Source organism: Planococcus salinus, from assembly GCF_003719725.1.
Classification (GTDB): Bacteria; Bacillota; Bacilli; order Bacillales_A; family Planococcaceae; genus Planococcus; species Planococcus salinus.
In genome coordinates, this window is record NZ_RIAX01000004.1 from 115,344 (window position 1) to 173,014 (window position 57,671).

Consider the following 57,671-nt stretch of genomic DNA (forward strand, 5'->3'; position numbering starts at 1 on the left):
ATTTCGTTAATTTCAGGGAACTCGAGCACTAAATTCTGTAATTGAAAAATCAAATTTTTCAAGGAAGCTAAATCACGTGCTTCGTTACCTCGAAATTTTTCTAAGAGAGATGTTCCTTTAATTTCAGTAAACATTAATTCGACATCACGCTCAGTAAGAGGCAAGACACGTAATGAAACATCTTTCAGTACTTCAACCCAAACTCCTCCAAGTCCAAAAAGAATAACAGGGCCAAAAATCTCATCTCTTTTCATTCCTATAATAATTTCAGTAGCTGGTTCGGCCATTTCTTGAACAGTTACCTGAAATTTATCGCTCGTCTTATTATAAATCGCAGCATTTTGAATTATTTCTCTAAATCCTTCTCGTACTTCGTCGGAAGATTTTAATCCGACTAACACCCCTTTAGCATCGCTTTTATGCACAATCTGGAAAGAATGAATTTTTAAAACTACAGGAAAACCAATCTTTTTGGCTAAATAAACAGCTTCATCTTCTGTACTTGAAATTTCTTGTTTAGGAATATTTACACCGGCATATTCAAATATTTGTTTAGAAAAAACTTCGGGAATTACATTAGAATTATTAGCTCGAACAACACGAAAAATTTCTTGAATTTTTTCTTTGTTCATTAGTGTTTTCCTCCTGAATATATTTTCATTTTCACTTCACACAAAAGACTGTGAGATTTCTTTGGCTTTTTGCTTTAGTAGAATTATTAAATCGTCTTGATTAAATTCTTCGAGCCTTACAATTGGAATAGCAATAGACATACCCGCAATAATTTGATTTAGAGGATTAAAAATTGGAACGCTTACTGAAAAGGCACCTTTTACGCGCTCCCCATAACTTATAGCAAACCCTTTCTCTTTAATCAGTTGTAATTCTTTCAATAATTTATCGCGATCGACTATAGTTTTATTGGTATAAGATAAAAAAGCAGATTTCTCAAAATATGATTGTATTTCTTCTCTTTCCATATATGCTAGGAGCACTTTTGCAGACGCTCCTGCATATAATGGAGATTCATGTCCTATATAAGTGAGGGTGGTCAACTCATGTTTACTCTCACAATATCCAATACATTTTCGCTTACTGTTCCAATTAATATTTAAACTTACAGATTCTCCTGTTTTGTCTCTTATTTCTTCCATGTAGGGAAGTGCCGTATTTAACAAACTTGAATCTTTTTCAACTAGGCTTCCTAAAAAATATAATTCCATTCCTAATCGATATTGCTTGGTTTTCTCATCTTTTTGCAAAAGACCGCCATGTAGTAAGGTAGATAAAATTCTCTGTAAGCTAGGGATGGATATGCCAGTATACTTGTGTAAATCCGTCATAGATTGAGACAGCCTGTCAGGTGAAAAAGACTTTAAAATCAAGATCGATTTTTGAATAGAAGCTATTGCATATTTTTGTTCCATCTCTTGTGCCTTCATACTTTTATCTCCTTCTTAATAGCCATATTACTTGTTTAACTCTATTTGTTTTCCGGTGGAATTAAATGTTCCGGTACTTCCGCTCCAATTTCCTCAAAATACTTAATTGCTCCAACATGTAGAGGAGTGGTAGCAAACTCAAGCGTTGCTTCAATATAATCAATTCCCTTTACGCCACTATATGCATTTTCCTGCGCTTCTTTAGTCTCAACAGCAGCTTTAACAATGTTGTATGCTACTTCTTCAGACATTCGAGTACTTGCGAAAATATCCATTACTAACACTGGGGTTTCTACATCTTCTTCTTGGTTTGGATAACTACCGGCTGGAATAGTAGTGAAAGGCAATCCGACTTCAGATTGGATTATATCTTTTTCTTCTTCAGTAAAACCAATTATCTTCATAGGTAACGTTGCATTAATCTCAATAACTGTGGGGTCTGGATCTACGCCTAGTCCTGTCTTTACCATTCCGACTGCTCTTCTATCTTTCAATGCATTAACCCCATCTTCGAGTCCTCCTAAAAAGTAATCCGGTTTAACCCCCAATGCATCAAGAATTTCTTGTGTTGTAGCCTCAGTAGCGCTTCCTGTAAAACCTGGAAAGAAAGTCTTGCTATCAAGATCAGATATTGAATTCACTTCAGATTCTTCAGTAACTGTATATGGTTGAGAGATTGGCAAGAATGTAAACAAATTCCGAACATCAGGTATCGGAGCTTCTTCCCATTCTCCTTTGCCTTCCATTGCAGCTACATTAACTGACTCTGTTCCTAAACCCAAATCAATGCTTTCTTGCTGTAAGCGCTTAAGATTATCAACGGAAGCCCCAGTTTCAACAACAGTCATGTCAATTTTTCCATCTGTTTCTTCTTCAACACCATTTGCAATAGCAACCATATACGCATAAAGACCAGATGATTGACTTGTTGCCCCGAGATTTAAATAGACATTTTCCAAAGTTTCACCACCAGCTTCAACTTCAGAGTCACTAGACTCTTGATTACATCCAACTAATAAAACTAATCCCATCAAAAGTGTGATAAAAAATAAGCCAGTTCTTTTCATAAATTTACACTCTCCTCTTATTTTAATTGGGTACTTTTTAATTTGAAGCATTATCAAAGCTATTAGACATTTCCTTAGCCAGTGCTTCCTTTTTGTTTAAAACTACTTGGATAACCAGAACAACGGTTATTAGGATTAAACCTGTCACATCAGAAACTTGATGAGGAATAATAAGTAATAATGATCCTACTAACAATAAGACATTATCGAAAATCTTATTAACTCGGACAAAATATCCCATTGTGGAGGCAGACAATGCTGTAATTCCAATAGATGCTGTGATTACTGCTACTAATATGGATGGCCAACTTCCTTGAAGTAGTAATTCTTCTCCATAAATAAACATGTATGGAATGATAAAACCACTTAGCCCTAACAACACCGCCCACCCCGCTGTTCTCAACCAGTTTCCTTTAGCTATTGCTGCGGCTACATATACTGATGTACACACAGGAGGTGTGATGCCAGATAATAAAGCGAAATAAAAGATAAACAAATGTGCCGTAAGCGGTTCTATCCCCACCGATATTAACGGTGGTGCAAGCACCGCAGCAGCTACTACATATGCTGCTACAGTCGGAATTCCCATTCCGAGGATAATGCATACTATCATGGTGACAACCAACCCTAAAACAAGATGAATTTCATTAATACTAGATATAATGGATGAAAACCTCACCCCCAATCCTGTTTGGCCTAATACAGAAACTATAATTTGAGCAGTAGCACTTAAAATTGCTATCATAATTATTCCGATACCGCCATTTACTAGTCCTTTATAAATTTTTTGGAACTTGGAGAGTAATGGTTGGTTATCAACCAAAAGGAAAAGAGTTATTGCGATAGCAATGGCCCAAAACCCAGCATTCTGAGGTGTGTAACCATTCACAATGAAGTAGAGAAAAGCTATTATCGGCCCAAAAAGGTGAACTAGCTTACTAAATCTCAATACATCTTTAGCTTTAAGAATACCGTCATCCTCTTTTAAGCCTCGAATTCCGTGCCTTTTACTATAGAAATGAACACTCATCAATACTCCAAGATAAAACAATATAGCTGGTATAACCGCTGCTTTGATGATTTCTGAATAAGGAGTATTTATCATTTCAGCCATAACGAAAGCTGCTGCTCCCATAATTGGAGGGACCAATTGTCCCCCATTAGAAGCCGTGGCCTCTACTGCCCCAGCGAAACTAGTTTTGTACCCTATTTTTTTCATCATTGGAATATTAAAATTGCCTGTCACTGCAACATTGGCAGCAGCACTTCCACTAATTAATCCGAAAAGGGAACTAGAAACAACTGCAACTTTAGCCGGTCCTCCAGTTCTCTTACCTGCTATTAACAATGCGATGTTCATGAAGGTCTTTCCTCCACCGGTTACAATTAAAACTGCACCAAATACAATGAATATACTAATGACATTTGCAGTAATTCCTGTGATCTGTCCATAGTAACCAAGAGATGAGAGATAAAGCTGTTGAAACATTTGAGTAAAATCTACTCCTCTATGAGCAAGAAACGAAGGTTGATAAGGACCCAAAAATGCATAAACCATCATAATTATTGCTATGACAGGAAATGCTGTCCCCATGACACGCCGGGCTCCCTCTAGAATAACTAATATCAACAAAAAACCAAGTATTATTCCTAAAGTAGTGGAACTGGATGGGTTTCTCATAATTTCAAGGTAATTAACCAAGATATATACAGTTGATGCCAAGGCAATCACAATAGCAGCCCAGTCAATAATTTTAATCGTATTTCCTTTATTATTTCTGAGGTGCGTTTTATACAAAAGGAATGCAAGCATTAACCCAAAGCCAACGTGTATACTTCTTTGCATCAAATTTGGCAAAGGAGCTAAAGCTGTAACGATATGGAAAAAAGCATATGAAAAGCATAAAAACATCACAATTTTTTCAAGCCAAGATGACAATTGGCGATGCTTAGGATCGGGAGCTTCTTCGTTAAACTTCTCAAAATCCTGTTGTGCTTCTTTTTCAACCACTTCTTTTTCAACCACTTCTTTTTTCTTCAATGGATTGCCTCCTTTTAAAAGAATATTCCTCCTCACAGAATGTAAACGCTTTCAATTAAGCCTTACTATAAATTATATCGCATTGCGATAATGACTAGTCTCTTTCGATATATTTCTGTTATCGTAACATCAAATAAATTATAATTCAACGAATATTTAAAATATTTTAATAATTATAAAAAATAAGTGGATCACCATCCTTAATCTCAATTAAATATATTCAATGAGATGAGCAATTAACAGTGTGTTATTGGATTGTTTCAAAAAGATGACGGAATCTATTTAAAATAGAAAAAACCATTGCTTATCGCAATGGTTTAGATCAAAGTTATCTTTCCATAAATTTCTCAAAGTTCTTAAAAATATTTCGCTTCGGTTATAGAGCTATAGAAATTATAGAATGAATAATACTACACTTACGGCCGTAGCTATTCTCCTATTTATTCACTTTCTTAGCCGAGCATTATTTAGAAATTAGTAAAGAAGATTTGATATCTAAAATTTATAATTTATTGCATTCTAATTTATTTACTTTTCCTTGGATAGTTAACGCCCTATTCAGAGAATTATTAGACGAAATACAACTCCTGCTTCAATTTGTTCAGTAAATTTTTGTTAAGAGAATATATGACGTTATCTCCACCCATGCGGCCCTCTCACCCAGCCGCCGATCACCGCGCCCATGGCATTCGTCGGGCTTACGAACTCAACGTCTTCCATCAACAGGAGCTGGTTGTGAATCGGCACAAGCAGGCCTTCGAGCACCAGGTCCTCCCGCAGCTGAATATAGCGCTCCGGACATCTCGGAGAAGTAGAGGCAGCAAATTTGGAACCTTTGATGACGGTGAACTTGTCTCCGGTGTAATAACCGCTGGCGTCAGCTCCGCGCTTCGAAACGATCGACAGGATTTCGGGCTGCGGCGGCTTGTCGATGGGTTGGAACATTCCTGCATCAAAAGGACTGACGGCCGTTTCCTGTCCGGTCGCTTGATCGATTTTAAAGAATTGGTAGAATTCACCGTGTGCCGGGTGGAACACTTTTTTTACGTGATAGTCATTGTTCATGATTTTCATCCTCCTCTGTAAGTAAAGGGTTGCCGGATAGTTTGGCATCCTTGTACTTTATAAATAGGGGGGAAAGCTTTGAGAGATACTAATTACTCAATTTATTTTCTGTCGTTCTGCTTTTCTTTCGAAATAAGCATGCTGCCGGTAGTTAGCAATCTCTTTTGTCCAGTGATGCAAAATTTCATTTTCCTCTCCAAGAAGAGCTCAGCCGAAACTAAAGGTGGTCTTCTTCAAGTGCCATCAAACCTTCTTTCGCGCTTCCGCTCCATTTTGTCATCGGTATCTCAGCGATACGCTTAGCTATTTCTTCTTTTTCATAAGTTATGAAGTTTTTTAGTCTTTGCATCATTATAAATTTTTATTCTTCCTGTAGCTCTTTTCCATTATATACTCATGAAAATAAGGAGCGATTTCTTCGGGAGTAATTGGTTCCATCCATCTCTCACTTCCCTTTGATGATATAAACTTACTCCTAGTTATCTTCTTTACTCAATTTATCGAATAAACCAATAGCCATAAGAGTGAGTTCGTTATTTTCAGTAATGATGGATGGAAATTTTATAAAAGGTATTTCACTGATTTCGCGTTTGGCTTAAAATCTGTTCATTTTTTTCTAATTGGTATGAGTATATTCAATAATGTGATGAATTGTTTTATCGTTAACTCATCTTTGTTCACTTATAATATTTGTTGCTTGTATTTTCGAATCTCTTACTTATAATAATTTAATTTCTTCATTAGATTTCCATACCGTCTTACCTCCTCTTGTGACTCTAATTCAAACTTTTTAATTCCACATAAACTTCTTGTTCAAATGATAAAAGTTCGCAAATTCCGACTCTGTTAATTTCCCATAACCACAGACAAATTAATAATTTTTTAGTATCATTAATTCAATAATGTGAAAATATAGAATTGGAGGGGAACTATGTATTATACAACCAGCTTGGAGAATGTGGCTTTTGGTGTTCCTTACAACAGAGGATACCGAAAACTCCGTATTTTATCAGGTTATGCCTCATCCGCCTTTTTGTATCACATCTTAAATACATATCCTGATATTGAATTAGAACTCATTATTGGGATGAGTAAAAAAGATGGGATTAAACGATGGGATCATGAACGATATATTCAAACCATGAATGAAAACCCTCGAATTCAAATCAGTTACCATACGACTCATCCTGCCATACACGCAAAATTTTATCATTGGTACGATGATGATCTATTGAATAATTCGGTTACATTTGTTGGTTCTGCGAACTTTTCTTGGGGGGGGTTTCGTGACCAAAACGAATTACTGGTAGAAGCCAACCATCCTAATGTACCAGAGGTATTTGCAGCACCAAATCCAATTTCTTGTAACGACCCACGTATTGATGAATATATTAATTTCTATACTGTTCAAATTCAAAGACGAAATCGAACATTGCAGGGTGTTCGTCAAACCAATCAACAAACACAGGAAACGGAAACATCTATTAATCTTGAAAATTTAGAGTATGTGGACCTTCCTCTTCTTCTTAATAATGATACAGCCATTCATGAAAAAAGCGGGTTGAACTGGGGCCAAAGAGACGGAAGAGAACCCAATCAAGCATACATACCTGTTCCAACACCATTTAATAGAGAAAACCCTAATTTTTTCCCACTATTAGAACAAGATTTTGCAATGTTAACGGATGATGGGCAACAATTGATTTGTGTGATGGCTCAAGCAAATAGAAAAGCAATACATACCTCCGAAAGCAATAGCATCATGGGACGGTATTTTAGAGAACGAATTGGCGTTCCTCTTGGTGCTAGAGTCGATGTTCAAGATGTCATTGGCTATGGAAGAACATCAGTCCGTGTCTATAAAATTGATAATGAAACCTACTTTATGGACTATGGTGTCGAGAACACGGAAAATGAAGAATAAACGAAAAAGGCGTTAAAACGCCTCGCTTACTGTAGACAAACTCGATAATTATTGAGGGTGCCTACAGTCTTTTTTATTTTGCGTAAAGTAGCCCGGTCACTACGGCCACTTTTGGAGATGGCTAACGTAAGAAGCCAGGAAGCCCACTTGTCTCCTTGTTACGACTACCGCATGGACACGCCTTCGCTGGACCCCTTAGACGCGATTTTAGTTTTTCGAAATTTTTATTGGGAAGATAGTTAGCTCCTTTTGCTTTAGTTATTTTTTGTACAAAGTTGACATTTTTCCTCCCATTCCTGGATACGCACACATAGTTTTATAAAAACAAACAGACTCAAATTTTCTAAGATATTTTTTAGCGTCTGTTGCAGAGATGTACAAAACCTTTTTTCTAAACTCGGGTTCTCCAGAATATTCGAAGTCTATGACTATAATATTCTCCGCACCAATTACTTGTAACTCCGCAATCCAACTAGGTGTATCAATATTATTTCCTACGACAACATCTGCTAACAAATTGTTTCCCCCTTGAATATCTAAAATTTATTTAAAGTAACATGTCATAATAACTATTATATATTTATTCTTCTAAACTATGGGAATATTAGTAAATAGTATTTATTTTTATTGATTAGAAAAATAGTTTAACAGAAATGAGCCCGGATTCTATATCGAATCCGGGCTCATTTCTTTTCCGCTTACTCAACTTGCAGAATCTTCATTTCTTCCGCTTTAATTTCTCCATCAAATTCCGTGCATATTCTTGACGCTCTTGCGTCTCTTCATAAAAGGGTTTCGAAATGATTCCGTTATCATCTTGACTGACGTGTACAACCAATCCTTGGTAAATTTGATGTGCAAACTCTTCTTCTCGTAAGTATTCTTCGATGGTTTCATCCTTTTGAAAAAGAAGTTTGGCAATCCCGTTCTCAATTGAGTCGATGGTATATTTTCCTTCTCTCATGTAATCCCTCCATTAAGGAAGTCGATGAACAAGACTTCCGTTTGGACCATACAGTTCGGCAGCGTCTCCATCGTTGTTCCAAATGTAGGCTCCCGACCATTCTAAACTGCTTGGCGGGTTGTGAACAGCATTTGCTCCAGCCGTGATGTTTACAGAAGCACCTGCCTGTAACACGAAACCATCAGGGAAAGTATACGTTTGATTCCCCACTGTGCTAAGAAGTGTCCAGTTTGTCATGTCCACATTCGTTGTTCCATTGTTTTTAACTGTTACAACTTCCGTCTGCAGGTTTTTACCTGTAATGGTCAAAGCATCTGAAATCTGGCCATCGCCTGGATCCACTGGATTTGGATCTGGAGTTGGCTCAGGTGCCGGTTCGGCTACTTGGTCATTTTGATAAATTTCATACTGTTCTCCGTCATCGAAGAAATGTATACTTCCTTCCTCTGTGCTGATGTAGGCAGAACCTGAAGTCAGGATTCTTTCCAATACATCACTATCAGGATGGCCGTAAGCATTGTTTCCGACAGACAAGATGGAGAATATTGGATCTACTTCCGCCAGAAACTCAGCAGAAGTTGCGGTATCAGATCCATGATGAGATACTTTCAAGACATCTGCGTTGATGTCAGCTCCTTCTGCCATCAATTGCTCTTCCACTTCGTAACCCGCATCACCAGTTAACAGGTACTCATTGACTCCGTGCGTGACCTTTAAGACAATGGAGCCGTCGTTCAGATCAGCTGCATCTGAGTCCACGAAAAGCACTTCTACCGAAACCTCGGGATCTTCGGATAACTCATCTCCGATTTCAGTAACCTCGAAAGTTGCTCCACTTGCATCAATCGTTTCTAAGTAATCGATATATGTTTGTGTGGTGTGGGTTTGGCCGCTGTCAATGACGTGTGTGACGCCGTAATTTCCGATGACATGCGCTGCGCCCCCGATGTGATCGGCATCCGGGTGAGTCGCGATAAAGGTATCGATTTGTTCAACGCCGATGACCTCTAACGCAGTTTCGATGGTGGAAGCATATCGAGCAGCATCCACTAAAACATTCTCGCCGTTTGGATACTCGATGTAGATCGCATCTCCTTGTCCTACATCAAGGAAGGAGACTTGTAATCTTTCATAATCAACACCCGTAACAAATTCAGCCGGGTTAATGGCTCGCGCCAGGAATGCCGAAAACTGCTCACGGTTTAAATTCACATATGGCCGGAATGTGCCGTCTGTGTACCCTTGGACAACACCATACGAACCAATAATTCCGATTGCTTCATAAGATTGCATGTTCTCGCTTACATCAGGAAATAAGACAAAATGATTTTCTTTGGCTTCTGGATAGAACGCTCGTTGCAGAATGATCGACATTTCTGCTCGTGTAACAGTCGCACCTGGTCGATATGTGCCGTCTGGATATCCATTGATAATTCCATTTTCAGCTGCTTCTTCAATATATCCACTGGAGACTTGGGAAGAATCGACGTCGGGGAAATCAGAATCCCGTGGCGTACCGTCATACCCTAATGCTCTTCCCAGCATGATGGCAGCTTGGCCTCTTGTGACATTTCCTTTCGGTCTGAATGAATTATCCGGAAAGCCGGTAATGATACCATCTTCAGCAAGGTATTGGATTTCATCGTAAAAACGATTAGAATCACTTAAATCTGAAAAGTTATTTGTTCCTAAAGTTGTAGTAGCGGAAAACCCGCTAAGCACAAGAATAAAAACCAAAATAATAGAAATCTTCTTCAATACTACCTCCTCCTTTTTTGAAATTGTACCTCAAATATACAGAAAATTCCACTTAACTTGCGTCATATACTCTTTAATCTATATCGTTTTTTCTTTTTTCTTTAATTTAGCAATCAAAGGTTGCGTCTTAATGGGAAAAATAAACCGACATTGAGCTGACGGTTACATGTTGAATAACCAATTCAAAATTCGACATTTTTCTTCCCTATTTCTTTTCAAAATTATTTTTGTCCAACAATTATGATAGATTGATTTTGAAAAGAATTATGAGACAAAGAAGAGAGGCAGAGAAGAAGGATAGACGCTTTTTCTCTGCCTCTGACAAACCATCGTTTTTGATAGGATCACTTATTCTGTTTTGCGATTCTTTTGAATTGATTTAAAGATTTTATAAAAGCTTATTTTGTAATATACTGTTCAAATTTTACATCATGGATATATTCAATTTGAGATTCCACAAAATGCCACGTTTTATCAAAAGCTTCTTTTTCATTCAATCTATCCCAAACTGTAACACCACCCACGAGATTTATATACTTAGCTATTTCTCGCAAAAACACTCTTTTATTTTTCAATTTCTGTATTTTATTTTCTTCTTCAAGTTCTTCGACTTTCAAAATAACTTCCAGAATAGCTTTCAAAACTGTCTTATTACGAGAAAGATTGGTTGTTTCTATCAATAAATTTGCCAAATCTTGATAACTTAAGATGATACGCGTGTAATAATAAGGGTCTTGTTTATTTGAATCATAGGTCAAATGCACAAACCACCATAGCCTAGAAAGGCCGTTCCGATAAAATGTTTTATTTTTAGAACTGAAGAAATAACGAGTTTTAATAAATTCAACTTCATTTCCTTCAGCTGCACTTATAGGCCACCTCTTACACATATACTCCCAGAACGAAGTATGTGTTAAATATGCCCAAAACTTTTCATCTGAGGCCAAGGTCAATGGTAGTTCTTCAAAGTGTTCATACAGCTTTATTGCATTTTCTAAGTCTTCCTTACTTCTATTTGAAGGGTCAGAAACCTCTAAAATAGCGTTTTGTTGATTATCCTTTTCTTGTAATTCATTTAAGAACTCATCATTTTCAAATGAATTATAAGAAACTTTATTTTCATTAATATTTTCTTTTAAATCATTCAGCACTGCTTCTTTCATTATCTTATAAGCCATCAATCATCATCTCCTTCTCTGTTGTAGATGATATTTTCAAGCGAAACTAAGGGAGCTTCTGAAGACGAATTAAGCAAGTCATAAGAAATTTGTGTTATCTCTTCGAAGTTTAATTCAGCAATGTTGTAACCCATCTTTTGCAGTCTTTTTTCTAAAGTTCTGTACCAATCTAATCCGGCAATCTCTTCTAGTCCATAATCATCTCTTCGGGCAATATCTTGAACATTGAACAAAGTATCGATTAAAGCTGGTAAATATAGCATCGAAATTAAAATTTTATTGCAATCGTCCCCGTATGCCTGTAAGTGTCCTACTTTTTCATAGGATGCTTCCGGAATTCCAATCTCTATCTGATTCTCACTTAAACTGATACTTATAGACGGTGCTTTAGGATCGGTAGCTTTACTGACTTTAAAAATACTATTCGTATTCGACATTGGCTGTTTCTCAATATATATGGTTTGTGATTCACTGAATGCTAGGATGTCCCCTTTTTGAATTCCGAATTTCACACCTGCATAATCGGGGTGAGCATCTAGATTTGTGTAATTCTCAATTTTCTGATCTGCTAGAATAAAAAAGTTTACATCTACTTTTTTATTTAAAAGTTCTTTTGCTATAGAAATTTTAAATACAGGTTGATATTCCGAAAACGTTAAGCGTTGCATTGTAGAATTACATTCGAAGTGAATATTGAAACTCACTTTTTTAGTTTGAATAAGGTTTTGTAAGTCAGGATTATTTAAACTTAAATTGATATTAAACTCCAACATGTCATTTTCCTCAGTCTGCTCAATAATTTCTCCTTTAAAAAAGCCTTTTAGAAAATCATCACTGACAGGATTTAAAACTGGATGAGGAAAGTTTCTAACTTTTACCCTCATTTTGCCGACACCTCCAGAGAATATCGAGTAACTTGGTCTAAGCTAATTGTAATTGTCTTATTTGCACCTTTAATTAAATGCAATGGCCCCAATACATTCTCATTTATTTCAATTTTATTGCCTGTTTGATCTTCAATAGCGTTATAAATTTTAGCATGTTCAGTGATGCTTTCACCTATCAGTTTTACCTCGATTAAGGCTTCTCCTGACTTCACCGGGTTAACCACCAATCTATACTGTCCACTTTTTTCATCTATACAAAAGGCTCTCATCCTATTAATTTCTGCCTTCGTAATTTTATTAGCTGGCTCTTTCTGAGGTTTGGTCGGACGCGGATTTGGTATTCGTTTTTTACGCTTCCGAGCCTTCGGGTCACGCTTGTTCATTGAATTACTGACTATAGCGATAGAATTGATTTTTTCTTTATTAGAAGTAAGGTCGATCTCTTCAGCAGGATTTTCTTCTTGATTTAAACTGGGTAATACGCCTTCCAAACCAGGTAGTTCAAGAGAATCTTTCTCATATTTTGGAGTTATAGCGTTCACCTCATCATTTAACCATTTGTAAAGTTCTTTCTTTAACTTTTCGGCATACTTCGGATTCTTTTTATAAAGCCCCGGCTTCCAGTCATCATGAGTAGGCGGTTCCATTTTTCGAACCACCTTGTTAAGCTCTTCGCCTTCTACAATAAGGGTTCCCGCAAAGGCGTCAGGTGTTCTAAAGTGGCCTTTTTCATAAATTTTCATTCCTGTCCCTCTAATTAGAGAAACTCTTTTATTAAACTCTTTGGCTTTCAATAAAAATAATTTCATCGTTTCTTTCTGGCCATCTTCAGTTTGAAATTCCTTGCTTCTAATTACCGCATCAGGTGAAGTTAAGGTTAAGTAAAACTCTAGACATGTGCTTTTTGGGTTAAACTCAGCAATTTTTTCTATTACTGTTTTTAGCGTATCTTTATTTATAACAGTTTGACCGACTACTATCTCAAGAGAACCATTAATTATGGCCCACATATAATTAGAAACCGATTCTTCAATCACAATTTTTTCCCAATTATTCTTTTCTTCAAATCCAAGAATAAACTTATCAGTTCCAAAATCGCCATCTTGTCTTTTAAAGAAAGGATCTAATCCAGACAAGTCAGTTAACGGAAGAAAGCCTTTTTTATGTCCATAGAAACCCGTTCCTTGTGTAGGAAACTCCTCTCCTCTATCATAACTAGCAATTTTTATTACTCCTTGAAAGCCTTTATTCATACCTTCGTCTGTATTTAAAGTTCCATACAACATCGCTCTAAAAATTGATGCTGCGAAAGGGGCGTGTTTACCAATACCAAAAGACCCGTTCGATGTTCCGGTTTTGGCTGTATCTCCAGTAGTCTTTGTCAACCTATGAAAGTGGCTGTCTTTAGTTTCTCCTACTTTCGTTAAACCTGTTGTATTTCGGTCACGAATTGCTAAAACTGAAACAGTCTTTTTTTGCAACGCGTCATAGCCCTTATTAAAAAAATGATAAGTTTCATTTGGGTTTTCTTTGTAGAACTGAGTAGCCGTTTCAAAAATACTCATTAGCTCATCTATACCTGGAATAGCTTCTCTTTCTAAGTCTTTTCTTGTAAATTCTACTATTGAAGGTTTATTATTATTTCTTCTAGCATCAAGAGAATCTTGTATAACCTCTCTTGTAAGAGACTTAACAGGATTTGCCTGAAAGTATGAAATACCCGAATCATTCAACCCATCTTCTCTTCCTCCGTTAGTAGAAGGCAGTTCCCATCCTATATTTCCCATATATAAAACCTCCTATGATTTAAATTTAAACTCTGTAATTTTTTCAGTGCTTCCTTCAGCGAATTTATTTTTTAGCGCCTTCAATTCATTTTCTAAGGAGTCAATAATCTGCTTAACGTGCTTGTCTGTATACTCATAGTTATTTTTATTTGCTAAATTTCCAATCAGTTGCATTTTCTTCAATACATCAGAAACTCGTTTTTCAGCTATTCTTTCAAATTTCATCATTTTTTCTTTTTTTTCGTTCATTCTTACCACTCCTTTAGTTTAAATTACCACAATAAATAAATAACGTAAACTATATATTGAATATATGTACATATATTCAATATATGTAATTATTTGTTGCACTTGTATTGAGTGTTTATTCTAATAAAAAAGAGCAGAATAAATATCTGCACTTTAATTTAACAGCTGCTTCTCTATTTTGTGTACTCTGAAATAAAATCAGCCCAATTATTTTTCAACCATTTTACCGGTAATCCATAATTTAATTCTGCTTCTAAAGGAACAGAAGTTTTAGTAGCCCTTTCGCGTTCCTCGCATCCTGGAACAGATTTTTGCAAGTATCTTTCGAGTGCTACACGATTGTAAGGAACAATTGCAGGCAAGACACGCCCTTGCCAAGGATAGTCACCTTTTCTCCACGAAAACCATAAACCTTTATCGTTGGCATAAAAGTCTTCAGTTTTTTCCCATCCTTTGCATTCTCCGGAGATTCTCTGGTTCAATATAGTTCTCGGATTTTTTCTCAGCACGCGATTTCCTGGAAATGTCTTATCAAAAGCAATCAGTACAAAGGCACGTGATTTGTGAAGGCGTGTATTTATATCAAAAAACTTGTACTCTTCAACCAAAAGGCATTGTGCAAAATGCGAGGTTCCCTTTATATCTACAGGAACTTCAAAAATAACTTCATTTTTATTAAATGTAAGATCCCCTGAATCCGTATTCAATTCCCCTTCGTAATGATCAAAATCAAGATTAATCTCTGTCCCTTTTTCTTTCATAAATTTTTAAAAAATACATTCTGCAAGCTTCCCTTCAATTTGATCCGCGATAAATTGTTCTTTTGTTCTTTTGTTCTTTTGTTCTTTTGTTCTTTTTGAACCTCCAAAATGCTTTAGACTTTGACTTCTCAGATTTCACGCGTCCTCAGCAAACTTTATGCACATTGAGATTTCTTCACTCTCTAAATTTATTCTCACACGTTGCCCTCCAGTTTTTAGGTATAAAGACTTTTATCAGTAAAGTCAATAATATCATTAAATTCTAATTAGTTATTTTCTTTTAAAGCAAATTGTAAAATTCAATACAAAAAGAGATGCAGAAAAATTTTCCGCATCCCTTTAAATCATAACCTCTATTGTTATACGACGCTTTCTACAACTTCTTTTATAACGACTTTCTTTTTCCCTCTCAAATTCTCTAATTGGAGTTTTGGTGCAGGTTCTACATAATCATATTCAATGCCGGCAAAGGATTTTAAGATTGCTTCAAATACAACTTGTGCCCCAAGCGGCGGTACAGCCATGCCAATCTGTTTTCGGACAGCTTCTTTGCTTCCAGCGAAAACAAAGTCATCCGGAAACGTCTGCAGACGCGCTCTTTCTCTATTTGTTAAAGCCCGCAGTTCATCCCAATGGTACATATGCGTTCCGCCGCCGCCGCTGCCAGTTACTGTATATGCAGGACGATCCGGATCTAACCGCTTATAAATAGAACTCATTCTTGCGCCTTTTACTTTCAGTTGCAAATGTTCGGGAATTCCCGGATACCAAGCGTTGCTCCCCGGCGGTATGTAGCTCAGCATTTCCTTTACTTTAGCCGTATGTTTCGGCATATCATGATTCGGCGCATCTTCCGGAATCGGCGGATTCAAAATAGCTTCAGACGCCGTTTTATAGTCAGTTGACGCCAGGGTGGTCGGTGCCGGCACTTTGAATTCAATTCCTTGTTCGCGCAGATCGTTCCGTATGCCGACAATGATAATCCGGTGTCTTGCCTGAGGTACGCCGTATTCCTGGAACTTGTACAAATGAGGAGTCAGCTTATATCCGCACTCTTCCAGTTCCGTCAGAATTTGAATAAAGGCTTTTCCTTCATTGGCACTTTGAAGTCCCCCCACATTCTCAGCCACGAAAAATTTCGGCTGGTAGTCTTTCAGTACTTTGACTCCGTACGAATATAAAGGCCCGAACTTGCCTCCCAGCCCTTTTGATTCGCCGACAATACTGAAATCATTGCAGGGAAAACCGAAAGCAAAACAATCGATATCCTCAAGAATCGATTTATCGCCGATTGGCAGGTCTTCGACAGGCCCCCAGTGCACAGATGGATCGTCTGGATTTTCGCATATATTTAATCGGAAAGTTTCACATGCTGTAGCATCGTAATCATTTGACCAAAGATGATCAATTCGAAACTCTTCTCCTGTTTCGGGATGAATGACCCGTGCTTTTTTCGCTGCTAAACTCAGCCCACCTGGACCGTTAAAAAGTTCGCCTTTTTTAAATATCATATAAAAATCGCTCCTTAGTGGTTTTTTTATACGAAAATATGTTCTTGCATACCTCTATGCTTCTTATTGTACACGGTAACGCAAAAAAAAGCAGCCCCCAGCCTTTATGTCAGTTTATTCTAGTAAAAGTCATAGGCTAATTTGGTGTATCGCCGTAGCTTACCGGGAATAGTAATAGTAAAGTGAGGGATAGACTATGGCAGATACAATAACCAAAGAACAGCGCCGAAAAAATATGCAGGCCATCCGGTCTCAGTCAAAACTGGAGAATAAGGTTTCCCGTATACTTTGGAACAAAGGGTATCGTTTCCGGAAAAATGACCGTACATTGTTCGGCAAACCTGACATTTCTATAAAGAAATATAAAACCGTTATTTTTATTGACTCCTGTTTTTGGCATGCCTGTGAAATTCACGGAAATCAGCCGAAAAGCAATCAGGATTACTGGACGAAAAAGCTTGCTAGAAATAAAGAAAGAGATAAGGAAGTAACAGCATATTACAAAGAAAAAGGCTGGTTCATCAAAAGAATCTGGGAGCATCAGGTGAAAGAAGATCTTGAAAAAACAGCCGAAGAACTGGCCCAATTTATCCAAAAAGCCAAAGAGCGTTCTTCCTGAAGAAGAACCCCTTTGGCTTTTTGCTTTTTCTAGTTATTGGTTTTCAGAGCGGAGCATTTCTGCAACGGTTCGATACCCCTTGTTCGTGAAACATGACAAGAATAGGCTCTTTCTTTCTTCGATTTCAATTTCATTATTGAGACAGTAATCCAGAAATCCCAGCAGTGCATTTGCTGTTATTAGAGCACCTTGAACATTACTTTCAGAAATCGTAACGCTGGCTTTTTCCATAATTTTTTTCAGGTTACACTCTCCACCCCAGTCGCTTACGGTTACATAACCAAATGAAGAAACGTTTTTTCCTTTGTAGCCTTGATAGTTTGGCAGATAATCGGAACCCATATGTGTGACTAGCTTTGCTAAAAGAGGAAATTTTGGCCGATACATCTTAGCATTGATAATACAGATACTTTCCTTCATCTATATGAATTAGAATTTCGACTACAGTTTGCACGTTACCTCCAGCTGGTTTCGGACGCAATTCCACCTCAAAGCCTATTGCGCCTTTATATCTCATCCGTTCATTTTCTTCATTTAAATAGAATTCAACAAAAACTTCATTCTAGACCGTATAGTATGGAAAGCTAGTAACTAACGCTGTGTATTTTTGTGCTTCTCTTTCCGTCAGCTTCTGCTTTAAAATAGCCATAATTTCCCCTTTTGTCATTGCCTGAATCAAAGGATAATCTACTAAGTGCTGATGAACCATGCGGCAGACTTTCAGCTGATATCGATGCCGGTATAACCGAACCGTAAGAACTCGCTTTATAACTATCCACATCCAAACCGGCATGTTCCGCAAAGCGTTTGGGCCAGATCACATAGCCCTCTCTGAACGAATACCTCGCATCCAGCTCTGCCAGTTTCTAAGCTGTGCTAGCTTGTTTTTCAGCTGGAATCCGCAGCGCACCCCCTGGCCATAGTCTCTCAGCTCGGTATAATCGCACTGCACTTTGAAGCACTTTAGAAGTCAAAATAGCAGAAAGAAAAGCTCCGTCAATTTCAGTTTCTGTTTTTTCTTTATGGCTTTCATTAGCGACTGCAAGAATCTTAAGAAAAGCAGAAACTTGAAGGTCTTCCGTATTACGGAAAGAATTGTTAAAACAAATTTCAGCCCTTCCAGTTACTCTATTTTCTTATTATTTTAACCTCCGAGCCACAAGGACTCAGATTTATGAAATTGATTAAGTTATCTGTACATTGTTTCTTCTTTTCAAATAATAAATTCGCAGACCAGTGTAATTTAAACCCTGGCCTAACAAAAATATTGATTATTCATATTTAATTCTTATAATTGAAACCAAATAAATTCTCCCAACCTTACCATCGCCTCCGTCCTTCTTTTAATTTCTTTTTCATCCCAAATTTCGGTCGGGGCATAATTATATGCTCGAAGAGCTTTATCTAATTTTGTATTTTTTGTTCCAGTTTCAATTTTTTCAACTATTGATTTAGTGATAAAAGGTTGATTTTTATATACTTTTACTTTTTCTTGAAATGGCTTATTTTTTAAGGAACTGTTATTTGAGAAATTCAAAAGAGTTAAGTTTCCTAGTCTTGATACTAATTCATCATATTCTTCACTGTTTCTCTTAATGTGAAGCCACCCGTCGGACTTCTCTTCAGGCATTATATGCTCTATTGTTCCAGCAGAATGGTCAATTTCATCTAATGAAGAAGCCATTTTTTCTAATATATACTTAGCCTTTTTTCGGTCTGCTTGCTTAGAAGTCAATTTGAACTCTCGTAAAGAATTCAATGTCAGTCCTTTCTTTTCTATAACTAATGTTTCCAAATTTCGAATTGCCTCTTCAAACATTTCTGGCTTTTCATTTCCTTTTCTTAATTTACCGGCAACCTTAAAGAGGCTCTTCTCCAGCTCGTTAGTCCTAGCATTTGTAATTGCAATAGAAAAAATCAACGACTCCATAAGATCATACACTTTTCTTTTTTTAGTCTCTTCTAAATCTTTTGAAGCTAGAACGATTACCAAAGTTTGCTTGATTCCCAGCCTCATACAACGGTCAATTGCTTTATCATACTTACCTTCCATAGCTTTCACATAAAGTATTGATTCTTCATATAAATCATTTATAAATTTCTTAACATCGCGGTCTGTGTCTAAATCAAACTCTAAAATAGGTTCTTTGGTTTGAGGTTTTTGGTTTTTTTCAATAGCTTCAAACAACTTAGCCTTTTGAACCAATACCCCTCTGGACATTATATAATGTTTAAGAAATGTAGATGTAGAGACTTTCGTAGTTCCCTGTTCAGTAGTGAGAACTTTAATAAATGAATCCCACTTATTAGCAACTTCTTCATATGTCTCTTCTTTTAAATTTTTAAGCAACATATTTTTCAATAAATCTTCTGGTTGCAATTTCGCTCCCCGATCGTTCAATGTTTCAAATATTCGAAAAGCAATATTAAAATCACTTGCAACCATAGAAACTACGAATACCCGCTTTGATAAATAGGCCACAAAATCTTTTAATATATCGATATCCATCCCTTTAATTTCATTGTCTATAAATTCTTTGGCACTCTGCATGTTTTTCTGTGAAGTAGTAGAGGCGTTAAAAGATTTGTTAGTTCTTATAAGATCTGAGTAAAAATCATTATCTTTAGTATGCTGTTTTAAACGATTTCTTTTTACTATATCTCCACCAGAATGAGTGCTATCGTATAAATATTTAGCGTAGAGTCCCGAAAAATCTTTTAACCCATGCTCTTCGAATTTTTTTATTGCACTTGAAAAGATCAATGACAATGTGGTTATTCTTTGCTGACCATCTATAACAACCTTCCTGCTATCTTTTTCAATAAATACCATGCTACCTATAAAGTAATCCTGATTTTTGTCCTCATCCATACTAGCATTAATATCATCCAATAAATCTTGGATATTGTTTTTCGACCAGACGTAATTTCTTTGTAATACAGGAATTTCATAAAAATCCTGTCCACTGAGTAACCTTTCTATACTCACTAGCCCATCTGAATTAAAGTATTTTGTCATGGACATTATTTTTCCCCTTCCTGACTGTGTTCTTCTCATTTTATATCAAACTGCATTATGAACTTTCTTGTATTAAATTTTTCTAATCTTGTTTAAATAGCGATACTTCCTTCTATTAATTTTTCACTATTTTATGTTATACATTTTAACATCCATAACCAGTTTATGGGAGTATCAGATAACCGATGTAAATAAACCTATAGAAGAGAGCCCTTGCCTTAGACTCATTTTCAAGCACTATTAAAATATAGAATATATTTTTAAATCTTTCCGGCTGGACTTGGTGGTAGCGGTCATTACAGATACTTCAGCCAGAACTTGCTCCTTCCCTACATTACTTAGAAATATTATCTTATTGGGTTTGTCTTCAGCACCTCCGTAAATGTCTTTTTATATATCTTTTACATAAAAAATACTATCTAATCTGGTATGGAACAAAACAGCGGGGGTTTCGCGAAAGCAGTAAGGGGTCGGCTTGGGCTGAACTAACTCAGGTGTTTAGTTAGTTCAGCCCAAGCCCGCAGGAAAGCGCAGCTGTTTTGCGGAATATCGACGAGCCGAAATTATTAAGTTCAACTTATCTAGTATATCCGACTTGCCCGAATAGTTTAAGATCCAGACGACTTTCCTTTTTCTTCATTTCCATAAAACAAACAATATTTTACAGACTATTCACTCATTTTATGTCAAACTAAAAGGATAGACCGATTCATTCTCTCTAACTACCATTGAAACGACTAAAGGAGCTCTTGTCATGAAACCAATCATCCGGCCGCTGGGCACGCTGCTGATGGGCGGCCTGTATTTGCTGTCGCTGTTTTTTCCGATTCCATATGTTTCGTTCGGCATCAGCCTGCTTGCGCTGCTTGTGCTCATTTCGTACTTTCCGTATTTGAACCGTTTGGGGAAAACCGTCATTACGGCGTTGACCGTCAGTGCCCTTTTGCTGGACCTCAGCTGGGAAGGCCTGCAGCAGTTCTTTTTCGGTCTTGAGACGAATCTCAACGTTTTGGCGATTTTCATCTTTGTGCCGCTGCTTTCGATTCCTATTCAGCGCGGCAATTATCTGCAATACATAGAAGTCATTTTTTCTTTTTCCATCAAAAAGACGCATCATCTTTACCTGTTCTCGACCGTTTCGGCTGTCAGCATCGGTTCGGTCATGAACATGGGCGCCCTTCCGATTCTTTATCAATTGACGGAGACCGAATCCTTTAAGGATTTTGCCACGCTGCGAACCAAAGCTCTGAACAGAGGATTCGTGCTGGCATTTATGGGGTCACCTTATTTCGTGTCGATCGGCTTGGTCATTTCCTATTTCGATGTTACCTGGCTTCAAATTCTTCCAATAGGGCTGGTCCTGGGTATCCTGTTCATATCCATCGGTGTTTTGATGGAAAAGAAACGCGCACTGGCCATTCCGCAGACATTTGAAGCACCTGATGCGGCAGCATTGAAAAAGGCCAGACGCAAAGTGCTCGAATTGCTGGCCATCATCGGCGCTCTGACGGCCGCCATCATGATCGCCCAGAGCTATTCACCTCTTTCCGTCCTGGCTCTCATTCCGATTGCTTCCATCATCACGTCCGTCACCTGGTCTTATGCGATCAGCACGAAAGAGGAATTTGTTCATGACTACCGGTCTTTTTTCAGTGACAAACTGCCGGCCATGGGCAATGAACTGGCGACGTTCATCGTGGCAGGTGCTTTTGGCACCGCTCTCCTCAACAACGGCATCGGTGAGGGGATCATGTATCTGCTGGAGGCGTTGAACATCACCCATGTGTTGATGCTCATTCCGCTGATGGCGCTTTTCTTCATCATACCGGCGATGCTCGGTGTCCATCCGCTCATCACCGCCACCATTCTGGCCATCACGTTAAGTCAGGCATCGCTGTTTGACGATGCGCATCTGTTTGTCAGTCTCGGCCTGCTCTACAGTTGGATGGCGTCCATTCTCATCTCTCCGTTCTCAGGGGTGAACTTACTGATGGGTGCTATCACGCGGAAAAACTCGTTTGAAATCGCCTTGAAAGACAATTTGGGATTCGGCTTGTTTATGTGGGTAGTCTGTTACGCAGCTACGGTTTTGCTGTATTTCGTTTTGTAAGAGCCTTAACTGGTTTTCTTTGTCTAACCTATCCGCTTCAAAGAGGTTAATGGTTGCTCCGTTTCTCTTCGCTTTGAGAGCACTGACTAATTTTTGAGGCTACTTACATTCTGCCATATTAAAAAGTATAGATCTTCCAAAACTTCCGAAGGAGTCCTTTTCATGAAACCAGTCATAAGGCCTGCCAGCACCTTACTGATGGGCAGCACGTATTTAGCATCCCAGTATTTTCCTATCCCTTTTGCCGACCTGCTGATCTGCCTATTCGCTCTGGTCGTGCTCGTGTCCTACTTTCCGTATTTGAACCGTACCGGGAAGATTCTGATCTCAACACTGACGGCCGGTGCACTTTTGATGGATTTCAGCCGGGAAGGTCTGCAGCAGTTCTTTTTCGGCCTCGATACGAACAGCAATATTTTAGCAATTTTTATCTTTGTACCGCTGCTCGCCATACCGATTCAGCAGGGCCAATATTTGAAATACATAGAAATTATCTTCTCTTTCTACATCAAACGGACGCACCAGCTTTACCTGTTCACCATCACCGCCATGGCCAGCATCGGCTCGGTGATGAACCTGGGCACCATTCCCATTCTGTATCAGCTGACGGACACCCGCACGTTTCAGCCTTTTGATACGGTGCGGATCAAGGCATTGACGAGGGGCTATGTTCTGTCTTTTATGTGGTCTCCTTATTTCATTTCCATCGGTTTGGTGATTTCCTACTTCGATGTCAGCTGGATGCAGCTGTTCCCCATCGGTATTATACTGGTCATCCTGTCAGTCGTTGTCGGCTATCTTATAGAAGGAAAGCATACTGCGGAAATCGCGGATGACTTTGAAAAACCCGACCGTGCGGCACTGAAAGCCGCCAACCGGAAAGTGCTGGAACTGGTGCTGATCATCAGTGCCGTCACAGCTGTGATCATGGTCATTGAAAGCCTCACGGAGCTGTCCGTTCTGGCAATCATTCCGGTTATTGCCATTGCCGCCTCGGCCATTTGGACATCGCTCATCAGCACGAAACAGCAGTTCACCTCACATATCCGTTCTTTTTTCACCGGCAAACTTCCTTCGATGGGCAACGAATTGTCGGTGTTCATCATTGCCGGTGCGTTCGGCACGGCACTGCTTGCAAACGGAGCGGACCGGGGAATCATGTATTTGCTGGAAACATTCAATATCACCCATGTCCTGATGCTGATTCCACTGATTCTTGTCTTGATGACGATACCCGCTATTATCGGCGTCCACCCCATCGTCTCGGCGGCCATTCTCTCCATCACATTGAGCCAGTCGCCCGCTTTTTTGGAGGATCATCTGTATTTGGCAGTCGGATTTCTAGCCAGTTGGATGGTGGCCATTCTGGTTTCGCCGTTTTCCGGACTGAACCTGATTATGGCCGCCATCACGAGAAAGAGTCCGTTTGAAATCGCTCTGAAAATGAATCTCGGCTTTTCGTTGCTGCTGTGGATGATTTGTTATGCAGCGACGGGCATGTTGTATTTCTTCGGAAATTTTACCGGGATTAATTAATGCATAAACCAAAGAGTTTTACTGCCCTTCTCCTCTTCGCTTCACTTTCGTAATTCTTCAGAGTCAAAAGTGACTTTCTTTGTTCGTTCATAGAAAGAGCTGCGGAAAGATTACGAGTCGGGAATTGGAAGAACAAAAATAGCCAAAATACTGAAGACGTCGGGAGCAAAAAAGAGCCACCTTTCCTTGATTCTCTTTTCAACATCGGCCGATCTATTGAAATCAAAATATGCTGGTTCGGTCATTCTTTAACTGCTTGGACTGCTGTTTTTTCTGGAAAAATCACCATTCCTGAAAAATGATTCATTTTTCATAGAAAGTGGTTCCTTTCACCTTCTTTTAATGCCAATTTTTATTAAAAAACCGCCGTATTTCCGTTTTCTTCTTGAAATTTTTGTAATTATTATTGAGAGTAGAAGGACCAAAAGTATTCCCACTCTTAAAATTAGTTTGTCTTCTTTTAAAAAACCCTGTATTCTCTAAAGATGCCGCTTTTTAAAGAAAACGGATTCATTGCACAAGGGGGATACACATCATGGGAACGAATAAAAACAGATGGCTGATTGCTTTATCCGCCATCGCGATCCAGCTGTCGATCGGTGCTGCATACGCATACAGCGTGTACACTAAACCAATCAGCGAAACAATGGGCTGGACGCCGACAGAAATTACATACGCATTTACCATTATGATGGCACTTGGCGGTTTGTCAGCTGCCTTCTTCGGAACTTTTGTAGAAAAGAACGGACCGCGGAAATCCGCTATTCTGGCCGCATTCCTGTTCGGTGTCGGGCAGGCGGGAGCCGGTTTTGCCATTCAGATCGATTCACTCGCCCTGTTCCTGCTTACCTACGGTTTCGCAAGCGGACTGGGACTTGGTGTCGGCTATATCGCGCCGATCTCCACACTCGTCAAATGGTTTCCCGACCGCCGGGGACTGGCAACAGGCATGGCGGTTATGGGCTTTGGCGCCGGTGCGCTGATCACTGCACCTGTGGCAGCCAACCTGATCGGCTCTCTGGGCGTCACCACGACGTTCTATATACTGGGCGCGAGCTACTTCGTGCTGATTCTGCTGGGCGCAAGCTACATTGCCCCGCCACCTGAAGGTTGGATGCCAAAGGGAATGGAACAGGCCATCGCTTCGGGTCAAAAAGTCATGAAAAAAGATCTGGCCCAACTGACAGCGAAAGAAGCCGTAAAAACGAGACGCTTCTGGATGGTATGGGTTATGATGCTCATCAACGTCAGCGCCGGCATCATGATCATTTCCGTCGCTTCGCCGATGTCACAGGAACTCGTCGGACTGACAGCGGCCGGTGCGGCTACGCTTGTCGGCATCATGGGTATCTTCAACGGCGGCGGACGTCTTGGCTGGGCAGCCATCTCCGACTATATCGGACGCCCGACCGTCTTCACGATGTTCTTTATCCTGCAGCTGATCGCGTTCATCATGCTGCCGAACATCACCAATGTATTGATCTTCCAGGCATTCATCCTGGTGATCGTCAGCTGTTACGGCGGTGGATTCTCGAATCTTCCGGCCTTTGTCGGCGACTTGTTCGGCACAAAGCAGCTCGGCGCCATCCACGGCTACCTGCTGACTACATGGTCACTTGGCGGCATCATCGGACCGGCTATCGTATCGCAGGTCAGAGAACAGACAGGAAGCTACGTACCAGTCTTCTACATCTTTACGGTACTGGTCATCATCGGTCTCTTGATGTCTCTGCTGATCCGCCGGGATATCAAGCGTATTGAAGGGCATTATGATCCTGAAACAGAAAACTCTTCCGAAACGGAAGGGCTTAATCCTCAGTGAGGAAATGAATAAGGGGAAGGCAGCTGACTGGATCAGCTGCCTTTTTTATACGAATTGCATCTATTATAGAGAGAAAGAAAAGCATCTTCGGATTTGAACGCTCAAATCCGAAGGTGCTTTAGCTTGTTTATCTTTTCTTATCAGCAGTTTTTCAACTTCGCTGTCCATCAAGTTATTCAGTTCGCCTATTCACTCAATCGAATATATTCCCCTGGTCCAAGCGGGAATCCGAGAGCGTACCAGGCAGCAAATAAGATAATCCATACCACCGCAAAAGCGATCGAGTACGGGAGCAACGCGGACATGAACGTCCCGATACCCATTTTCTTATCGTATTTTTTCGCAAACGTTAAAGCGATGGCGAAGTAAGCCAGCATTGGCGTAATCGGGTTAGTAATGGAGTCACCGATCCGGTAAGCCAATTGGGTAAATGCCGGGCTGTACCCCAGAATCATGAACATCGGAACGAATACAGGAGCAAGAATGGCCCATTTCGCCGAAGCACTGGCCACCATCAAGTTGATCAATGCAGCAACGATGATGAAACCGATCAACAGCGGCAATCCGGTTAAACCGATGCCCTGCAACAGGTCTGCCCCAGCAATAGCAGTGATTGGTCCGAGATTACTCCAAGTAAAGAAAGCGATCATTTGCGCCGCGACGAAAGCGATGACGATATATGTGCCCATCGTTGACATCGATTTTGATAAATGATCTGCGATGTCTTTAGTGGATCTGAATACTTTCGTGATAAAACCGTAGACCAACGCCGGTACCAGGAAGAATACCATCATGATCGGTACAATACCGGTCATAAATGGCGAGACCGTCAACGAACCGGTTTCGGGATCACGCAACAAGGCACCTTCCGGAATTGTTAAATACAAGACGATGGCCGTCAGTACAGCCAGCGATACACCTGCCCAAAGCAATCCTTTTTTCTCAAGTTTTGTGGCAGGATCCATTTTTTCCACTTCGCCATCATATACGCCTAAACGGGGTTCTACAATTTTTGTTGTGACCAAAACGGCCACCGGTACAAGCACAATGCAAGAAATAGCCAAGAAATAGTAGTTCATGGCTGGGTTCGCTACATAGCCCGGATCGATGATATTGGCACCCACTTGCGTAAATCCAGCGACAAGCGGATCAAGCATGCTCAAAATCAAGTTGGCACTGAAGCCACCGGCTACTGAGGCATATGCCGCAGCCAACCCGGCAATCGGGTGTCTGCCTAGTGCGATGAAAATCATGGCGACGATCGGCGGCAACACCACCATGGCGGCATCCGCCGCGGCATTTCCCAGCATCGCTACCAGTACAATTGTCGGCAGGATGATTTTTTTAGGCGCAGCCAGTATGGTCGTTTTCATGAATGTTGTAATCAGTCCTGAAGATTCTGCTACCCCAACTCCCAGCATTACGACAAGCACTAGGCCGAGCGGAGGGAAACTGGTAAAGTTTGTGATGAGATTTGTCAGAATCATCACAAACCCAGCACCATTCAATAGGTTGACCACCTCAATTGTCTCGCCAGTCCCCGGATTTACGGCAGAAGTGCCTAATGCGCCGAAGATTGCCGAGGCAATCAAAATTAATACAGCAATGATGACGAACAAGAAAACCGGATCCGGCAGTTTGTTTCCGTATCTCTCGATAAAATCCAGAAACTTATCAAAAACCCCTCTTTTTTTGCTTTTTGCTTTTAATTGAGCTTTTGTTTCCGTTGTTGTACTCATCTTATTCCCCCCTTTGAAATAACAGCTGCCCGGTCCTTCTTTTAAAGTACCGGGCAGCTGCCTTGTCTTCCTGCTGTTGCTTGCAGTCTCTCTTTATTGTTTGAATATTCTTTCTTTTTATTATACTCAGCTTCCTGCGCTCTTACAACTTATTTTTGAAAAAATGTTTAAACTTGTAACAAGTGTGAATTTGACATCGTTTAGTCTCTTGAAAAGCTAAAAATCATTTTTGCAGCGCCGGGTTTTTATTCGCTTCATAAAATAACTTTCCACCTATAAAAACAAAGCTCGGATTTTTCAATGCTCCGATATCGTCAAGCGGGTTGCCTTCCACCACCAGCAGATCAGCAGCCTTCCCTTTTTCAATGGAACCAATCAGGCCGTCTGCCCGGACAGCTTTGGCGGCCATGATGGTCGCGGAACGAATCGCTTCTTTTTCGCTCATTCCATTGGATACCATCAGTGCCAGTTCATCCGCTAACAGGCCCGGCACATTAAAAGGTGTCCCTGCGTCTGTTCCTGCTGCAATCGGAACTCCGGCTTCCAACGCCATTTGAAAACTGACGCTATGGTCATCGATGATTTTCTGCACTTTTGAAATCATGTATTCCGGCACAGAACCCGGCTGATCGAGAATCAACCGTGGGGCAATCAGCGTCGGCACCAGGAAGGTCCCTTTTTCAATCATTAATTCCACTGCTTCGGTGTCCAGCATGTAAGCATGTTCAATCGTCGTGACGCCGGCACGGATGGCATTTTTGATCCCTTCTGTGCCAATTGTGTGCGCAGCGGTCGTTTTCGAAACATGTTCAGCTTCCTGGCAAATGCAGCGCATTTCTTCTTCCGACAACTGGACGGCTCCGGGATCCGTTCCCTTTGTCAGTACGCCTCCAGTCGCCATCATCTTCAGCACATCAGCCCCCGCTTTCAACTGGGCTCGAGCAGCTTTTGTCACTTCTTCGCAACCATCTGCCTCAATCGCCATGACATGGCCGTGGCCGCCGGTCATGACAATCGGACGGCCCGCCGCAAAAACGCGTGGACCGGTAATAGTGCCTTCCTCCACCGCATTCCGGTAATTGATGTCGGCATTGTATCGGGTTCCCAAATTACGGACGGCCGTGATCCCCGCCGCCAAAAACTCCTGACCTTGTTTAACAGCCCGAAAAGCGATATCTGCCGCTTCTTCCTCTTTCATCTTTGCAAACGGGTCCGGAGACGCATCCATCCCCAGGTGAACATGCGAGTCGATCATGCTCGGCAAAACGGTCAAACCCGTACCGTCGAACTCTGTCACTTGTTCTTCTCCCGTCTCCACGGTTTGTCCGACGTCCAAAATGCCTTGTTTATCGAACAGAACTTCTCCCGATTCGATGACATCCTGCTCGCCATTCGTGATAATCCGAATATTCGTCAATTTACATTTCATGCCGCACCTCACAGATTTATGTAGTTTCGTTCGTTATATTTTTGAATCAACGACTGGTAAAGTTCAAAGCTGATATTCCCTCCACTGACCATGACCACTACCTTTTTCCCTTTAACATCCACCCTGCCACTCAGCATTGCTGCCATGGCGGCTGCACCAGATGGCTCTACGACAAGCTTTGTCCGTTCTGCCATAAAAGCTACACAATTGGCGATGGCCTCTTCGGAAACAAGCACCATATCATCGACATAATGCTGTGTATGGGCAAATGTCAGATCTCCCGGTTTTTTAGCCATCAAGCCATCTGCGATGGTATCCACCTTATCGACTTCTGTAGGTTTTCCCTGTTGCAAAGAAGTATACATCGCCATGGCGCCTTCCGTGTTGACACCAATGACTTTCAGCGTCGGTTTAATTTCTTTCAGTGCGGCCGCAACGCCGGAGATTAACCCTCCCCCACTCACCGGAACAATCACGGCATCCGTTTCCGGTAACTCTTTCAGGATTTCCAGCCCGATGGTCCCTTGTCCTGCAATGATATAAGGGTCTTCGAACGGATGAATCATCGTACGCCCTTCTTCCCGGTGAAGCTCCAATGCTTTTTCATACATCTCAATGGAAGTTGTCCCGTACTCGATTGCATTTGCGCCGTATTGGATGATTGCATTCTTTTTACTTTGGACCGGATTCATCGGCATAACGACCGAAGCGCTCACTCCCAGCTGCTGAGCTGCGTACGCTGTGCCCGCCCCATGGTTTCCCGCCGAAAACGCCACGACTCCGTTTTCCTTTTCCTGATCGGTTAGATTGGCGACTTTGTTATAGGCTCCACGCAACTTAAAAGAACCGGTTTTTTGCAAATTCTCGGTCTTCAGATAAATATCATTCCCGGTCAACTCTGAAAAAGTCCGGCTGACTTGAAGAGGAGTCGGAATAATCACTCCCGCTAAGTTGGCCTTTGCTTGATATACTTGCTCTAATGTAATGTACATGGAATAGTTCCTCTCTATTTTAGAATTTCTGCCACCATTTCGATTTCGACTGGAATGTTGAACGGTAATACGCTTGTACCAATTGCAGACCGCGCATGCTTTCCATTTTCTCCAAGCAGTTCCGCCAACAGGTCGGATGCCGCGTCAATCACGGACGGCTGCTCAAAAAAGTCATTGGCACTATTCACAAATCCCAAAAGCTTAATGATTCTGACGTGCTCCAAATTGCCAAGTTCTCCTTCCACCATACTGAGTAAATTGACTGCAGCGATTTCAGCTGCCTTTCTGGCTTCTTCGAGGGACACTTCCTGCCCGACTCTTCCTGTATAAACTTGCTTGCCATCTACAAACGGGCCAGCACCCGATAAAAAAAGTAAGTCGCCTGTTCTGCGGACCGTCACATAATTCGCTAAAGCAGCCGGTGCTGTCTTCGGCCATTCCAGGCCCCGCGCTTTTACTTTCTGTTCAATGTTCATATTTCTCCTCCTCCCCTCTTTTATTCTATCCTTAATATTATCTTCGTTCAACGAATTTTTTGAATCATCCAAAAACTGTATGATATAATAAAAAAACAGCTGTTGGCTGCACTACATAGAAAAAGGATGAAGAAAATGACGGTAGAATTATTTTTAGAAGATAGTTATTTAAAGACATGCGAGACACAAATCATGGCGATTGACGGCGACAAAGTCACACTCAGCCAAACGGTTTTTTACCCCGCAGGAGGCGGTCAGGAAAGTGACACAGGGAAACTGATTCAGAACGGACAGGAAACAGAAGTCCTGAAAGTCAAAAAAGAAGGCGGAACCATCTATCATTACGTGCGGGAGCCAGAGAAACTTCAGGTTGGACCGGTAAGCGCAGAAATCGACTGGGAACGGCGAAACGACTTAATGAAGCATCATACCCTGCTTCACGTGCTGGCAGCCGTTTTCCACCAGGAACACGACTCCCTGTGCACCGGCAACCAGATCTATCCGGACAAAGCGCGAATCGACCTGACCGACATCACGGAACTCAGCAAGGAAGAAATCGATGCACTCGTCACCAAAGCCAATGAAGAACTGGCCAACAATCACGAAGTGACGGTTCGTACACTGCCAAGAGAACAAGCCGAACAGCTTTCGGGTGCCATCAAAACAGTCGTCAACCTCATCCCGAAAGCCGTGAAAGAGGTGCGCCTGGTGAAAATCGGCGACATCGACGAACAGGCCTGCGGCGGCACCCACGTAAGCGAAACCGGAGAAGTCGGCCAGTTTGTTTTGGATAAGACGAAAAATAAAGGAAAAGGCATGACACGGCTTGAGGTACGGGTTGTGTGAAAGCTTGACTAATAAAGAGTGACCTCTTCTTAATTGCAAATGCAAAAGCACCAGCGAATCCCGCACATTGAAAAAATGCGGATTCACTGGTGCTTTTTATTTTTACAACTTCATAACTTCTTTATAATAAAAGTTCTACCTATGACTAACCTCTCTACTTTTTCCTAGATGCTTTTAAGCTTTTCTATTATATTATTTAAAATATTTTGAATAATACTTAACTCTACTCAGAACCCACTGAGGGCAGCCACGTAACAATTTCAGGAAATACCATGATTATAATAACCCCGCATAAACTTACAGTTATAACTCCCATAACTGACTTATAAATCTCTTTCATGGAAACATCGCTTGGAAGAACACCACGTATTACAAATAACAACAAACCAAACGGCGGTGTGATATTCCCTATACCCAAACAAATAAGTACCAATATACCAAACCATACCAAGTCGAAATCTAAAGCAAACACAACTGGAATAAATAGAGGAGTTGTAATCATTAAAATAGAAATTGGTTCAATAAAGGTGCCCAGTATTAAGACAATTAATAGCATGCCTATAATTGATAATATTGGAGCAGTATCTAAAGATAGAACTGCATTTACTAAACCACTGGTAGCTCCTGTAAAAGCCAAAAGTTGACTAAATCCAGCAGAAGCTGCCAAAATTAATAAAATCATACCACTCACTTTTATTGTCCCAATCATAGTTTTTTTAATAACGTCTTTGTTTAGTTTCCCATAAAGGGCGGGTAATATAAGAGCTCCTAGGGCTCCAATCGCGGCAGACTCTGTAGGGGTAGCAAAACCCGAAAAAATCAGCCAAACCACTAAAAATATTAAACCTAGTAAAGGAAAAGCATCAAATATCAAGCCACGAATTCGTTCTTTCCAGCTCGATTTTTCAACCTCATATTTAGGCGCCAAAGATGAATCAAAAGCTCCTATAACCATAAAGTAAACAATCATTAATGTCGCAAGTAACAACCCCGGCAGAATTCCTCCAATAAGTAAATCACCTACTGAGATCCCCCCTAGTCCTCCTAAAAGAATGGCCGTTGTACTTGGTGGGATAATAGTCGCCAAAGAACCGGCTCCTAGAATAGGTCCTACAGACATTTTTAAATGATAACCTCTTTTTTGCATTTCAGGTACCATAGAAGAACCTAACATTGCTGCATTGGCTACTGCAGAACCACTCAACGCAGCGAACATCGTTCCGGATGCCATCGTTAATATACTTAGACGACTTGGTATCCTTCCCATCCATCTTGATAGTACATCTAATAATTTCATTACTAGGCCTGAATGAAATAACACTTCTCCCATGAGTATAAATAGAGGGATAGGTGTTAGTGTAAAGCTCCCTAAAGATCTGAAAGCACTTAAAACTAATGTTTGCATTCCACTATCAAAATTAATGAAAATAATCACTAAAATCATGTTGACTGCAAGAAAGGCAAATGCAACAGGAAATCCAATCATGACAAAGACCATCAATAAAACAAAGAATAATATTATTACTGCCCACCACTCCATGTACCAATACACCACCTTAGTAAGTTCATTATCATCTTCTCTAACGCAAGACTCTTAGGTCTCTATAACTTTTTCTTTTAAAAGAAGATTTGTAAATATAATCAAAAATCTTATCGTTAAAAGTAAAGAACCTAAAGCGAGGGGAAGTAATAATAGATACTCTGGCCAAGGTATATTATCAAGTAATACCACCCCTCTGTTGTAGCTGCTCAAAGTGACTTTGAGGCTGAACCAGAAAAAAATAAATGTCACAATGCTCGAACCAAATGTTATTAATAGATTTACATACTTCAAAACTCTGCCTTGTAAATTACCTAAAATAAGATCTACCTTTACATGCCCATTGTTTTTTAGTATCCAAGGTGAAGCAAAAAAGACTGCGTAAACCAATAAATACCCTGCAAGGTCATTTGTCCATAATACTGGGCTGTTAAAAACTTCCCTAGCAAAAACACCGTAACAAATGGCGATTAAAATCGACAAAATACTTATCCCTGCTATGTATAAAAATAAATTTTCTATTTTTGAAAAAAATTTATTAAATGTTGAATAAACTTTATAAATTTTTAACCCTACTTTGTTTACAACTGAACGTTCTTTATAAGCTACAGAAGATCCCTTATCATTCACTTTAATCACCCCTTAGCAAGTAATAATGCCACAGCAAACCACTGAATTATTGAACGTATAAATTTAAAGAAAGTGGCGTTCACATAAACAAAATTGATACGAGCGTTAAATTTACGGAAAAATTTAACGCTCGCATAGAAAGCTCACAAAAATTTTATTTCCTTTTACTTTCTAAAATACTTCTCTAATTCACTGATATCACTATTAATTCTTGTATTCAGCCATTCCCATGACTGTTCTAATGCTATTGTTTGGAACTTCTCACTATCTTCCAGTTCGATAAATTCTGTTCCTGTTTCTTTCAAACTTGCGTGTTCCTCTTCTATCACTTTTTCTACACCTTCAGCCATTTCATAGTAAGATTGAATTGCCGCTTCACGAACTAACTCTTGTAAATCTTCAGGCAGATTCTCCATGGTATTGGCATTCATCAATATCAGTAAATCATTTGTGTTAAAGTCAGGTACAACTTGATAATTCACTAGCTCTTGGACTCCAAGGTCTGTGACTGAATAATTTGCCCATGCAAATCCATCTATCATTCCTCTTTCTAAAGCTGTGTAAATTTCTCCGCCTTCCATAGATATGGCGTCAGCACCTAAGCCCTGAAGTAATGGAGCATAAGTAGCTGTTCCTCGTATTTTCAATCCTGCAAAATCTTCCGTAGAGTTTACTTCATCGTTTAAAAAGATAGAGTATTTCCCTTGTGCTCCTCGTCCTAAAACTTTAACGTTCATAGCATTTTCATGTAATTCACTTAAGTATTCAAAGCTGCCTCGCTCGATCTCTTCTTCATAACTAAGTTCTGTAAAATTACTTACTAATGCTTCAGGTACACTTTCTGCATAATAAGAACTGAACACCCAACTCATGTCCACCGTCCCATTACTTACAGCTTCTCCTTGGTTAAATCCTGGAATTGCTTCTGGACCGCCAACATGTTCAATTTGAATTCTTCCGTCACTAGTTTCTTCTATTATCTCTTTGAATATTGGGAATCCTGCCATTTGCTTATTGGTAAGATCTAGAGCAGTCGCAACTTTAATATTGTAAATTTCCTCTTCTGATGCATCTGCTTCTCCTTGGGAATTGGTTTCTTCGCTAGAACATGCAGCCAATACCAATATAAGTACTAAAGTTAAAGAAATAAAAGTGAAATTTTTAAGTGTTAGATTATAATTCATTGTCATTGCTCCCTTTGTGTATCAGATTTTTTCAACATTCTTCAAATCCTTTGACTTCAATTAAATTAATCGAATTTTATGATAATCCTCGATGCCTTACCACTAGATAATTTATCAAACCCCTCATTAACTTCTTCTAGAGTTATAAACTCAGTAAGCAATTTATCAACCGGCAAACGCTTCTGCTTAGTTAGTTCTATATAGTTAGGAATATCTTTACTTGGAACGGAACTACCTATATATGAACCTTTCAGAGTCCTTTCTTCTGCTGTTAAAGTGACGTATGGAAAAGAAAAGTTATGATCCGGATGAGGGAGACCTGTAGTAATAGTAGTTCCTCCACGCTTAGTTATAGCATATGCAACTTCCATCGCCGGTACGACTCCTGCTGTTTCAAAAACGTATTCAAGACCGCCTCCTGTTGCTTTACTAATGTGTTCGACAACATCTTTATCTGTCGAATTAAATACATCGGTTGCTCCTAAGTCTTTTGCTTGAAGTAACTTTGAATCATTTATGTCCACAGCTACAATTCTGCTTGCTCCTGCGGCAACCGCTCCTATAAGAGCACTGAGGCCCACACCTCCGAGCCCAACAATAGCTACTGTATTCCCTAATTTGATATTCGCTGTGTTTATTACCGCTCCAACTCCGGTTATAACAGCACACCCATACAAAGCGAGTTTTTCAAAAGGTAACTCTTTGTCAACTTTTACTAAAGAATTTCTCGATACAACTGCATATTCAGAAAAAGCAGATACACCTGTATGATGATTTATATCTTCTTTCAATGTATGTAATCGTCTTTCTCCACTTATTAAAGTGCCCGCTGTATTTGTTACTGCTGCAGGTTCGCAGAGTGCGGGGCGACCTTCTTTACAAGGTAGACAATGACCACAACTTGGAACAAAGACACATACTACATGATCCCCTTTTTGTAAGTCTGTAACGTTCTCCCCTGTTTTTATAACTATCCCCGAAGCCTCGTGTCCTAATGCCATTGGTAACGGTCTCGGCCTACTTCCATTTATTACCGACAAATCGGAGTGGCAAAGACTTGCTGCTTTAATCTGGATCAGAACTTCTCCTTGTCCAGGGGGGTCTAATTCTAAGGTCTCGATATTGATGGGTCTACTTTCTGCATACGGAAGAGTAGCACCTGAGGTCCGTAATACGGCTGATTTCACTTTCATAACAGTTCTCCTTCTTATATTTAATTATTTATCTTTTTTACTTTTTGAATGTCATTTAATACATTTTTATTCCTACAAACTTTGTTTCTGTCATATCTTCCATGGCGTACTTAACGCCTTCTTTACCAATACCGCTTCTTTTAATTCCACCGTAAGGAATATGATCGTATCTACGTACAGATACTTCATTTATCCATATGCCTCCAGTTTCAATAGCATCCACTAGGCGCATTGCACGATTTATATCCTTCGTGAAAACCCCTGCATGTAAACCGAAATCAGAGTCATTAGCTTTTTCAATGACCTCTTTTTCTTCAGCAAATTGCATTACACTTACTATAGGGGCAAATACCTCCGCACAAACTACTTTCATTTCTGACGTAACATCACTTATTACAGTCGGTTCAAAAAGCGTCCCTTGCCGGTTTCCACCAGCCAATACGACAGCCCCTTGATCTACTGCTTCTTTAATCCATAACTGCGCTCTATTGGCAGCCTCTTCTGTAATCATCGGACCCATTTGGGTAGTTTCATCAAGTGGGTCTCCAACTTTAATCAGTTTTACTTTTTCAATTAGTTTCTCTAAAAATTCGTTATATATTTTTTCATGTACATATATTCTTTGGGCAGATACACAGGCTTGGCCTGCATTCGTAAACCCTCCTTGCACTATTGAATTAATCGCAACTTCAAGATGACTGTCGTCAAAAATAATATTGGGTGCATTTGCTCCTAGCTCTAATGTAACTTTTTTTCTTTTGGCCATTTCCTTGATTTTCCACCCTACTGCCCCGCTACCTGTAAATGTAACTTTTTTTACTTTTGGATTTGTAACAAGAGGCTCCACCAAATCTTGGCCAGTCCCCATGACAATATTGAACGCTCCTTTGGGCAAACCAGCTTCTTCAAATAATTGATAAAGCAGAACCGATGATAAAGGAGTCTTCTCAGCAGGTTTCAAAACGATAGTATTACCTGAAGCTATTGCTGGGGCAACTTTGTGAAGCACTAAGTTTAAAGGAAAATTGAAAGGCGTTATTGCTGCAATTACACCGATGGGAACTTTTTTGGTGAATCCTATTTGATTTTCCCCTCCAATAGCACTATCCAGAGGAATTTGTTCTCCGTAAAGCGTTTTCGCACCTTCAGATGCAAACCTCAATACTTGGACTGCTCGTGCAACTTCTCCTTTGCTTTCTGTTATCGGTTTTCCTACTTCCAGTGAAAGTAACCGAGCAAACTCATCGGTTTTCGATTCCAGTAAATCAGCAGTTTTCCTTAATATTTCAGAACGCTGGTGAGCTGGCATTTTCTTCATTACATTATTATAAGTTTGGTAGGCGCTATCAATTGCAGACCTCACATCATCATGGTTTGCACATGATATTTTACCAATTATTTCATTATTGTATGGGTTACAAACTTCTATTTCTTCTCGCCCGTCTTTACTGATTTCCCTACCATCAATCATAGAACCAAAATGATACATCTTTAAATCAATCAAAATCTCACTCCTCTTGTTTTAATTATTTTTATCTTTTTAAAGTATTGTTAAAATTTCATCGAATAAATCAAAGAATTATGGCGTTTAATTGAAATCGTTTACATTTTATCTATTAAATTACATTTTGTACTAATTGAATTCTACCATAGCAATTCGTCGAAAGTAAACTAATATTTACAATTTTCCAATAATTTTAAATACTAGTGCTACTATTCTACTCCCTTTTGATAAAATCTATCTTAAGGGATTTATAAAACAGTTTAAAGGTACCCAAAATAGTTGCTTGTTAAAAAGGTTTGAAAAATACCTCACTTATTGTTATTTTCAGTCAACTTAAATACCTCTCAATAAGGAGGTGCTTAACAATATTCAAGGATTTATATCTCAGCTGTATCATATCCAATTCACTAGCTCTCAATCTACTATAATACGCTTTCACTGAATGATATTCTCTGGATTTCAAGCCAGAAAGAAAAATGAATTTCTTATAGCAATAGACTTCAGTTGACATTACACATAAATTTCTAGACCGTAAATCTGAATACTAATCTAATTAATTAACCTTCTTACTTGATCTCCACCCCTGCCCATTCTTCCATATACCGGACAATATAAGTGAAATCCTTATCTCCTGCTCCTTGGGTCATCGCGAATCGCCAGAAATGGATCAAATTAGATCCCAGGAAGATGGGAACGTTCAAATGCGCAGCTAAATCACCGTACATTTTTATGTCTTTGTAGGCCAGGGATGTTTTAAAACCAAAATCGAATTTTCTGCTCAGTATGGACCTCGGAAACTTATCTCGAGTAGCTGTATTTCTTCCGCTGCTGATATCCAAAACTTGAATCATCTTATCTGGATCTAACCCCGCTTTTACACCAAGAACAACAGCTTCAGAAGTCATTGCCAATGACGCAAAAGACAGCAAGTTATTTATAATTTTCATCGACTGTGCCTGCCCCGGCTCTTCACCGATATAAAAAATATTTTTTCCTATGATTTCCAATACCTCATGACAACTCTCGTACGTTTCTTTATCGCCGGAAACCATAGTGGCTAATGTGCCGTTTTTTGCACCCGATACGCCTCCGCTTACAGGAGAGTCCAACACTTTTATTCCTTTTTCGCTCAGTCCCGCTGCGATGGTTTCCGCCATTTCCTTTCCGGTAGTCGACAGATCAACAAATATTTCCACCTTTTTACCTTCGATGACTCCATCAGAAGAAAGGGCTACTCCTTTTACAATGGCGGGGGTAGGCAGGCTGACCAACACACATTCAGCTTTATCTCCAACATCACGCGGAGATGAGGCGATTTGCACGCCCTCCCCCTCAAAAGACTTCAAGACTTCTGTGTTTATATCGTACAAAGCCAGCTTGTAGCCTCTTTCCAAAAGTCTGGTGACCATGTGATGCCCCATATTCCCCAAGCCGATAAATCCAATGGTTTTATCCTTCATCGTCACGAACCTCCTTTACCCAGTTGGTTTCGTTTCCGTGATATTCATACCATGCTCCTGTTAATCCCGAACAATACTTTCCAATATGGACATGCCTCTTTTTTTCTTTATCTGCAAAATTCCCGGAATTTCTGTAAAGTCCTTGTTCTCGATGCCTTTTACAATTTGGCTGTATTCAGCGGCCGATCTGCTTAAGCTTATGGGATGTGACAACGTCAAATATCGGAAAGTCGTCCATCTCATGTTCAGCCGTTGATACACATCAATCAATACATTGTTGTTGGACAGCTGGATCAATCGTAAGTGAAGTTCTTCCACCACCAAATGACATTTTTTCACTTCCCGTTTGTCGATGGTAGCCTGCATTTCATCAATCAGCCTCTTCAGTTCATCGATTTGTTCTCGGGTGCAAATCATAATCCCCCTATTGATCGCCAATTCCGTAATGGTATACACCACGTCATACAAATCACTAATTTCTTTGAAAGAAATTTCTTTCACAAATACACCGCGTCTCGGAATCTTTTCCACCACACCCTGACTTTCCAAAATAAATAAAGCTTCCCGGATGGGCGAACGACTTATGTTAAACTCCTTGCTTAAATCGGTTTCCACCAATTTTTGGCCAGGCATCAATGTGCCTTCGGCAATCTGTATCGCAATTGCTTCAGCTATCTGTTGAGCCACTGTTCCATTCACTGTTTTTTCCATTTACCTCATACCCTTTTAAAATATTTGGTTTTACTAAATGATGCTGCTAGCTTAAAAAATAATATATACAAAGCAAATCACCTTCCACGATATCAGGCATTTTAGTTGTTGGTATTGGTATTGCTTTTGAAAAATTATGTAACGAGAAAATCATCAGGTTTCTTTTCGGTGATTTCACATTATTATTCCTTAAACTATGCATAATATTATAGCAATGATAAGAGTATACAAAACAGAAATTGGTCAAGCGGTAAGAACAGATTTTAGATAAGATGTAATATAGAAGAGATTTTTAAAAGCCTGCAGGCAAGACCCCAAAGCAAGGGGGTTTCGCCTGCCTTCTTCTAAGAAGCGGCAAAATCTTTATTTCCCTTCTTTCTCCATCTCATCAAAGACCTGCTTGGCATTTCGGAAGCTGTCAACGCCTGCAGGTACACCACAATAGATGGCACACTGCAAAAAGACCTCTGTAATCTCTTCTTTTGTCACACCGTTGTTCAGTGCTCCTCTTGTATGAAGTTTCAGCTCGTGCGGGCGATTTAATGCTGTCAACATCGCCAGATTCAGTAAGCTTCTGTCTCTTTTCGACAGGCCGGGTCTTGTCCATACTTCACCCCAGCAATACTCTGTGACCAATTCCTGCATCGGCATATTGAAATCGTCAGCTGTAGAAAGAGATCTCTCGACATGCTCTGCACCCAGTACACTTTTCCGAATTTCCAAACCTTCATCAAATCGTTTACTCATTTCAACATCTCCATTCATTTGATTTTCACTACTTATTCCATATCACTTTTCGGACTGACCAAAAGTGTCCTTGTTCAAATTGTATACAATTTGAACAAGTTGTCAATCCAATTAAACATAAAATTCAGAAAACTTTAAGTTGAAATCGTTTAATGCTTTTCTAAAATTTCATCCAGCACCGGCTGTACATATTTCAACAAACCTGCTGGATTTTCAGAGGGAGGAAAATGCCCCATCCCTTCCATTTTGATAAACGTCCCATCCATCCTGTTTGCCGCTTCTTCGCTTTGTTCCGGAGTGCAGGAGTAATCGTATTCACCACAGAATATCCATAGTGGGCATTGTGTTTTTCCGATCCCTTGTGCTTGTTTTGGCCAGTCATAGCTGTAGAAATAAGTGTCTCCCTGATAGACGCCTGGCCCCCCTTGAGCATACTCCCATAACACAAGCCTGCGGAAATATTCCGGGCTTTCAGGCGACATCAAACCGTTTACCCAGGAGGAGAGAAAGTGGCCACCATGCACCTGCAAATGGTTTGTCCAGTTGACACGCCTCCCTTCTCTTCCAAAACCTCCTTCCATTGAAACTACCGCCCGGAACAGCTCACCGTACCGGGCAGCAAGGTGCAACACAATAGCCCCTCCCATGGAAGACCCAGAAATCACTGGTTTTTTGTCGTATAGATCAGCTGCTTTCAAAAAGCCTAAAATCCATTCTGTATACAATTTCGTCGTCAATTTATACGGTTTTTCCCAAAATTTATCGGGAGGGGAAGATTTTCCGTGATATGGTAAATCGAATGCAATCATCCGCCATTTCTTTTGCAGTGTTTTATTGCCCAACAAATATTTATATTGACGCGAGTCCGACCCAGCCGTATGAAGAAAGATGATTGGCTGGCCTTCGCCAGCTTCTTCATAATATGTAACATGCTCTTCCCCATTTACATACATTTTTACATAATGGCCTTTGATCGTTTCAGGACTGAATTTCTCTTCTGTCAATTTAGCCGCCAGACTTTCCGTTTCTTCTTTCGCCGACAACAGCAACCGCTCAACTATCCGTATAGATTGAGCCCAGACCAGCCGGTTTCCCTCAATGGATACTCCCGGAACATGAGCTACCATTGCCTGCAATGTATTGTGGAACGGCGGAGCAACCTTCTGCAGATACTTTGACCAGGCGCTTCCTGGTATGCTGATGGTGAAATCCCAGACATGATCCAATGTCAGTTTTCGGGTCACGGAAATTTCCTCTTTGTGGATGTGCCACAGGTACGTTTCATCTCCGATCTTCAAAAGAAACGAGAAGTTCAAATCACTCAGCTGTAAAAAGCTTTTCAGTTCTTCGTCTTCACTGGCTTTTTGCATCCATTCATTTACTTGATCCTCATCCATGTTTCATGATTCTCCTTCCTTTTCAGTTTACTGTGAAAGTTCATCAGGATAATTTAAAGACAACCTCTGCGAATTCGTCACTGACACTCGGAAACTTTTCCGTCACTTTCGGGTCATGACCCGGGATGATTAACTCCGGCGAGCTGGCCAATTTGTTCACCTTATCAAACGAATCATACATTTGAGGAATATTATGAACACCTGAAAAAGGTCTGTCTTCTTCAATATTTTTGTAGTAATGCGTGGCATCTGATGCTAACACAAGGGTTCCTTTCTCAGTATTAACAGTAACAATCTGAAGGCCAGCCGAATGCCCTCCGACTTTATAGACGTTAATGCCTGGTGCTATTTCTTCATCGCCGTTTACAAATTTTACTTTTGCCTTAAAGTTCTCTTTTACTAAATGAAGTATATCCTGTTCTTCGATGACGCTGTAAAATGCCAATCTTGAAGCATATTTTCCTGTCCAGAATGCCATCTCCTCTTCTTGCAAAACAAAGGTGGCATCGGGGAATTTCGTCAGATTGCCGATATGATCATAATGCATATGGGTAATAATCACCTTTGAGACTTCTTCTTTTTTGACGCCGAACTTTTCCAACGTCTCAATCGGACAGCGCAAAAATGTACGTTTTCTTTCATTGGATACTTTTTCGTTGAAGCCGACGTCGATGACAAATGTATGAGCAGCTGATTTGGCAACCCAGATAAAATAGTCCATCGGCATGGAATAATCTTCATGCGGATCGAAGTGACCATAGAAGTTATCGTAGGCTTTGACATCTCTGGTGGCATATCTAATCGCATATACTTCGTAAACGTCCTCTTTACTCATCTCGCATTCCCTCCATTTTTTAATCTTCTAAATGTCAGTCACCGAAGAAGTCGATCAGCGCTAAGGACAGTCCCGGTATGAAACTGACCACCATCAGGTTAAGCACCAATATAATTAAGAAAGGTATTGTCGCTATGGCAATTCTTTTCAATGAAACATTCGCGATTGCACAGGCGACAAAAAGGTTTACCCCTAATGGAGGTGTACACAACCCAATCGCCAAGTTTAACACCATGATGATTCCGAAATGAATCGGATCGATTCCAAATGCAGTCGCTGCAGGAAGCAGAAGTGGCGCCAAAATAAGAATCGCGGCTGTCGTTTCAAAAAACATACCGACAATCAACAGGAGCAGATTAATGATCAGCAGGAACATGATGACGTTTGGAGCCAGGTTCAGAAAGAACTCAGTTACCAATCCAAAAATGCCTTCCCTGCTTAAAATCCATCCGAACAACCCTGCGTTGGCGATAATAATCATAACAATCGAAGACATCTTCATCGCTTGGGTGAAAATTCCCAGGATGTTTTTGAAATTGATTTCCCGGTAAACAAAAACCCCGATTATAAATGAATACACCACCGCAATGATGGAGGCTTCTGTAGGTGTGAAGATTCCGCCATATATTCCGCCCAGCACAATAAACGGCATAATAATGGCCCAGATGGCATCTTTAAAAGCTACCCATACTTCCCTTGGGCTGGATCTTTCCAGCTTTTCAATATTTCCGTTTCTTTTTGCTGTTAAGTAAACGAGTAATAGTATGGATAAAGCTACCAATATCCCTGGAATTACTGCGGCTTTAAATAAGTCGCCTATTGAAGTACTTGTCACCACCCCATATAAGATGAGGGGAATACTTGGTGGAATAATAATCCCTAAATTCCCGGAAATCGCCTGTATAGCACCGGCATTACTGCTGTCATACCCCTGTTTGATCATTGCTGGGATAAGTATTGCACCCAACGCTGCTACAGCTGCTGTTGCCGAGCCCGAAATGGCGCCAAAAAACAAGGAAGCAACTACGGCTACAATTCCAAGTCCACCCGTGATATGGCCTGTTAAGCTTTGCGAAAAGTGAATAAGACGTTTTGAAATCCCGCCATGCTCCATTAAAGTACCCATCAGTATAAAAAACGGCACAGCCATGAGCGGGAAGGAGTCTAAAGATGTAAACATTCTTTGGACAACAATCACAAGCGGAATATCTCCTACCCCCCAAATCGCTATCACAGACGCCAGGCCCAGAGATATAGCGATTGGCACACCCAGGACCAATAATATTCCCAACGTAATCACTAATATAGTTGCCAAGGTCAGTCAATCTCCTTTCCGATCAGTCTTTCTACAATAGCTGCTATCCCATTCAGGAGCATCACTACCGAACCGATTATGATAGCCGAATAAGGAATTGACATCGACACCTGCAAAGTCGGCGTCACCTGTGAACTGACTTGTCCTAAAAACTCATATCCTTTGACAATCAGCACCAAACTGAAGACAATCGCTGCGATGTCAATAAACGTTTCCAGAATCGCCTTTGCTTTCTCACTTTTCAAAACTTCAAAAATGACGTCGATCGCAATCAGTTCTTTTCTGCGCAACGCGATACCCGAAACAATAAATACAATGAAAATTGAGCCGTATCTGGCCACTTCCTCAGACCAAAGAATAGGTATTGTAATTACATACCGGGATAAAACCTGAAGAAACACCACAATGACAATAAAGGCGAATAAAAGAGACAACAAAAGCAACAGCAGCTTATTTAGAATGTTGACCATTTTTAAAAAGATAACCACATGGATTCAACTCCTTTATGTACAGTGAGGAGCAACCCAGAGAGCGCTCCCCAAAACACGAATACCTGACTTACTCTCGAAGTGACTTAATTGTCTCTAACGCATCACCGAATTCATCCTCGTATTGGGCATTAAACTCTTCAGCCAAAGCTCTGAAGGCTTCAATATCAACATCTTCTCTTCGAATGACTTCTACACCGTTATCAACCGCTGCCTGGAAAGCCTGTTCCTGAACATCGCTCACCCATTCGCGCTGGTCTTCGGTTGCTTGTATTGCAGACTCAACCACTAAGTTTTGGTGCTCTTCTGACAAGCCATCAAAGAACGCCGGGCTCATCACCATAAAACCTTGCTGGAAGAAGTGGTCCGTCTCCGAAAGGTGGGTCGTCACTTCTTGGAAGTTATTTGCTACAAAAAGAGGGATCGGGTTACCCAATCCATCGATAACGCCTTGCTGCAGTGAGGTAAAGACTTCTGTAAAGGCCATCGCTGTAGGATTGGCTCCCACAAGAACTTCCCAGTCTTGTTTAACGTCATTTTCAACAGCCCGGAGCGTCAAACCTTCTAAGTCATCCGGATGCGTGACAGGTCTTACACTGTTGCCGTAGCCCCAGAAACCAATTTCAAACCAACCCAGCATTTTGAGGGTTCCGTCCCTTTCAATACTTGCATTCAATTCTTCTCCAAAATCTGTTTCCAGAGCATCGAAGAAATGATCTGTATCCTCAAAAAGATAAGGAAGCTCTAGCACTCTTGGCAAGTCTGCAAAGTTCCCAAGTGGCGAGGTCGAAGAAATGATCGCATCGATTGTGCCAATTTCCGCTCCCTCGATCAAATCCCGCTCCGCTCCAAGTACACCGTTGGGGTGAATCGTCACTTCAATCTCTCCGTTTGACTCTTCTTCAATGATTTCCTTAAAAATCCGGGCATATCCATGATGCGGTGTCAAATCCGATTCCGCGATGGCGTGAGCAAGATCGATTTGCACGACCTCTCCCTCCGCAGTAGAGCCTCCGTTTTCGTCACCATTTGATTCACCGCTGCCACCGCATGCGACTAATACAATTGAAGCCAGAATCAATGAAATCAGCAATAACATCTTTTTCATCTTCGACCCCTCCATTAGTTTAATTTATTGTATGCGCTTACAAATCCTTAAACCACACCTCTTGCAGTTAACAGAATATTGCAAACTGTATACAACTTATGATTATTTTATACTACTTAAAAACGAAAGTCTATCTTTTATTGTTTTTGTTACCGCTTGAAAGATTTAAATTTTAGGAAGCGAAGAGAAAAAATTTTCATCATCCAAAGTCCACAAACATTAGTATACAATTGAAAATTTCATCAATACAAAAAACCAGTCGGTACCTCCTTCCTTCAGCTGTTTACTTTAATGACTATCTTTCCAAATGCTCCTCTACTTAGGTGTTCATACGCCTCGATTGCTTGATCGAAAGAATAAACTGTATCAATCACCGGTTTGATATCGTATTTTTCGAACACTTCAATCATCGATTCAAAGGCCTTCCGATGCCCCACCCGCATTCCTTGCAGATGAGCTTGTTTGGACAATAATGAAAACAAATCCACTTCCGCTGTCTTGCTTTCAAGAAATCCGATGATGAATATCTGGCCTTGAAGAGCCAATGCATTAATCGAGCGATTGATGTTTGTGCCTCCAACCACTTCTAAAATGTAATTTACGCCATTCCCATCGGTTACCCTCGCCAACTCTTCATTCCACTCGGGCAGTTCTTTGTAGTTAATCACATCTGACGCCCCGAGCAACTTCACTTTTTCAGCTTTCTTCCAGCTGCTCGTCGTGGCAAAGACACGTGCCCCCAATGCTGTGGCCAATTGCACACCGAATAGCGAAACGCCGCCTGTTCCATGCACCAAAACGGTATCGCTTGAAGTCAATTTTCCCTCCTCCACCAATGAAAACCAGGCAGTCAAAGCGGCGATTGGCAAAGTGGAGGCTTCTTCATCTGATAGATTGTCAGGAGCCATCACCGCAGCCTCTTCATCTAACACCATGTACTCGGCCAATCCGCCATCAAGCACGCCTCCCAGTGAATACAGCACATCGTCGGCAGCTGGTTTGCCGTCAATCCATTTCGTGTAGACATGAGAAATGACCCGGTCCCCTTCCTTAAATCGCGTCACCTCTGCTCCTTTCCGCACGATGACACCCGCTGCATCCGAAACCGGAATAAACGATCTTTCCATCAAGTCCCGCCGATAATTCCCATCCATTATGTCCTTGTCTCGGTAGTTCAGCGAAACCGCATTCACTTTAATAAGGATTTCGTTATCTTTCGGCTCTGGTGTTGGTACCTCGACCAATTTTAAGTTTTCCAGTTGAAAATCCTGTTTTTGCCACGCTTTCAATACAAACTCCCCTATTCTCGCGTAATAGAATGCACCGATTCCTGTCGTTTCATGAACTTTGATTGATTTCCTTCTATCATAAGTGCAGCGAAATGAAACGAGATTCCGCCATTTCGCTGTAGATTGGGACTAGGATAAATTCATCACGACTGTTTTCAGTTCCGTCATTTCTTCTATTGCGTAATGCGGTCCTTCGTTCCCAATGCCGCTGTTTTTCACGCCACCATATGGCATGAGATCTGCACGATACGTGGAACCATCATTAATGATTACACCACCGGTATGCAATTTTTTCACTGCGTACATCGCCGTATTGATATTGGATGTGAATATGCCGGATTGCAACCCATAGTTGCTGTTATTCGCTTTTTGAATAGCTTCCTCCAATTCGTCAAACGGCAAAATAGTGACTACCGGACCAAAAATTTCTTCACAAACCACTTTCATCGTTTCTTCCACATCTTCAAGTATTGTCGGTTCAATGAAAGGTCCATTTTGGGAACCGCCTGTTACAATTTTCGCCCCTTGGCTGACCGCCTCGTCAATCCACTCCTTCACCCGGATCGCTTCTTTTTCACTGATTAACGGACCAATCGTGGTACGATCGTCCATCGGATCTCCAACTATCACTTCTTTTGTGTATTTCACCATTTTTTCCAGGAATTCTTGTTTGATGTCATTGTGGACATAGATCCGCTGAACAGAGATACACGCTTGACCCGCTGTCGTAAAGCCCCATTTCACGCAGCTTTGAGCCGCTTTTTCCAAATCGGCATCTTTGTGGATAATGTTCGGCGAATTATTGCCCAGCTCCAAGGAAACATTCCGGAGCCCCGATTTTTCCTTGATTTCTTTTCCGACTCCCGGGCTCCCTGTAAAGGTATACTTTCCGATCCTTTCATCCTCCAGCAGCCATTGGCCGACTTTCGAACCGGAGCCACATATCAAATTGACATATCCCGCCGGCAATCCCGCTTCTGTCAAAATCTCCATCAAAATGAACGCTGACAACGGTGTATCGGAAGCCGGTTTCCATACCACCGTATTTCCTGCAGCAATCGCAGGGCCTATTTTATGGCAAGCCAGATTTAGCGGAACATTGAAAGGCGTGATGGCACAAACCACACCAATAGGGACTCGAATATAATAGCCGAAACGATTTTCACTCCCCGGACTGGCCGATATGGGCACAATTTCTCCGCTTAACCGCTTGGCTTCTTCTGACGACAGCAGCATCGTTTGCACGGCGCGATCCGCTTCCACTCTTGCTTCTGTGATGGTTTTGCCAACCTCCCCCACCAGCACTTTGGCAATTTCCTCTTTTCGTTCCTTTAGAAGATGGGCTGCCTTATTAAGGATTTCATACCTCTCGTAGGGAGATAAAGAGTCATTTTTGAATGTCTCTTCAGCACTGGCAACAGCAGCTTCAACATGAGATTTTTCCGCTTTTGAAACACGTCCCATTTCTTCTCCTGAGTACTTGTTGTAAACTGCAAAATCCGATTCCGTTTTGACCGAGTTCCCACCAATAACCAATCCATAACTTGTCATGTTACTCCTCCTCCAATTTCCTTCGGCTCAAGTCTACTCACCACGTCATTGTTCTTTCACTTCTACTCCAGCCCACTCTTCAAAGTACTTGATGATGGTCGTGTAATCTTTGTCCCCTGCCCCTTGCGTCATGGCGAATTTCCAAAAATGCTCCATATTGTTCCCTAAGAACATTGGAACTTCCAGGTCAGCAGCTAAATCCAAACATAGTTTAATGTCCTTGTACGCCAAGGCGGTTTGAAATCCGTAGTCAAACTTTCGATTGATAATGGATTTTTTGAATTTATCTTCTGTTGCGCTGTTCCGGCCGCTGCTCACATTCAACACATCAATCATGACATTCGGATCCAACCCCGCTTTGACTCCCAAGACCATTGCTTCTGAAGTAATTGCCAAAGCTGATGATGACAGCAGATTGTTGATGACTTTGAGCGCCTGAGCCTGGCCGATTTCCTCACCGACGTGGAGTACTTTGTCTTTGTTTCCAATGGAATCGAGAATATGCTTACATTGGTCGAAGATTTCTTTTTCTCCTGCCACCATGATGGATAACGTAGCTTTTTCAGCGCCAGGAACACCGCCACTGACCGGTGAATCAAGTGTCTTTATCCCGCTTTCTGCAAGCGCTTTCCCAACTTCCTTTGAAACGGTCCTTCCGGAAGTGGACAGATCGATATACACCCGGATAGCAGAACCATAAATCAGACCGTTTTCATCCAACACCACTGATTTAACCACTTGGGGTGTCGGCAGGCTGACCAGGACGATCTCCGTTTGGTCTGCCACTTCTTTCGGCGAACTCAAGCGCAGAACATCTTCTCCGGGAAATGAATCCACGACTTCTTTCCGGATATCGTAAATGGCTAACGGATGACCCGCCTTCGCCAGATTACTTGCCATGTGATAACCCATATTGCCCAACCCTACAAATCCAATTCTCTTATTCTCACTCATTTAATCTCCCCTTTTCCTTTTAGAATCGTATTGTTTAAAGCATATACTTCTGCATTGGACTTCCGTATACAATTGTCGATCATACCCACTAAAATAATTTAAATATTTCGAAAATTTATTTCATATTTTCTCCTTTCTGAACAATCCAGATCAGCTCCCTGACAAGCTTTCATTGCTCAACTTATTCAAATTGTATACGATTTGAATTTGTCAGAGAAAAGAATATAGATTTATTATAAAACAATTGATTGAATTTTGTAAATATAACCGATAAAATTCATGTCATTCGCCAAACACTTTTAAATATTTTATAGTATTGTATACAATATTTTTTCTTGTATCAGCTTATTAGCATTAAAGCTTCAGAGGGCATGTGGGCTTTCATTGAAAACAAGATCAAGCAGAATTAGAGGTATTTCTATTTTTCAATTTATAGTTGGCTATAGCCAGTAGAACCATTCCTAATAGCAAGATTATGGTTGCAAATGCAATAGAAGAGTTGTAATTTCCACTGTATTCAATTAAAATGCCGGCTATGATTGGCCCAACCATTTGACCAATTCCAAAAACAAATGTCAAAAACCCGATTCCTTTGTTGCTTTGTTCCGGTAACAACGCACGGGTAGCGGCTACAAACATAGCAGTCAACCCCATAAAACTTGCCCCAAAAAGCAGCGACCCCACTAACGCCCCAAAGGCATTTGGTAAAAGAAGCGGAAGAGTGATACCGACGATCTGCATCACAAATAACCCTTGCAGCGTAATGCCGTACCCCTTTACTTCCGCAACGTACCCTGAAATAAGCGTTGCTGGCAAAGCTCCAATACCGACCAACAACCAACTAAGAGAAGGAAATCCGCTTAACGAGGGTACTTCCTGCACCATGGCTACCATAAAAGTTCCACTGACTATGTACCCAACACCGACACATGTATAAGAAGCAATAATCCACCGGAAAGCAGGATGACTTTTCTTTTTTGTATTTGAGAAATCAATCCTTTCTTCCATTTCCATGGATTCCCGTGGTGGTTCCTTCATCCACGCAAAAGGTACAACAGCGAGCAATAGACAAATTACACCTAACCCGATCCAGATCATTTGCCATTGAAAATAGTAATCGAATAAAGGAACCAATAAACTCGAAAGCGCAATGCCAAGTCCCACCCCGCTGAATAAAAAACCAGTCCATTGAAGCTTTTTGTACTTTGCCAGAAAATCGATGACCAAGCTTGTGATGAAGACAAATACCAAGCCACTCGTCACGCCAGAAACACCTCTTAAGATAAACCACCAAAGGTAGTTGTCGGTTAACCCCATCGCAATTGTACTAAGGATATTAATAAACAGATGAATTTTTAAATGATAAACAATTCCCTTTTCCCACTTCAAGGCACTAGCGATAAGAGCTCCTATTAAATACCCAAGAAAATTAACAGAAGCTAAATAACCGACAAAACTATCACTTAATCGAAAAAAGTCCTGCATAATCGGCAATATTGGCGTGTATGCAAATCGGCCAATCCCAATCGCAGTGGCCAAAACAATGATGCCCCCAACCAATATCTGCAGAGGGAATATCTTGTTCTCCATGGATGACCTCCTCTAATGTGACTTCTTTGTTTTAAATTCTGTATACAATATTATTTTGAATACTATTATACACAATCCTCTTAATGATAATTAAATTTATGTGATTTGTTATTAAAATATTCTGATATATTTACTAAATACAAATAAATATTGTATACAACTTTTAAAATTTCAAAGTTGGTTAGACTTCCTTTTCCTCTTTAAACTTTCATAGCTTGTGTATTAAGCAACACTTTCGTCGCAAAAAACCCGGTATCTTCAAATTAGTTGAGTAACTAATTTGGAGGTACCGGGTGGTGAGTTAGTATATCAAAAATTGATGCATTTTTTCTCTAGTTGCTGAACCGTTCAATAGAAATGGGCTTTCGGAATTTTTCTCTGCTTTCATTCAGGCCTCCTGAACTTAAATGTAGCAGAGCCGCAGCTGACCAATTCGTCTTTATCATTAAAAATACTCGCTTCCACTGTGCCGATGCTTCTGCCGGTTTGAATGATTTTTGCAGTGGCGTAGACCGTCTCTCCTGATCTTACCGCTTTCAAATAATGGGTCAGCAACGAAATCGTCACGTACTTCACATCACCTACCGCGAGTTTCAAGTTAATGCCCATCGCAGCATCCAAAAGCGTTGAAAAGACCCCGCCGTGCATCATCTTGTTCCCATTCAGTAAAGCAGGTGTCACTTCCATTTTAATCGTTGCACCGTCTTCTGTGATGGAATCCACTTTCAAGCCGATCAGATTCCAGAAAGGGGACGTTTCGTAGCGTTTCACCAAATCCACTCGTTCCACTACTTTCATTTTTCACTCTCCCATAATTCGATTTCTTCCAATAGGACGGGGACCGCTTCGAACACCGTATGAAACCCCTGTGAGGATGTGAGCTGGAAGACCTCTAGAATCTCTTCTTTGCTGGCTCCGTATTTCAAGGCATTGCGGAGATGGACTTCGATTCCTTTGCCGAACAGATGAGTGGTCGAAGAGTCGATGGCAATATAGATGAATTCAATGACTTTAGGCTCCAGTATCCCTTTTTTCAAAGGCGATGTTAAAAAGTTCATATAAGCTTCGAAATACGATGGATCCATTTTCAACAAGACGTCCCGAAAGTCATTCCAGTAGCCCATCTGCCCGATAAATTCGGACTTCAGCTGTTCCTGTTCCACACTCAGTACCGCCTTCTGTTCCATGTCCCCGATTCCAAATACTTCCTCCATCAGCGGAATTCCCACTGAGCAGGTATGGACCCCGAGAATGCTCACCGTTTCCAGGACTTCTGTTATTTCTTCTTTTGAAGCCCCGAGTCTTAAGGCGTTGCGGATATGAATTCGGGTCGCCGGCATCGATAAATGAGTCGGAGAAGAACTGATGGCGATATTGATCAATTCTTTTACCTTGGGCTGTAAGCTTCCTGTCTTCCAGGGAATCGAAATAAAATTAACGTACACCCCAAAGAAATCTTCGTCCAGCTGCAGCAATTCCTCCAACCCATCGTTCCAATAGCCGTGGATATTCTTGAATTCCTCTTTTAATTCCTGCCCTTTTTGCGAAATAAGATTGGTCATCAGAACCCTCCATGATCATTTTGCCGTTACGGGATATTCGGTGTCACCACTTGGGGATAGGGCCCATGTTCCGGCGGAAATACATCATCGGATCAAGTTCTTCGTTTTTGCTGAGGTCGATGACTTCGCCTATAAGGATGTAATGGTCTCCTGCGTCGACTTGCTGAACCTTTTTGCATTCCATCGATGCATAGACATTTTCCAATATCGGCAGGTCATTGTCCGAATACTTCCATGGCTGACGGGAGAAACGATCAGGTTCTTTTTTGCTGGCGAATGTCATGCAGGCGTCTTTTTGGTCTCCTGACAATATATTGACAGCAAATTTTTCCGCTTGGTCGAACGCGTTCCAGCTCCCCGCTTTTTTATCGATGCACCAAAGGATCATCAATGGATCGATGGAAACGGATACGAATGAATTGGCTGTTAACCCAACCGGTTTTTGGTTCTCATCTTTCGTGGTGATCACTGTCACCCCCGTTGGATAACTTCCCATAATTTCTTTGAATAGTTGAGTTGGTTCAGTTGTAGTAGTTTTCATATCTGTTCTCCTCCTTTAAAGAATATCGAATGGCTGCATGACGTATATTTCCTTTTAAACCGGCTGTTTCGCCTCTTCCAAGTACTCGCATAGTTTTCGGGTCAACCCACCGTGGCCATACTTCACTTTCCGATTTCCTAATGTACGGGCACAGTATTCGATGAAGCTCAGAATTTCTCTCCTGCGGCTCATGATGTTGTGGATTCCCTGGTCATAAAACCATTCGTCGATCACGTTATAGACTCCGCGATTGATTCCATATTCTGAGTGACAGATTTTTTGGAATGAATGATCTGTGAGATTGATGATATTTTTTTCTGTTTGCATAACTGTCTTCACCTCATTAATCGTTAGGATTTCGGTAAGCAAAGCGGGCCGGGTTTTTCCGTTGAATCTAACCGGTTATCAGATTTCTGCTGCAATCTTCCCTTTGCCTGCCCGGCTGAAATTTCGTGCTATCTTGGCTACTTTTTCAATTGCCTGCTGGTTCATCAATTGGTTTTGCTGGTCAAAGTCGCTGCTTGTAGTAAAGATTCGATCGGGCACAATATTCATCTCCAAATACGCAGCAATCGGCTCCAAGTAATGTTCTACAATTTTATGGTGCTCCGGGTTGCCGCCTGTCGCTGCAAAAGCAACTGTTTTCCCTTTGCAGTCATCCGTCGGGATCAAGTCCAGGAGGTTTTTTAATGCTCCGGGAAATGAGCCGTGCATCACGGAAGTTCCAATGACATAAGCGTCTGCTTCGGCAAACTTGGATATGGCCAATCGTGTGTCTTCATTGTATTCTTCGAATGGGCGTCCATTACAGAATTCCAGATTCAAGTCTTTCAAATCCAGCAGCTCTGTTCGGGACTCCGGATTGACGTCCTTTACTTCCCTTAGTACGATTTCCGTTAAAATTTTCGTCTTCGACCCTACAAGTGATCCGCTGATGCCTAAAATTTTCATGGAATCCCCCTTTCGGTTGAATGGTCGCAGCTTTCCTCAGCGATACCGCCGAAGAAAACGCTTCCACCATACACCATTAAACTTTTTGTTCTTCGAACCAGCTGATGGCTCCTTTTAAACCGAATTCCTGGATTTTTTCATGCACCAATTTGATCCCTTCTGCGGTATGGATGATGGCATCCTGCTCCGGCCCGAACATGACGCTTGTACGGAAGCCCTGCAGCTCCATCGTCCGGTTGTGTGCTTTTTTCTTCAGCTTCAGAATGTCCAACGGTGTTTTTGCAATGCCACGGGCAATGTTCAACGTCTCTTCTTCAAGCTCTTCCTTTTTAAAGCATCTGGCAACAAATCCATAATCGGCTGCTTCTTTCCCTGTAATACGGCTGCCGGCTGTCAGATCCAACATTTTTGCTCTTTGCGGTCCGACGTGCCAGCCCCAGTAAATTCCGACGAAGCCGCCGCCCAAAGGCAACGAAGGGAAACCGAATTGAGCATCTTCAGCTGCAATGACAAAGTCACAGCAAGCCAGTAATTGTGTGCCGCCTGCCAGTGCATATCCATCCACCTGCGCGATGATCGGTTTCGGGAATTCCCACACTCTTAACCAGCGCCTCGTGAAACCTTCCAACCGATCCCGGTCTTCTGTAACACTTGGATCTTTGTATTTCGATACGTCGTATCCTACACTGAAAGCGCGTCCTTTTCCTTTAATAATGACAACACTTACGTCATTGTCTTCTTCAATTTCCGTAAGCGCCGCATCAAAATCACTGAACAACTCCGCATTTAATGCATTCAATTTGTCGGGTCTGTTTAAGATCAAATAAGCGATTTTTCCTTTTTTCTCAATGAGTACCTTCTTATCTTCCATCTGTTTTGACCACCTTTGTATTTTTTAGAATGACAAATCACCTTTTAACAATCTTTTCGCAATCGTACGGCGATGGATTTCTGATGTGCCGTCCGGAATTCTCAACAAACGTGCCATCCGGTACCCTTCTTCCAATTGAAGTTCATTGGAAAGCCCCATGCCTCCATGGATTTGGATAGCCCGATCGTATACGCGTCCCATCATTTCCGTGCAATAGGCTTTCACCATAGAAATCTCTTTTGTAGGCGGCTTCTTGCTTGTCTCAATTTTCCAGGCGCAATTCAATGCCATATTTCTCGCTGCGTAGATATCCATGGCGCATTCTGCCAGCATGTTCTGAATCGTTTGATGCTCTTCGATGGTTTTTCCGAATGTTTTCCGGATCTTTGAATATTCTACTGCTTTTTTCAACGCCCATTGTGCCGATCCGATACATTTTCCGCTCATTCCCAAACGGCCTGTATTGATGCCGTTCATCGCTTTTGTAAATCCGTTGTCCAGTTCGCCGATGATGTTCTCTTCGGGAATGCGCAGGTTGTCAATGCTGATGATTCCAGCGTCTCCGCCCAATGATCCCATCGTGGCAATGACTGAATCTACTGTAAACCCTTCTGATTTTGTCTCAACGAAGAAACAGGTGATGCCGCCTTTGCGCTCTTTCTGCAGTTCCGGATTGGTGACGGCAAACAGCAGGCAGTAATCGGCATAAGGTGCATTGGTGATCCACTGCTTCGTGCCATTCAGCACCCAGTCGTTGCCTTGTTTTACAGCTCTTGTTTTAATGCCCCATACATCGGAACCTGCATCTGGCTCAGTCAGTCCAAAGCATAATGTTTTTTCGCCCGATCCGATTCCTTCAATGTATTTTTCCTGAAGTTCAGGTTTCAATCCTTTCAATACAGGAGTCAACCCATTCGTAAACGGTGACGGGATGACGATCGCTTCTATCAGTTTCCGATTCGGGTAGGATTTATTGATTGCTTCCTGAACCAATAAGGCAGTGACGGGACCGAATTCTTCCCCGCCCAGCTCTTTATCGCCGAACATGGTGTAAAACCCGGCTTTGGCTGATTCCATTCGCACTTTTTTACGCAGCGCTTCGACTTCCGGGCTTCGCCGTCCATCTTCTAAATAATAATTCCGCGGATTATGCAATAAGGATTCATTTGCATCTTCAAGCGGTATGACTACTTTCTCAATAAATTGTTTTAACCCACTGATAATTTCTGCTGTTTCTTCCGGAATGCTAAAGTCCATTCTTTTCTCCCCTTTTCTTATTTAGATGCAATTAATGCAGAACGTTCTTCTCTGACCTGGTTTTCCAGCGTCATTAACCCATCGGCCACTTTTACCCCTTCGCCTTCGGTAAACACCATTACAGGGTTCAAGTCGGCTTCGGCTATCTGCTCCGGGTTACTGGCGATAAAGTGACTGAATTTCGAAATCAAACTGCTCAATTCTTTCGTATCGTACGCCGGTTTCCCACGGTACGATTTAAGAATGAGGCTCGCCTGCAGTTCTTCGATCATTTTTTCGGCTTCATTGACCGACACCGGCGCTTTTCTCATCGATACATCTTTTAATACTTCGATATAGACGCCGCCCATGCCAACCAGCACCATCTGGCCGAAGATCGGGTCTTTTTTGGATCCGATATACATTTCGACAGAGTCTTTTTGCAGCATTTCCTGGACCAGGACCCCTTCAAATCCTGCCCCCTCGGTTTCTTCGATGATTGTTTTCAACTCCTGGAACTTTTCACGCACATCTTCTTCGGTTTTTATCGAAAGGCATACGAGACCTTTATCGGTTTTATGCAGGATTTGTGGGGACATGCCTTTCAGCACGACCGGATAACCGATTTCACCGGCGTAACGAACCGCTTCTTCCGCTGTTACAGCCAGCGCTTCACGGGTGATTGGAATATTATAAGAGGCCAAAATTTCTTTGCTCTTGTACTCTGTCAACAGCGAAGGAGAGTCAGCCAATTCTTTTCCTTTCGGAAACTCGACTTGTTCCGCCTCTTCTTCAATTACCGCTGTACTTAAATAATTCAGCGCCTTTGTCACAATCACCGCCCGGGTCGGATCATCAAGAACATATAATCCGGCATCATTGAACATCTGCTTGGAAGTTTCAGAGTTGATCGTCACAATCATTTGCGGAATGTCCTTGAATAAATTCTTCACCTTCACCAATGATTTGATCCGCGCTTCCAATGAATCCAGCTTTAGTCCGGCGAACCCTAAGAAGACAATGGCCGAATCATATTTTCCACTTGATAAAACGCTTTCCATAAAATCTTCGAGAAGAGTCGGCATATAAGAAATTTGAGCGGTCGTGTCAATTGGGTTCTGTACCCCTGCAATCGGCAGGATGTCTCTCAACTTTTCCTTTACCGATTCCGGCGTTTCCGGCAGCAGCAGTCCATTCTCGGTAAGCTGGTCTGCCAGCAAAATTCCGACTCCTCCTGAGACGGTAAATACAGCAACGTTTCTCCCTTTAGGAAACGGCAATTTAGACGCTGCATAGGTGACATCCAGGAACTCTTCTATCGTATTCGCTCTGTAAACGCCATTTTGTTTAAAGATTGTATCGAAAACGGTATCTGCTCCGACAAGTGATCCGGTATGTGAAAGTGCCGCTTTCATACCCACATCCGTTTTCCCGACTTTTATCGCAATCACCGGCTTATTGTTTTCATGTGCCAATTGAAGCGCTTCAATCAGTTTGGCACCGTCTTTCGTGCCTTCGATATAACAGGCAATGACGTCCGTCCCCGGGTCTTCGGCCAGGAACTTGATGCAATCCGCTACATCCACATCGCATTCATTACCGGTGGCGATGAAATAGCTGAAACCGATCTTGTTTTGCCTTGCCAGTGTAAATACGTGGGAACCAAATGCACCACTTTGGCTGACAAAACCGATATTGCTCTCAATCGGCTGCTCTTCTTCAATAATCGTCGAGAAGGTACTGTAAACACCTTTTTTCACATTGAACATCCCTAAACAGTTGGGACCGAGCA

At 41.1% G+C, this 57,671-nt stretch carries 52 protein-coding genes (2 of these 52 cut by a window edge); 6 read left to right on the top strand and 46 right to left on the bottom strand.

Annotation, left to right across the window (positions count from 1 at the left end; translation table 11 throughout):
* The 6 genes from EEX84_RS07215 to EEX84_RS16730 form a co-directional block, all read right to left on the bottom strand.
* Positions 1-632 carry the 5' portion of an acetate--CoA ligase family protein gene (locus EEX84_RS07215; RefSeq protein ID WP_123164943.1) on the bottom strand. 118 nt of this gene lie to the left of the window's left edge, so only the first 632 of its 750 coding nucleotides appear in the window; its start codon is at positions 630-632; its stop codon lies beyond the left edge, outside the window.
* A gap of 36 nt (positions 633-668) precedes the next feature.
* Positions 669-1,442, bottom strand: coding sequence for an IclR family transcriptional regulator (locus EEX84_RS07220; protein WP_123164944.1), 774 nt, complete (start codon positions 1,440-1,442; stop codon positions 669-671).
* Positions 1,443-1,483: 41 nt separating this feature from the next.
* Entirely contained in the window at positions 1,484-2,509 is a 1,026-nt protein-coding gene (locus EEX84_RS07225; RefSeq protein ID WP_158599080.1) for a TAXI family TRAP transporter solute-binding subunit, read from the bottom strand.
* Between the two features lie 37 nt (positions 2,510-2,546).
* Positions 2,547-4,550: a TRAP transporter permease gene (locus EEX84_RS07230; RefSeq protein WP_123164946.1), complete on the bottom strand. Its 2,004-nt coding sequence runs from the start codon at positions 4,548-4,550 to the stop codon at positions 2,547-2,549.
* A 633-nt stretch (positions 4,551-5,183) separates the two neighbouring features.
* Positions 5,184-5,615: a DUF4357 domain-containing protein gene (locus EEX84_RS07235; protein WP_123164947.1), complete on the bottom strand. Its 432-nt coding sequence runs from the start codon at positions 5,613-5,615 to the stop codon at positions 5,184-5,186.
* 217 nt (positions 5,616-5,832) lie between these two features.
* Positions 5,833-5,967, bottom strand: a complete 135-nt coding sequence (locus EEX84_RS16730; RefSeq protein WP_275669729.1) for a hypothetical protein — start codon at positions 5,965-5,967, stop codon at positions 5,833-5,835.
* A gap of 579 nt (positions 5,968-6,546) precedes the next feature.
* Here EEX84_RS16730 and EEX84_RS07240 point away from each other — a divergent pair.
* On the top strand, positions 6,547-7,539 hold the full coding sequence (locus tag EEX84_RS07240) for a restriction endonuclease PLD domain-containing protein (protein ID WP_123164948.1): 993 nt from the start codon (positions 6,547-6,549) through the stop codon (positions 7,537-7,539).
* A 258-nt stretch (positions 7,540-7,797) separates the two neighbouring features.
* On the opposite strand, the gene EEX84_RS07245 is transcribed toward EEX84_RS07240, so the two are convergent.
* From EEX84_RS07245 to EEX84_RS07285, 9 genes are all read right to left on the bottom strand, one after another.
* Positions 7,798-8,055 (bottom strand): hypothetical protein, encoded by a 258-nt coding sequence (locus tag EEX84_RS07245; protein WP_123164949.1) that lies wholly within the window; start codon positions 8,053-8,055, stop codon positions 7,798-7,800.
* Positions 8,056-8,257: 202 nt separating this feature from the next.
* The gene (locus EEX84_RS07250; protein ID WP_123164950.1) at positions 8,258-8,503 is read right to left on the bottom strand and encodes a DUF3006 family protein; all 246 of its coding nucleotides are present in this window, start codon (positions 8,501-8,503) and stop codon (positions 8,258-8,260) included.
* Between the two features lie 12 nt (positions 8,504-8,515).
* Entirely contained in the window at positions 8,516-10,261 is a 1,746-nt protein-coding gene (locus EEX84_RS07255; RefSeq protein WP_123164951.1) for an S-layer homology domain-containing protein, read from the bottom strand.
* 398 nt (positions 10,262-10,659) lie between these two features.
* Positions 10,660-11,439, bottom strand: coding sequence for a DUF6339 family protein (locus EEX84_RS07260; protein ID WP_123164952.1), 780 nt, complete (start codon positions 11,437-11,439; stop codon positions 10,660-10,662).
* Entirely contained in the window at positions 11,439-12,323 is an 885-nt protein-coding gene (locus EEX84_RS07265) for a hypothetical protein (protein WP_123164953.1), read from the bottom strand. The genes EEX84_RS07260 and EEX84_RS07265 overlap by 1 nt, the downstream gene beginning before the upstream one ends.
* Entirely contained in the window at positions 12,320-14,113 is a 1,794-nt protein-coding gene (locus tag EEX84_RS07270) for a hypothetical protein (RefSeq protein WP_123164954.1), read from the bottom strand. The genes EEX84_RS07265 and EEX84_RS07270 overlap by 4 nt, the downstream gene beginning before the upstream one ends.
* A gap of 12 nt (positions 14,114-14,125) precedes the next feature.
* The gene (locus EEX84_RS07275) at positions 14,126-14,362 is read right to left on the bottom strand and encodes a hypothetical protein (RefSeq protein WP_123164955.1); all 237 of its coding nucleotides are present in this window, start codon (positions 14,360-14,362) and stop codon (positions 14,126-14,128) included.
* A gap of 173 nt (positions 14,363-14,535) precedes the next feature.
* Complete coding sequence (locus tag EEX84_RS07280) at positions 14,536-15,123, bottom strand: hypothetical protein (protein ID WP_123164956.1); 588 nt, start codon at positions 15,121-15,123, stop codon at positions 14,536-14,538.
* 359 nt (positions 15,124-15,482) lie between these two features.
* Positions 15,483-16,634, bottom strand: coding sequence for a DNA cytosine methyltransferase (locus tag EEX84_RS07285; protein WP_123164957.1), 1,152 nt, complete (start codon positions 16,632-16,634; stop codon positions 15,483-15,485).
* 196 nt (positions 16,635-16,830) lie between these two features.
* Here EEX84_RS07285 and EEX84_RS07290 point away from each other — a divergent pair, with 196 nt between their 5' ends.
* Entirely contained in the window at positions 16,831-17,253 is a 423-nt protein-coding gene (locus EEX84_RS07290; RefSeq protein ID WP_123164958.1) for a very short patch repair endonuclease, read from the top strand.
* A 33-nt stretch (positions 17,254-17,286) separates the two neighbouring features.
* Here EEX84_RS07290 and EEX84_RS07295 read toward each other — a convergent pair whose 3' ends face one another.
* Together EEX84_RS07295 and EEX84_RS07305 are read right to left on the bottom strand one after the other, a co-directional pair.
* Positions 17,287-17,595, bottom strand: a complete 309-nt coding sequence (locus tag EEX84_RS07295; RefSeq protein ID WP_148039015.1) for a hypothetical protein — start codon at positions 17,593-17,595, stop codon at positions 17,287-17,289.
* Between the two features lie 946 nt (positions 17,596-18,541).
* The gene (locus tag EEX84_RS07305) at positions 18,542-20,278 is read right to left on the bottom strand and encodes a DUF262 domain-containing protein (protein WP_158599081.1); all 1,737 of its coding nucleotides are present in this window, start codon (positions 20,276-20,278) and stop codon (positions 18,542-18,544) included.
* Between the two features lie 748 nt (positions 20,279-21,026).
* Here EEX84_RS07305 and EEX84_RS07310 point away from each other — a divergent pair.
* The 3 genes from EEX84_RS07310 (at position 21,027) to EEX84_RS07320 (ending at position 25,740) form a co-directional block, all read left to right on the top strand.
* On the top strand, positions 21,027-22,382 hold the full coding sequence (locus tag EEX84_RS07310; RefSeq protein ID WP_123164962.1) for a hypothetical protein: 1,356 nt from the start codon (positions 21,027-21,029) through the stop codon (positions 22,380-22,382).
* A 162-nt stretch (positions 22,383-22,544) separates the two neighbouring features.
* Entirely contained in the window at positions 22,545-23,918 is a 1,374-nt protein-coding gene (locus EEX84_RS07315; protein ID WP_123164963.1) for a hypothetical protein, read from the top strand.
* 535 nt (positions 23,919-24,453) lie between these two features.
* Entirely contained in the window at positions 24,454-25,740 is a 1,287-nt protein-coding gene (locus EEX84_RS07320) for an L-lactate MFS transporter (protein ID WP_123164964.1), read from the top strand.
* A 185-nt stretch (positions 25,741-25,925) separates the two neighbouring features.
* Here EEX84_RS07320 and EEX84_RS07325 read toward each other — a convergent pair whose 3' ends face one another.
* From EEX84_RS07325 to EEX84_RS07340, 4 genes are all read right to left on the bottom strand, one after another.
* The gene (locus EEX84_RS07325) at positions 25,926-27,479 is read right to left on the bottom strand and encodes an AbgT family transporter (RefSeq protein WP_123164965.1); all 1,554 of its coding nucleotides are present in this window, start codon (positions 27,477-27,479) and stop codon (positions 25,926-25,928) included.
* 223 nt (positions 27,480-27,702) lie between these two features.
* Positions 27,703-28,908 carry a metal-dependent hydrolase family protein gene (locus EEX84_RS07330; RefSeq protein WP_123164966.1) on the bottom strand — a complete coding sequence of 402 codons (1,206 nt, stop codon included), beginning with the start codon at positions 28,906-28,908 and terminating at the stop codon, positions 27,703-27,705.
* Positions 28,909-28,916: 8 nt separating this feature from the next.
* Positions 28,917-29,900 (bottom strand): threonine ammonia-lyase, encoded by a 984-nt coding sequence (gene ilvA, locus EEX84_RS07335; RefSeq protein ID WP_123164967.1) that lies wholly within the window; start codon positions 29,898-29,900, stop codon positions 28,917-28,919.
* Positions 29,901-29,914: 14 nt separating this feature from the next.
* Positions 29,915-30,376 carry a RidA family protein gene (locus EEX84_RS07340; RefSeq protein WP_123164968.1) on the bottom strand — a complete coding sequence of 154 codons (462 nt, stop codon included), beginning with the start codon at positions 30,374-30,376 and terminating at the stop codon, positions 29,915-29,917.
* 135 nt (positions 30,377-30,511) lie between these two features.
* On the opposite strand from EEX84_RS07340, the gene EEX84_RS07345 reads away from it, so the two are divergent.
* A complete protein-coding gene (locus tag EEX84_RS07345; RefSeq protein ID WP_123164969.1) occupies positions 30,512-31,222 on the top strand; it encodes an alanyl-tRNA editing protein in 711 nt (236 codons plus the stop codon).
* A 223-nt stretch (positions 31,223-31,445) separates the two neighbouring features.
* Here the strand turns inward: EEX84_RS07345 and EEX84_RS07350 are convergent, their stop codons facing one another.
* The 25 genes from EEX84_RS07350 to EEX84_RS07470 all read right to left on the bottom strand — a co-directional run.
* Positions 31,446-32,762 carry a TRAP transporter large permease gene (locus EEX84_RS07350; RefSeq protein WP_123164970.1) on the bottom strand — a complete coding sequence of 439 codons (1,317 nt, stop codon included), beginning with the start codon at positions 32,760-32,762 and terminating at the stop codon, positions 31,446-31,448.
* 54 nt (positions 32,763-32,816) lie between these two features.
* Complete coding sequence (locus tag EEX84_RS07355) at positions 32,817-33,392, bottom strand: TRAP transporter small permease (protein WP_158599082.1); 576 nt, start codon at positions 33,390-33,392, stop codon at positions 32,817-32,819.
* Between the two features lie 164 nt (positions 33,393-33,556).
* Positions 33,557-34,576 carry a TRAP transporter substrate-binding protein DctP gene (dctP, locus tag EEX84_RS07360; protein ID WP_158599083.1) on the bottom strand — a complete coding sequence of 340 codons (1,020 nt, stop codon included), beginning with the start codon at positions 34,574-34,576 and terminating at the stop codon, positions 33,557-33,559.
* 65 nt (positions 34,577-34,641) lie between these two features.
* Positions 34,642-35,769 (bottom strand): zinc-dependent alcohol dehydrogenase family protein, encoded by a 1,128-nt coding sequence (locus EEX84_RS07365; protein WP_123164973.1) that lies wholly within the window; start codon positions 35,767-35,769, stop codon positions 34,642-34,644.
* A gap of 55 nt (positions 35,770-35,824) precedes the next feature.
* On the bottom strand, positions 35,825-37,258 hold the full coding sequence (locus tag EEX84_RS07370) for an aldehyde dehydrogenase family protein (protein ID WP_123165152.1): 1,434 nt from the start codon (positions 37,256-37,258) through the stop codon (positions 35,825-35,827).
* Positions 37,259-37,839: 581 nt separating this feature from the next.
* A complete protein-coding gene (locus EEX84_RS07375) occupies positions 37,840-38,733 on the bottom strand; it encodes an NAD(P)-dependent oxidoreductase (RefSeq protein ID WP_123164974.1) in 894 nt (297 codons plus the stop codon).
* Positions 38,734-38,793: 60 nt separating this feature from the next.
* Positions 38,794-39,444: a GntR family transcriptional regulator gene (locus EEX84_RS07380; RefSeq protein ID WP_123164975.1), complete on the bottom strand. Its 651-nt coding sequence runs from the start codon at positions 39,442-39,444 to the stop codon at positions 38,794-38,796.
* A gap of 363 nt (positions 39,445-39,807) precedes the next feature.
* A complete protein-coding gene (gene pcaC / locus EEX84_RS07385) occupies positions 39,808-40,191 on the bottom strand; it encodes a 4-carboxymuconolactone decarboxylase (protein ID WP_123164976.1) in 384 nt (127 codons plus the stop codon).
* Positions 40,192-40,340: 149 nt separating this feature from the next.
* Positions 40,341-41,588: an alpha/beta fold hydrolase gene (locus EEX84_RS07390; RefSeq protein WP_123164977.1), complete on the bottom strand. Its 1,248-nt coding sequence runs from the start codon at positions 41,586-41,588 to the stop codon at positions 40,341-40,343.
* Positions 41,589-41,631: 43 nt separating this feature from the next.
* Positions 41,632-42,423: an N-acyl homoserine lactonase family protein gene (locus EEX84_RS07395; RefSeq protein ID WP_123164978.1), complete on the bottom strand. Its 792-nt coding sequence runs from the start codon at positions 42,421-42,423 to the stop codon at positions 41,632-41,634.
* A gap of 34 nt (positions 42,424-42,457) precedes the next feature.
* A complete protein-coding gene (locus tag EEX84_RS07400; RefSeq protein ID WP_123164979.1) occupies positions 42,458-43,738 on the bottom strand; it encodes a TRAP transporter large permease in 1,281 nt (426 codons plus the stop codon).
* A gap of 2 nt (positions 43,739-43,740) precedes the next feature.
* The gene (locus tag EEX84_RS07405) at positions 43,741-44,226 is read right to left on the bottom strand and encodes a TRAP transporter small permease (protein WP_123164980.1); all 486 of its coding nucleotides are present in this window, start codon (positions 44,224-44,226) and stop codon (positions 43,741-43,743) included.
* Positions 44,227-44,296: 70 nt separating this feature from the next.
* Positions 44,297-45,334, bottom strand: a complete 1,038-nt coding sequence (gene dctP, locus EEX84_RS07410) for a TRAP transporter substrate-binding protein DctP (RefSeq protein ID WP_158599084.1) — start codon at positions 45,332-45,334, stop codon at positions 44,297-44,299.
* A 275-nt stretch (positions 45,335-45,609) separates the two neighbouring features.
* A complete protein-coding gene (locus EEX84_RS07415) occupies positions 45,610-46,623 on the bottom strand; it encodes a zinc-dependent alcohol dehydrogenase family protein (RefSeq protein WP_123164982.1) in 1,014 nt (337 codons plus the stop codon).
* Between the two features lie 129 nt (positions 46,624-46,752).
* Positions 46,753-48,174, bottom strand: a complete 1,422-nt coding sequence (locus EEX84_RS07420; RefSeq protein ID WP_123164983.1) for an aldehyde dehydrogenase family protein — start codon at positions 48,172-48,174, stop codon at positions 46,753-46,755.
* 45 nt (positions 48,175-48,219) lie between these two features.
* Complete coding sequence (locus EEX84_RS07425; RefSeq protein ID WP_123164984.1) at positions 48,220-49,128, bottom strand: NAD(P)-dependent oxidoreductase; 909 nt, start codon at positions 49,126-49,128, stop codon at positions 48,220-48,222.
* A 396-nt stretch (positions 49,129-49,524) separates the two neighbouring features.
* Positions 49,525-50,718: a YbfB/YjiJ family MFS transporter gene (locus EEX84_RS07430; protein WP_123164985.1), complete on the bottom strand. Its 1,194-nt coding sequence runs from the start codon at positions 50,716-50,718 to the stop codon at positions 49,525-49,527.
* Positions 50,719-51,102: 384 nt separating this feature from the next.
* Positions 51,103-51,516, bottom strand: a complete 414-nt coding sequence (locus tag EEX84_RS07435) for a PaaI family thioesterase (protein ID WP_123164986.1) — start codon at positions 51,514-51,516, stop codon at positions 51,103-51,105.
* On the bottom strand, positions 51,513-52,280 hold the full coding sequence (locus tag EEX84_RS07440) for a carboxymuconolactone decarboxylase family protein (RefSeq protein ID WP_123164987.1): 768 nt from the start codon (positions 52,278-52,280) through the stop codon (positions 51,513-51,515). Before EEX84_RS07440 ends, EEX84_RS07435 begins: the two co-directional genes overlap by 4 nt.
* Positions 52,281-52,323: 43 nt before the next feature.
* Complete coding sequence (locus tag EEX84_RS07445; RefSeq protein WP_123164988.1) at positions 52,324-52,821, bottom strand: flavin reductase family protein; 498 nt, start codon at positions 52,819-52,821, stop codon at positions 52,324-52,326.
* A 54-nt stretch (positions 52,822-52,875) separates the two neighbouring features.
* A complete protein-coding gene (locus EEX84_RS07450; RefSeq protein WP_123164989.1) occupies positions 52,876-53,148 on the bottom strand; it encodes a hypothetical protein in 273 nt (90 codons plus the stop codon).
* A 78-nt stretch (positions 53,149-53,226) separates the two neighbouring features.
* Positions 53,227-53,772: an NADPH-dependent FMN reductase gene (locus tag EEX84_RS07455; protein WP_123164990.1), complete on the bottom strand. Its 546-nt coding sequence runs from the start codon at positions 53,770-53,772 to the stop codon at positions 53,227-53,229.
* 76 nt (positions 53,773-53,848) lie between these two features.
* Positions 53,849-54,643, bottom strand: coding sequence for an enoyl-CoA hydratase-related protein (locus EEX84_RS07460; RefSeq protein WP_123164991.1), 795 nt, complete (start codon positions 54,641-54,643; stop codon positions 53,849-53,851).
* 24 nt (positions 54,644-54,667) lie between these two features.
* Positions 54,668-55,900, bottom strand: a complete 1,233-nt coding sequence (locus EEX84_RS07465) for an acyl-CoA dehydrogenase family protein (RefSeq protein WP_123164992.1) — start codon at positions 55,898-55,900, stop codon at positions 54,668-54,670.
* 17 nt (positions 55,901-55,917) lie between these two features.
* On the bottom strand, positions 55,918-57,671 hold the 3' portion of the coding sequence (locus tag EEX84_RS07470) for an acetate--CoA ligase family protein (protein WP_123164993.1). Its footprint extends 385 nt past the window's final position; only the last 1,754 of its 2,139 coding nucleotides appear in the window; its start codon lies off the right edge, out of view; the stop codon is at positions 55,918-55,920.

Bases quoted from the DNA above. Each gene is read 5' to 3' on its own strand.
- EEX84_RS07240 (WP_123164948.1), top strand. From the start codon at position 6,547: ATGTATTATACAACCAGCTTGGAGAATGTGGCTTTTGGTGTTCCTTAC.
- EEX84_RS07425 (WP_123164984.1), bottom strand. From the start codon at position 49,128: ATGAGTGAGAATAAGAGAATTGGATTTGTAGGGTTGGGCAATATGGGT.
- EEX84_RS07450 (WP_123164989.1), bottom strand. From the start codon at position 53,148: ATGCAAACAGAAAAAAATATCATCAATCTCACAGATCATTCATTCCAA.
- EEX84_RS07460 (WP_123164991.1), bottom strand. From the start codon at position 54,643: ATGGAAGATAAGAAGGTACTCATTGAGAAAAAAGGAAAAATCGCTTAT.
- EEX84_RS07345 (WP_123164969.1), top strand. From the start codon at position 30,512: ATGACGGTAGAATTATTTTTAGAAGATAGTTATTTAAAGACATGCGAG.
- EEX84_RS07435 (WP_123164986.1), bottom strand. From the start codon at position 51,516: ATGAAAGTAGTGGAACGAGTGGATTTGGTGAAACGCTACGAAACGTCC.
- EEX84_RS07265 (WP_123164953.1), bottom strand. From the start codon at position 12,323: ATGAGGGTAAAAGTTAGAAACTTTCCTCATCCAGTTTTAAATCCTGTC.
- EEX84_RS07340 (WP_123164968.1), bottom strand. From the start codon at position 30,376: ATGAACATTGAACAGAAAGTAAAAGCGCGGGGCCTGGAATGGCCGAAG.
- EEX84_RS07225 (WP_158599080.1), bottom strand. From the start codon at position 2,509: ATGAAAAGAACTGGCTTATTTTTTATCACACTTTTGATGGGATTAGTT.
- EEX84_RS07350 (WP_123164970.1), bottom strand. From the start codon at position 32,762: ATGGAGTGGTGGGCAGTAATAATATTATTCTTTGTTTTATTGATGGTC.
- EEX84_RS07330 (WP_123164966.1), bottom strand. From the start codon at position 28,908: ATGAAATGTAAATTGACGAATATTCGGATTATCACGAATGGCGAGCAG.
- EEX84_RS07295 (WP_148039015.1), bottom strand. From the start codon at position 17,595: ATGGGTTCCGATTATCTGCCAAACTATCAAGGCTACAAAGGAAAAAAC.
- EEX84_RS16730 (WP_275669729.1), bottom strand. From the start codon at position 5,967: ATGATGCAAAGACTAAAAAACTTCATAACTTATGAAAAAGAAGAAATA.
- EEX84_RS07270 (WP_123164954.1), bottom strand. From the start codon at position 14,113: ATGGGAAATATAGGATGGGAACTGCCTTCTACTAACGGAGGAAGAGAA.
- EEX84_RS07220 (WP_123164944.1), bottom strand. From the start codon at position 1,442: ATGAAGGCACAAGAGATGGAACAAAAATATGCAATAGCTTCTATTCAA.
- EEX84_RS07440 (WP_123164987.1), bottom strand. From the start codon at position 52,280: ATGACCAATCTTATTTCGCAAAAAGGGCAGGAATTAAAAGAGGAATTC.
- pcaC (WP_123164976.1), bottom strand. From the start codon at position 40,191: ATGAGTAAACGATTTGATGAAGGTTTGGAAATTCGGAAAAGTGTACTG.
- ilvA (WP_123164967.1), bottom strand. From the start codon at position 29,900: ATGTACATTACATTAGAGCAAGTATATCAAGCAAAGGCCAACTTAGCG.
- dctP (WP_158599083.1), bottom strand. From the start codon at position 34,576: ATGAATTATAATCTAACACTTAAAAATTTCACTTTTATTTCTTTAACT.
- EEX84_RS07310 (WP_123164962.1), top strand. From the start codon at position 21,027: ATGAAACCAATCATCCGGCCGCTGGGCACGCTGCTGATGGGCGGCCTG.
- EEX84_RS07235 (WP_123164947.1), bottom strand. From the start codon at position 5,615: ATGAACAATGACTATCACGTAAAAAAAGTGTTCCACCCGGCACACGGT.
- EEX84_RS07380 (WP_123164975.1), bottom strand. From the start codon at position 39,444: ATGGAAAAAACAGTGAATGGAACAGTGGCTCAACAGATAGCTGAAGCA.
- EEX84_RS07325 (WP_123164965.1), bottom strand. From the start codon at position 27,479: ATGAGTACAACAACGGAAACAAAAGCTCAATTAAAAGCAAAAAGCAAA.
- EEX84_RS07285 (WP_123164957.1), bottom strand. From the start codon at position 16,634: ATGATATTTAAAAAAGGCGAACTTTTTAACGGTCCAGGTGGGCTGAGT.
- EEX84_RS07275 (WP_123164955.1), bottom strand. From the start codon at position 14,362: ATGAACGAAAAAAAAGAAAAAATGATGAAATTTGAAAGAATAGCTGAA.
- EEX84_RS07375 (WP_123164974.1), bottom strand. From the start codon at position 38,733: ATGAAGGATAAAACCATTGGATTTATCGGCTTGGGGAATATGGGGCAT.
- EEX84_RS07455 (WP_123164990.1), bottom strand. From the start codon at position 53,772: ATGAAAATTTTAGGCATCAGCGGATCACTTGTAGGGTCGAAGACGAAA.
- EEX84_RS07395 (WP_123164978.1), bottom strand. From the start codon at position 42,423: ATGAGTAAAGAGGACGTTTACGAAGTATATGCGATTAGATATGCCACC.
- EEX84_RS07365 (WP_123164973.1), bottom strand. From the start codon at position 35,769: ATGAAAGTGAAATCAGCCGTATTACGGACCTCAGGTGCTACTCTTCCG.
- EEX84_RS07290 (WP_123164958.1), top strand. From the start codon at position 16,831: ATGGCAGATACAATAACCAAAGAACAGCGCCGAAAAAATATGCAGGCC.
- EEX84_RS07315 (WP_123164963.1), top strand. From the start codon at position 22,545: ATGAAACCAGTCATAAGGCCTGCCAGCACCTTACTGATGGGCAGCACG.
- EEX84_RS07305 (WP_158599081.1), bottom strand. From the start codon at position 20,278: ATGTCCATGACAAAATACTTTAATTCAGATGGGCTAGTGAGTATAGAA.
- dctP (WP_158599084.1), bottom strand. From the start codon at position 45,334: ATGAAAAAGATGTTATTGCTGATTTCATTGATTCTGGCTTCAATTGTA.
- EEX84_RS07260 (WP_123164952.1), bottom strand. From the start codon at position 11,439: ATGGCTTATAAGATAATGAAAGAAGCAGTGCTGAATGATTTAAAAGAA.
- EEX84_RS07465 (WP_123164992.1), bottom strand. From the start codon at position 55,900: ATGGACTTTAGCATTCCGGAAGAAACAGCAGAAATTATCAGTGGGTTA.
- EEX84_RS07390 (WP_123164977.1), bottom strand. From the start codon at position 41,588: ATGGATGAGGATCAAGTAAATGAATGGATGCAAAAAGCCAGTGAAGAC.
- EEX84_RS07420 (WP_123164983.1), bottom strand. From the start codon at position 48,174: ATGACAAGTTATGGATTGGTTATTGGTGGGAACTCGGTCAAAACGGAA.
- EEX84_RS07430 (WP_123164985.1), bottom strand. From the start codon at position 50,718: ATGGAGAACAAGATATTCCCTCTGCAGATATTGGTTGGGGGCATCATT.
- EEX84_RS07445 (WP_123164988.1), bottom strand. From the start codon at position 52,821: ATGAAAACTACTACAACTGAACCAACTCAACTATTCAAAGAAATTATG.
- EEX84_RS07320 (WP_123164964.1), top strand. From the start codon at position 24,454: ATGGGAACGAATAAAAACAGATGGCTGATTGCTTTATCCGCCATCGCG.
- EEX84_RS07250 (WP_123164950.1), bottom strand. From the start codon at position 8,503: ATGAGAGAAGGAAAATATACCATCGACTCAATTGAGAACGGGATTGCC.
- EEX84_RS07280 (WP_123164956.1), bottom strand. From the start codon at position 15,123: ATGAAAGAAAAAGGGACAGAGATTAATCTTGATTTTGATCATTACGAA.
- EEX84_RS07370 (WP_123165152.1), bottom strand. From the start codon at position 37,258: ATGTATCATTTTGGTTCTATGATTGATGGTAGGGAAATCAGTAAAGAC.